Origin of the sequence: Vibrio sp. 10N.286.51.E5, assembly GCF_041469125.1 — a bacterium.
Taxonomy (GTDB): Bacteria; Pseudomonadota; Gammaproteobacteria; order Enterobacterales; family Vibrionaceae; genus Vibrio; species Vibrio crassostreae_C.
This window is the reverse complement of record NZ_JBFRJZ010000024.1, coordinates 57672-108374: the sequence shown is the minus strand read 5'-3', so window position 1 is coordinate 108374 and position 50703 is coordinate 57672. Positions and strand designations below refer to the sequence as shown.

Below are 50703 nucleotides of genomic sequence, written 5' to 3'. Positions count from 1 at the left end.
CTTTACGGGGTCACTTCATTCATCAGCGGCTTTTTTCGTTCTAAAGCGAACATAATTCAAAGATGGGATCAGCGTTAGTCCCAGTTGAGAATCGACCAATTCGGTTGATCGGCTAACGCTTTCAAACGCGGGCACGGATTCACCAAATAGGCAAAATCAGCGTGTTCACACAAAGGTAAGTCATTGATTGAATCGGTATAAAAGTGGATGTCTGAGTAATTGGTTTCTTGCTTATCTAACCACTCTTTTAAACGCGTCACTTTGCCTTCACGGTAGCTTGGTACACCTGAGATCTGAGACGTGAAACGACCTTGGTTCTCGACCAAATCAATACCGAGTGCATTCTCGATACCAATCTTACGGCCGACCGCTTCTACTAAGAAAGTCACGCTGGCAGAGATGATCAACATATCGATATCATCATTCTCTAGCTGCTCAATCAAAGGTTTCGACTGTTTAAACTGCCTAGGTAAAATATGCTGCTCAACACACTCTTCCACCAAGGCGGTGACTTGCTCTGTTGGCATTTCCGCGAGTGGCTGCATAGCGAACGTGAGGTAATCTTCCATGTTCAGCTTACCTTCCGAATACAGGCCCATTAAGCGTTTATCTTCATCAATAAAGTTGGGCGCAGTGGCAATGCCCTTTTCAACCAAGAATTCATTCCAAAGCATTGCTGCATCAGCATTGATCAGCGTTTCGTCCATATCAAATACATACAAAGGTTTGAACATCTTAGGCTCTCACAGGTTGAATTTCGTTTAGGTTAAACAGGAGTTCAAGTTGGCTGCCGTTTGCCAATAGTCGTTCAGAGGAACGGTTTAATAAGTCGACCGTTAATTCACATTCATCGACATCTACCTGGTAGCGAATCACGTTGCCCAAGAGCTGGTGGTTACGAATGGTGCCCGTTTTCGGCGCAGAGATATGTTCGCCATATTGTCGGCCTTGCTCTTTCACGTAGATAGATTCAGGTCGAATCGCCACTTTCCATTCTGTTTCAATATTGAAAAGTTGCTTGGCTTTGTTCGCTTGCACCAGATTGTAGTGTCCCATGAACCCAGCCACAAATTCATTGGCAGGTTGAGTGTAGATCTCTTCGGGTGTCCCCGCTTGTACGATCTCGCCTTTGTTCATCAAGAAGATACGGTCAGACATGATCATCGCTTCTTCCTGATCATGAGTCACGAAGATCGTGGTCAGATTCATCTCTTTTTGAATATCTCGGATCTGTTGGCGTAGGTGTTTACGGATCTTCGCATCCAGCGCCGAAAGCGGCTCATCAAGTAGCAAAATACGCGGCTTCACTACCAAGGCTCTTGCCAAGGCGACACGCTGACGCTGACCGCCCGATAACTGATGCGGGTAGAACTTCTCTTTGCCCGTTAATTCCACCAGCCCAATCACTTTCGCCACTTCACGTTTAATCTCGTCAGCAGCAAGCTTTTTCATTTTCAGGCCAAACGCAATGTTGCCTTCAACCGTCATGTTAGGGAACAGGGCATAAGATTGAAACACCATGCCGATGCCACGTTGTTGCGGCACTTGGTGAGTTATCTCTTCACCGTTGACCCAGATCTCGCCACCATCGACCGGATTCAAACCTGCCAAGCTACGCAGTAGAGTCGATTTACCACAGCCACTTGGGCCAAGCAGAGTAATGAATTCGCCCTTCTCGATGGAAAATTCAATATCTTCAAACACCGTGTTGTCACCAAAGCTTTTGGTAAGGTTTTTCGCATTTACATAGCTCATTATTTTGTTCCCTGGCTGAAACGACTTGCCAACCAAGTCAGTAAGAAAATAAACAGGAAGTACGTCATCACAAGGGCTGACGTGAAGTGGCCGCTGGTTTGACGCATGTTGTATAGGTAGATTTGCAGTGTCTCGTAACGTGTACCCACCAAGATGTTGGCGAACACGAACTCGCCCAATAGGAACGAGAACGACAAGAACAGCGACGCCATTAAGCCTTTCTTAAGGTTTGGCAGAATAATCAATAAAAACGCTTTGGTAGTGCTTGCACCAAGCAGGTGTGCCGCGTCCATCAAATCGTGCAGGTTAATCGCTTCAAAGCTGTTGGCAATCGCGCGATACATGAATGGCAACGCGATGGTGAAGTAAGTACCAATCAAGATCCACGGTGTGCCTATCAAGGAAATTTCACTATCGGCATATAGCTGAAGCAAGCCAACCGACGACACCACGGGTGGCACAGCGAATGGCAATAAGATCAGGATATTCATCACCTTGTCGAGCTTCGGGAAATAGTAAAACACCACGAAAATCGCAGGCAGAACCAACACCACACTCAATGACAGCGCTGCCACACAGATAAACAGTGAGCGACCAAAGGCTTGTAAGAAGCGAGGATCCGTCAGCAGGTTGATGTACCAATCTAACGTGAAGCCATCCGGCAGGATAGTGGCGCCCCAACGCGAGGAGATCGAGTAGATAAAGGTCGCTAAGATCGGAATCATCATGATGCCGACAATCGAATAGACAACCGTTTTATGAAAGCGAGTATTTACGGTGTTCATTACTTTCTCTTCCCTGCGTAGCTTTTGCTGATCAGCCATTGGTTAATCACGGTGATGAAGGCCAGCATCGCCATCAGAATCACGGAAATTGCGGCAGCCAGGTTTGGTTCTAGGAACAGGTCGCCCGATACCAAGCTCGCAATTCGAATCGTAATCACGTTGTAGTTGCCCGAGGTCAACGCATACACACTCGCATAGGCGCCAATCGCATTAGCAATCAAGATGATGAAGGTGCCGAACAAAGCCGGAGATAACACAGGCAGCGCGATTTTGGTCCAGTATTGCCAAGTTTTCGCGCCAAGCAGTGCCGAAGCGGCTTGCCAGTCGTCACTCAGAGCATCAAACGCTGGATAGAGCAACAACACCGCCAATGGGATCTGGAAGTAGATGTAAATCACCAGCAAGCCCCACTTGCCGTACAGGTCGAAATCACCCAGTAATCCATACTGCTTGAGCAATAAGGTGATAGCACCGTTGGTGCCCAAGATGATGATGAAGGCGAATGACAGAGGCACACCTGAGAAGTTGCTGCTCATGTTGGTAAACGCAATCACCGCATCGCGGATTTTAGAATCAACGCGGCGCAGTGAAGAAACGAGCAGAGTCGCGATCGCTAAGCCAACAATGCTCGACCAAATCGACAGCCATAAACTGTTGCCAAAAGCCTGCATCATGAAGGCAGAATCGAATATCTCAGAGTAGTTTTCGAGAGAGAGCTCATCATCGTAGAAGAAGCTGTTGATCAGCACCCAAACCATAGGTGCCAGTTGGAACAGATAGAAAAACAGTGCGAAAGGCGCAAGCCACAAGGCGGGCTTGAAGCGTTGAAACAAAGATTTGGTTTTGGGTTGAAGCGCAGAGCCATCGCTCTGCGTGATTACAGAACTGCTCATAAGGCCAACAATTCCTGAGTGTAAGATTTATCGTGTTCTAGATTGAGTAACTGACACACGCTGCCGCAGATGTCGGTCTGTTTCACTGAACAAGCTTGGTGTGTGAACTTATCGCCAATCACAAAGAATGGCACTTCACGCTCTTCAGGCAGAATGCCACCGTGAGACAAGTCATTGTTCATGCCGTGGTCACTGGTGATGATCACTTGATAACCATCGTCTACCCATTTCTCAAGGTAGTTCGATAGGTAGATATCCGCGCCACGAGCACTATTACGGTACTGGCGAGAATCCAGCCCATGCTTGTGTCCCATGTCGTCAATGTTCATTGGGTGAATCAGTAAAAAATCAGGCTGATGAGTCACGCGCAAGTGCTCAGCATCCAAGAACAAGGCTTCATCTGGGTAGTGATCCCAGTGGTAGAAACAACCGTGTTGAATGTTCATGGTTTCGTCGTTGGTGAAACGGTCGCGTACAGCATCAAATGGCGCTCGGTTATACAGCTCACTCACCCAATGATATGCCGCTGCAGCCGTCACTTTGCCCTGCGATTTCGCCAAGCTAAAGATCGACTCGTGATTCGATAAACGCACGATTTGGTTGTTAACGATGCCACTCTCGACAGGGCGAACTCCAGTTAAAATGCACTCATACAGTGGGCGTGACATAGATGGCAGTTCACATTGCACAGGGTAAAGCGTGGCGCGCAGCTTGTTTTTTTGCGTGCTCTGCGAAGTGCTCTGTTTATTCTGCAAATCGCCCTGCTTTTCATGCATATCACTTAGTTCTAGAAGACCGTTCAGGTAGCCCATGCAATCACGGGCTACCTGATAGTTCAGTCCATCTAGAACAACAAGGATAACCTTATTGATCATGGTCTATTCTCTATTGCTTGTTTCTATAAGCCACCCGTTACAGGTGGCGTGTTAAGCGGGGTTATTGCTGGTGAATCAATACGCTTTCTTGCCATTGACGTGGCAGACGACGTGCTGATTTTTCCCATGCTGAGAAGTCAGATACTGGGTGCACGTTGCTGTATTCATCGTTAGAGATCAGCTTGTCTTGTACTGATTGAGGTAGCGTAACGCTGCTACGGATTGGACGTGCGTAACCTTCTGCTAGGTTAATTTGGCCTTGGTCACTGAAGATGTATTCACGAGCCAACTTCGCCGCGTTCGGGTTTTGTGCGTATTTGTTAATGATGGTGGTGTAACCAGAAATCACTGAGCCATCTTGTGGAATGCTGACGGTAAAGCGCTCACGGTCGATCTTGTCGCGGTAGTTCAGTGCGTTGAAATCCCACATGATTGCCACTTCCACTTCGCCTTTTTCAAGATTCGCGATGCTTGGGTCGGTGTAAGATAGACGGCCTTGCTTCGCTAGCTCACCAAAGAATTTAATCGCCGGTTTTAGGTTCGATTCGTCACCGCCATTAGCAAATGCTGCCGCTAGAATTGCGTTGTTTGCTTGTGCGGCTACGCCGACATCGCCCACTGTTACTTTGTAGTCACCTTCTAGTAGGTCACTCCAAGATTTTGGGGCATCTTCAACAAGGTTATTGTTTGAAATGAACGAGATTGTACCTGTGTAAGCCAGAGCCCAGTGACCATCTTTGTCTTTCGCCCAGTCTGGAATGTCATCCCAAGTGGTTGGCTTGTATGGCTGCGTTACGTCTTTCTGCACAGCGACACGTGCAAAGGCGAAACCAACGTCACCGATATCTGCGGTTGCGTTTCTTTTCTCTGCTTCAAATTTCGAGATCTCTTGTGCCGAGCTCATGTCTGTATCCTGATGCTTCAAACCGTAGTTTGCTTTCAGATCAGTCCATGTGCCTTTCCAGTTTGCCCAACTGTCTGGCATACCCACACTGTAAACCGCACCCTCTTTTTGAGCGGCTTCAATCAGTGACTCAAGATCAGCATCCTTCGCCATCGCTGACATTGAAAGTGTTGCCGTTATTAGCGTTGCACCTATTAGCTTTGTAGATGAACCCATAAGTTTGGCTGGCGATACAGTTGAACGGCTAAGCAAAGTTTTCATTGTCTCTATCCCTCTGGACTAGGTCAGTAAGTTCGTTTTGTATGCTATCGCCAGAGTGTGACGCTTTCGCACAAGTTATTTGACAGTTAGGATGCATTTCCGTGGCAGTTATATTTCACTCATATGACAGCAAGCCTTTGTTTACTGTCACATTCCTGTTAACTCCGTGGTTTACCTTATTGGGCACACGAACTTATGGACTAGATCAGTAATGAGAACATTGGCTACAGCGCAATCAGGGACACAGCTAGGCAGAATTAAGGCGAGCATTAGAGAGCAGCTTCAATCAGGCATCTTCACCGAAGGGCAAAAACTGCCATCCGAAAGAGAGCTCAGCGAGCTGTTTTCAACCACACGAATTACGCTCAAAGATGCGTTGGTCTCATTAGAAACCGAAGGTTTGATATACCGAGAAGAGCGCCGAGGCTGGTATGTGTCACCCGAACGTGTTCGCTATAACCCATTATCACGTTCTCACTTTCATCAAATGATTCGTGAACAACACCGCATAGCAGAAACCAGACTGCTCAGCACCCGTACAGAGATGGCGGCAGGCGATTACGCCAAAGCATTAGAGATAGAGCAGATAACGCCAATACACGTGATTGAGCGCTTGCGTTTTATTGATGGTAGAGCAGTGCTGTTTGTTGAAAATGTACTGAAAGCGCCCTTATTTGATGGTGTATTGTCGGAAAACCTCACCATGTCACTAACAGGAATCTACCGAGAAAAATACGGCTACGAGACCCAACGCTCGCGTTTTGATGTGATTCCCACTTCTGCCCCTGCTCATGTCGCCAAGGCGCTGAATTTGGCAGAGGGCCAGCCTGTTTTGAAGATCTGCCGAGTGAACTACAAACAAGACGGTGAGCTAATGGACTGCGAGTTGGAGTACTGGCGACCGGACTCTGTGGTGATTCATATTGATAGTATTGGTTAGCGCCACATGGCCATTTGTATAGTTTTAGGCTTAAGTTTAGGTTTGGGAAGAAAAAGCTAACATACAAAAACTCCGACAAATTCTGACGGAGTTTTTTAACGATCGAACCTTGAAGCTGTGCAAGCTATCTAACTCATGAATCAAGCTTGAGGAACTGTCTTACCCTTGATGAATCTGGGTTAGTGAAAAACTTCTCTGGGTTGGATTTTTCAATCAATATGCCTTTTTCAAGAAACACCACCTGATCCGATACCTGACGCGCAAACTCCATCTCATGTGTCACAACCACCATGGTGTAGCCCTCTTGCGACAGTTTCTTCATCACCAACAACACCTCTTCGACCAATTCAGGATCGAGTGCTGACGTTGGTTCATCAAACAGCAACACATCCGGCTCCATCGCGAGAGCTCTGGCAATAGCGACACGTTGCTTTTGCCCACCCGATAACATGCTTGGGTAGTTCTCTAGTTTGTGCGACATCCCAACCTTATCGAGTTGCTTACGAGCCATCTCTTCGGCGTCTGATTTCGCTATCTTCTTAACGTGAACGAGCGCTTCCATGACGTTTTGCAACACGGTTAGATGTGGCCACAAGTTGAAGCTTTGGAAAACCATACCAAGGCGCTCTCTAAGTTTCGCCAGCTCTTTATATTTGAGTGGTTTACCCGTTTCAGAGTTGATACCAATGCGTTCATCACCCATGAAGATCGTGCCGCGTTCTGGCTGCTCTAGCCAATTCATGCAACGTAATAGCGTCGATTTCCCCGACCCAGACGAGCCGAGAATACTCACCACATCGCCTTTGTTGATGTTGAGGTTGATGTCTCGCAGTACTTCGATGCCATCAAACTGTTTCGACAGGTTTTCAACCTTGATGATCGTCTCTCGTTCTTCCAATAGTGGCTCGCACTCAATTACTTCCAAATTCACGCTCGAAGAAGGGTTAATCGGTGCTTCCGTTTCAATAATCTCTGATTGTTTAAGCATGGCTAAGCCCTCTAAGTTCAACTTTGGTTTGGATTTGTTTGGTGATGGTTTCAAGTGCAATACTCACAGCCCAGTAGAGCGCGATAGCAATGATGAACGCATTCAATGGGATGAAGTACGTTGATTGAATACTGTTGGCGGCCGCGGTAATTTCTGCGACGGTGATGATGCTAAGAAACGCAGTGTCTTTTAAGCAGATGATGAGTTGGTTAGTGATCAGTGGAACCGACTTAAACAACACATTTGGGGTAATAACTCGGGTAAAGGTTTTGAATTTAGAGAAGCCATAAGCGTGCGCCGCTTCGATGTAACCTGGCTCTAGCCCTTTACGAACACCTCGGAAAATCTCACAAAAATAGGTACCGTGATAGAGACTTAGCGCGATGATTCCCGCTGTAATCGCATCGAGTCGAATACCAACCTGCGGCAGCCCGTAATAGAGCAGATACGCTAAGATAAGAAACGGCAAAGTGCGCATCATGCCTATCAAACTATTGATGGTGTACTTCACACCAAGTTTTGAATTTTCGAGGCAATACAACAAACTGATGCCAATGATGAAACTCAAGATTGAAGACGAAACAAAAAGATAAAATGTGGTCACAAACCCTGAAGCAAACAGCTCTTTTTGTTGCCAGATAATATTCCATTCTTCCATATTTACTCCTTAAACTTACCCGCTCAATAACGCATCACAAGCAGGTAAATGGTGTTTCTGACCAAGTAGCCATGACGGCTAAACTGTGGCTGTTGTTGATAGCTGTGACTGAGGTAGATGACTGCTAGCCACACTTATTGCTGCAGATAAGTGGCTCGGTTTTCAGCCACAGCTTGCAACTTCACCAACACGCCAATAATCAACATGTAAATGGCACCGGCACATAGAATCGGCCCAAGTGGTTCATAGGTAACCGCAGAGATTCGATTGGTGACACGAGTTAGGTCGACGATGCCGATCACCGCAATCGCTGGGCTGCCTTTGATTAAGAACGACATCTCATTGACTAGCGCAGGTAGGCTCATGATCACCATTTGCGGGAACATGATGCGGCGAAAATAAGTGATACGTCTCATACCAATGGCTTCTGCCGCTTCCATTTGTCCTTTTGAAAAGTTAAGAAAGGCATTGCGCCAAATCTCTGCATTGAATGCCGATGTATTGAGTGTGAGAGCTAAAATAGCAGAAACGTGTTTATCTAAATTGATGCCAAATGACGGAAAAGAAAGGAAAATAAACAGAGCCAGTGTCACCAAAGGCGTTGCTCGTGCCCAGCTGACATAGATACCCAACATTTGATCCACAAACGGGATTTTCATCATTCTAACTAAGGCAATCATTAGGCCGATGACGACACCTAATACAATCGATACTGCCGATATCCATGCCGTTGCCCACGCGCCCTGTAGTAACTGTTCCCAAGCGTAATAATCCATAAACGACCTCTTTGATCAGCGACTTCTTTCGATAGATTGTGCGCCAAAGACTCATGGGTTAAACCGCTTTGAACCCATTGGCATGGACACAAACAGCCGCTAACTGTTTGTGTCGGCGCATGCTTATTCATCTATTGAACGGCTGTTAGCTTGTGATACTGCTCAACCGAAGTGATGGCTTCTGAAGGGAGTTGGTCGAACGATTCACCGAACCACTTCTTCTGCAACTCTGCCATTTTTCCTGTTTGCTCAAGGTGTAGGAAGAATTCCGTTAGGTAAGCCAAAAGCTCAGGATTATCTTTAGGAACTGGCCAGCTAACGAAACCTGGGCCAGAGACTGCTTCGCCTTTTTTGAACACCTTCGCTTTGGATTTCACTACCTCGTTAACTGAAACCACACTGTTGATCACATAGTCTATTCGGCCGATTGCCAAGTCGGAATACGCTTCTGGGTAGGATTGATACTGCACCACTTTACCCAAAGATTTGCCTTGTGCTTCGAGCATCACTTCGAGCTCTGGAAGCCTTTCTAGCAAAGCACTGCCCGCTTGTAAGCCCACTGTTTTTCCATCTAAATCGGCTACCGTATTAATATCTTCCGCGTCAGCTCTGGTTAAGAAGTAATGCTGCGCTGAAGCGATAGGTGGAGTGAAATCAAAGGCCTTCAAGCGAGCATCGGTAATGATCGCGCCAGTTAACGCCACATCATATTGACCCGCAGATACCGAAGCGAGTAGTCCTGTCCAAGGTAAGATCTCTTGTTCGATATCGAACTTCGAATATTCACGTAACTCATCAAGCAAATCTTTGTTAATCCCCGCAGGCTTACCGCGGTCGATATAGTTGAATGGAGAGTAGTTATCTTCTGTCGCCACTTTCATGAAGCCTTGCTTTTCGATGGCTGCAAGCTCCGATGCTTGTGCGACTCCAAAACAACCCAGTACAACTGTCGCTGCCGCTGTTGAAACCCATGCCTTCATCGTCATTCCCTGTTTCATACGCTTTCCTTATCGAGATTATTTGCCTGCCTTTACTTTATGAACGGAATGCATCGGAGACGTAGAGCCAATTTAATTTTCAGGTTGGGACAGAACGATTTTCTAGTTTGGGACAACGTAATTTTCGGGGTTGAGAGAGAGCAAAACACACTCTTAAAACATCAATATGAACTCTGGCGCATTTCTTGCTCTTTTATACAAATTGGACTGAGGTTCACTGAGAATAAGGACTGTATCTCATGGCAATAAATCACAATTGTTTCATCGAGTTTGATTCCAAAAGAAGCCTGCAAGAACAAGTACGTAGCTATTTGGTGACGGCGATATTGAATGGTATTTTTCCGGCTGAACAAGCGCTTCCGTCTTGTCGTAAGCTGTCTAGCCAATTGGGTGTTTCACGCAATACTGTCTCCTTGGTGTACGACAGTTTGCTCGACGATGGCTACCTCATCAGTAAGCCTCGCAGTGGTTATTACCTTTCAGAAAAGTATGAAAACCCGAGTGATACTATCGACGCGAGTTTGGATCATTTTGAATCAGCCGACAGCGACAATGCACCGGATTGGAGCAAACGCGTTAAGCTGCAATTGGGCCAATACCCACGCATCGTCAAACCCTCGCATTGGAGTTGTTACCAATACCCATTTATTTTTGGCCAACCCTCTATCAATGACTTCCCATTAGCTCAATGGCGAGAAGCGACAAGAAAGGTCACCTCAGACCCACATGATCACCGCTGGCTTTGCGACAAGGTCGATAAAGACGTCGACATGCTGGTCGAACAGATACGCACAAGGGTGCTCCCACAGCGCGGTATTCATGCCCAAAGTGATGAGATCCTCATAACCTTAGGTTCGCAGAATGCGCTGTATTTGATTTCGACTTTGCTCATGAACCATCAGAGTCGAGTCGGAGTCGAGAACCCCGGCTACAAAGAAGCGAATCACATCTTCAATCTCTCTGGCGCGCAGTTACACCCGCATCAAGTGGATGAACAAGGATTGAGATTCAATGAGCACTCTTCACTGTGTGATCACTTCTATGTCACGCCTAGCCATCAAGCTCCAACCGGCGTCACCATGAGTGATGAGCGTCGAACTCAGTTACTTGAAATGGCCAAAGCCAATGACGCGGTAATTATCGAAGATGACTATGACGCCGAGTGCAACGTGGAGTGGAATCCTAAACCCGCGCTAAAAGCCAATGACAAGGAAGGGAGAGTCATCTACGTCAGCAGCTTCTCTAAGCTACTGGCACCCGGCTTGAGGTTAGGCTACATCGTGGCACCTGAAGAGTTAATCTACGACCTTAGAATACTGCGTCGCTTGATGTACCGACATGCGCCAAGCCGTGTTCAGATGGAAGTAGCGCACTTTATTGAACAAGGCTACTACGACAGCTTTGTGAGGCGCTTTAGAGAAAACACTCGCCAGCGCTGGAAGCTGATCAACGATGCTGTCTTGAAGTACTTACCTGACTGCAAGCGACTGGCTCAAAGCGAGCAGGCCAACTCTCTGTGGCTACAAACGCCCAGCCACATCAATAGCCAGCGTTTAGCTTCACGAGCCGCCCAAAAGGGCATATTGATTGAGACAGGCTATTCACACTTTATGACGAATACCGAAACGGAATCGGGTTGTGAAGCATTGTCAGAATATGACCCCAATTCCTATTTTCGATTGGGCTTTCACGCCATCGACAAAGATCTGATCGCACCCGGTATCAAAGAGCTGTCTGAGGCGATGAAGATCTAGCATCACTTAAGAGCGGTTTGAGCAAAGTGATTTAGTGAATAAACGTAAAAAGAGCATCAATCGATGCTCTTTTGTCGTTTCTGAAGGTTAGGTTTGGCACGTTGAAAAGAACGGGGAATTCTTTGTCAAAGTGCCTTGGTTGCTGTGCTGGCTATCTTATTGAAGAATTAAGAAGCGAGTTCAAACAACACTTCATCAATGATCTTAACGCCTTTCTTTATCTCGCTTGGCTGAATAACCAAAGGTGGCGCAACGTGAATGCGGTTGTTCACAATGAAGGTCAACAGGCCTCGCTTGGTCAATTGTGCTTTCAATTGCCCCATTTTTTCATTGCTTAAAGGCGTCTTGCTTTCACGATCTTCCACCAGCTCTACAGCCCAGAACATCCCTTTGCCGCGCACATCACCAATCATAGGGTGCAACTCTTGAAGGCTCAGTAGAAGCGGCCCTAAAACGCTGTTACCGACGTTATCAGCGTGTGTGACAATGCCCTCTTGCTCCATCACATCGAGCGTTGCAACGATAGAAGCCATCGCCAAAGGGTGACCAGAGTACGTTAAGCCGCCCATAAAGAAGTTTGACTTAAAGTGCTCAACGATCGGTTCGCTGACCACCACGCCACCAGCCGGCACATAACCCGAGTTCACCCCTTTCGCGAAAGTAATCAGATCTGGCACGACATTAAAGTGCTCAAACGCAAACCACTTACCCGTGCGACCAAAGCCGACCATGACTTCATCGAATATCAACTGAATGCCATGTTTGGTTGCCAGCTCACGCACGCCGATAAGGTAATCTTTGGGCGGAATGAGAAAACCAGCCGTTCCCGGAATCGTCTCTAGGATAATCGCCGCAATCGCCGTTGGTCCTTCGCATTCAATCACTCGCTCTAAATGCTGCAGGGCACGCTCACTCTCTTCTGCCTCAGTCGCCGCGTTGAATTCGCTTCGATAGAGAAATGGATTGAAGAAGTGAACGTGCCCACGGCTATACTCGTTTGGAATTCGACGAAAATCCCCCGTCGCAGCAATAGCAGTACCTGTATTGCCATGGTAAGAACGGTAAGCAGATAGCACCTTGTCGCGCCCTGTGAATTGTCGCGCCATGCGAATCGCATTTTCGTTGGCATCTGCCCCTGCATTGGTAAAGAACACCTTCTTAAACGAGCTTGGCGCTTTCGACAAGATACGCTTAGCCGCCAAACCACGAGTGAGGTTGGCGGTCGCAGGGGCAACGGTCACTAATGAATCAGCCTGATCTTTAATCGCTTTGATCACTTGTGGATGCTGATGACCAATGTTGGTGTTAACCAGTTGGCTACTAAAATCAAGGTATTCTTTACCTTCGTAGTCCCACATTTTGCATCCTTGCCCACCCGCAATGGCGATAGGCTCCGCTGCTTCTTGAATCGACCAAGAATGAAATACGCTCTTGTCGAGGTCGATAATATCTTGGTTCACAAGCTGTTCTGTTGATACTTCCATTTCATCGTCTCCATTAACAACACTAGATTCACAGCCGCTCGTGCTTGGCTCGTCTTCGAGAATGAAAGACACAAAACACGACATTGAAAAGGCTGCGCTATCGGATGGAATAATCTTCATCCCAAACAGGGCGGAGGTCATAGTGTCAGTTTCAACAAAACATTGGGCCAGTACATCAGCCCAAGTCTCATCCCCGATCCAACAAACAGCCTGACCCAATCCAATCGTCGATCTGGCTCTATTCAAAACTCTTAGGTGTGAATAGATTGAAAGGCAGACGAGACAGGTCTCATCGAACGCTAATTAACGCAGCAGCAATATCAAAAGCAAAGAGGTGAGCAAGAGTGGAATTAGGATTAGCGATGACATTGATTCTGTTTGCAGGAGTAGTTCGAGGCTATTCAGGATTTGGGTTTGCGATTATCGTAGCGCTTTCCCTCAGCTTTATTGTTCCACCATTGCAAGCGGTAACCATCGCTATCTTGTTGGACTTTTTAAGTGCCTTTCCTCTGCTCAAGCGAAGTAAAACCACCATCAATATCCGGCTTATTGCGCCGCTGTGTATTGGCATGTTGGTTGCGGTGCCTTTCTCGCTGTATTTCATTAGCACGATATCGGAATCAGGCTTGAAGGCCTTTATCGCGATGATGTCTTTGGTCGCTGGCACGCTGATTATTTTGGACTTACGCCTCACTTGGTTGCACCAACGACACGCGTTTTGGGCGGGAGCCATTTCGGGGTTTAGCATGACCACCGCTTCTTCAGGAGGTCCGCCATTAGTGACGTATTTGATGAACCTGACCATTAAAACCAGTGAACAGAGAGCCACCGCGATTGTGTTTTTTCTGCTGAGTTCAGCGATTTCACTGACCGGCTTCATATGGATTGGCGCATTTAACCAAGAATCGTTCATCACAGGTTTATGGCTATTACCGGCAGCTTTGATTGGCAATGTACTGGGGCAAAAACTGTATCTATCAGTACCGAACTTGTCTGAAAAAACAACGACCGCGCCGATTTTGATCGGCATGGCACTACTTATGTTAATTTCAAATTAGAAGGATGTATTTATGGATAAGATAGCGTTCATTACAGGGGCAACCTCTGGTTTCGGCAAAGCGGCAGCAAAACGTTTCGCAGAAGATAACTGGTCGTTAGTGCTGTCTGGTCGTCGAATCGAAAGGCTACTCGACCTAAAGGAAGAATTAACGGTGCCTGTGCATGTAATTCAACTCGACGTTCGAGACGCAGACGCCGTAAAACAAGCCATTGATTCATTACCCGCTGAATTTTCATCGATTACCGCATTGGTCAATAATGCTGGGTTAGCTTTGGCACCAGAAGGCGCGCCTGATGTGGACTTGAAAGACTGGCACACTATGATCGATACCAATGTCACAGGCTTGGTTAATGTTACTCATGCGCTGTTGCCGACGTTAATTAAAAAAGGCGCAGGAAGCTCAATCATCAATGTTGGGTCAATCGCCGGACAGTGGCCTTACCCAGGAAGCCATGTGTATGGTGCCAGCAAAGCGTTCGTAAAGCAGTTCAGTTACAACCTACGTTGTGACTTACAAGGCACAGGGGTACGAGTGACTGACCTCTCCCCTGGTATTGCAGAAACGGAATTTACTCTTGTAAGAACTAAAGGTAACCAGACGGCTTCAGACAACCTTTACCAAGGCACTACACCGTTGTCAGCAGAGGATATTGCCGAGCAGATGTTTTATATCGCAACCTTGCCAGATCACATCAACATTAACCGAGTCGAAGTGATGCCGACACGTCAAGCATGGTCTGCATTCGCAATAGATAGGGACTAAGTTCAAACCGACACAAACAAAAAAGGTGGTCTTTTCAGGCCACCTTTGTCATTTCTTTCACACGATACTTCAAATATAACCAACGGCATAAAAGACGGTGTCTAACTCGCCTCATTACTCTTTTAATGAAAGTAAGATTAGATATACTCAACTAAACAATTTGCTGCTCATGTTCTTTGTTTGATTCCGTCTCTTTCGACAAGAAACTCGCTACGATCTCTCTCAGTTTGCCTTGGTTAACCGGTTTAGGTAAAAACTCATCCATGCCTACATCGAAGCACAAATGCTTGTCTCGCTGCACGACGTTGGCCGTCAGCGCAATGATTGGAATATGCTTTGCAGCCCCTTCTTCGAGCGCTCGGATCTGCTTGGTCGCTTCGAAGCCATCGAGAACCGGCATCTGACAATCCATAAAAATCATCTCGTATTCGTTGGCTTTGAATTTCTCGACACCAATTTCACCGTTGTCGGCAATATCAACCTCAAAGCCAAGCTTCTTGAGCATCATCTTGGCGACTTGTTGGTTTACTCGCGAGTCTTCAACAACTAAAACTGTACCACTAAATTCTCCGGCAACTGCGACAGGTTTTGACTCTGCTTGAATTGGAGCTTGTTTATCGGCTGGTGTGGCGTTTACAGAGACAATGGGAGCATCTTTAACAACCGCTGCAGGTTTACTTAACGGCACAGGTTCATTGTCTTTAAACGCAACCTCTCCTCTGTTCGGATAGGTGAAGACTGAAGTATCAGCCGCTCTCGCGAGTACCTCACTGATGGTCCATTTAAGCTGATTATCTTGGTAAGGACGCGCAATGTAGGCAACAAAACCGACTTGTTTAGCACGAGCTTCATCTTGCTTTCTAGGGTCAGCAGAGATCATCACTAACTTGGGACACTCGCTACCAAAGCGTTCAACTAAGCTTCTCGCCAGTTGAAAGCCATCAACGGACGGCATTACTTTGTCTATCAGAACGAGATCATAAGGTGATGACTTAGCCACAGACTCTGAAACCAACTCTAACGCTTGGTTTGCCGTTTCACAGCACTCAGACTTAACGCCAAAGGATTGAAGCTGTGTAGACGTTATATGCATGTTCAGCTGGCTATCATCCACAAGCAGAACCGAAACCTTATTGAAATCGATATTGCTTTCATCGGCTTCTAAACACGGGTCAAAGTCAGCCGTAAAATAGAAGGTACTGCCTTTACCTTCAACACTGGTGAGTTCAAGCTTGCTGCCCATCAATGTCACTATCTTCTCGCATATTGTTAGACCAAGCCCTGTGCCTCCATAAATACGTGTGGTACTGCCGTCGGCTTGTTGAAACTTATCGAACACCGATTTCTGTTTGTCTTCTGCAATACCGATACCGCTGTCGACAACCTCGAACCTCACTCTGAGTTTTTGCTCAGGCTCAACCACCTCTTCCAAACGAAGCGAGAGCGTGACGTGGCCATGCTCGGTAAATTTAATCGCGTTGCCTACTAAGTTATTTAGGACTTGTCTTAGTTGAGTACCGTCGCCAATCACCATGGTTGGGATCTTAGGGTCGATCGCTAATTGGAATCGAAGCCCTTTCTGTTCGGCTTTCACTCGAAAGGTTGATTCAACGTCGGCCGCAATGCCCATCATTTTCATCGGCTCTTGCTGAAGCTCTAGTCGCCCCGCTTCGATCTTCGAGTAATCGAGAATGTCGTTGATTAAGTCGAGCAACGTAAGCGAAGAGGTGTTGAGCATGTTGATGTACTCTTTTTGCTCTTTCGGCATATCCATTTCAGAGAGCAAAGACGACAACCCGATAATCCCATTCATTGGTGTACGGATTTCGTGACTCATATTGGCAAGAAATTCACTTTTATTGCGGTTGGCCACCTCAGCAACGTCTTTGGCTTTTTCCAGCTCTTGATATTGTTGACGAATACGTTCTACCGATCGGTTATAGCTACTCTCTAGAGTCGATATCTCATCTTTGTAAGTAGAGTGAGTTGGCGTTATAAAGCGCGGTTTGTTGTCTTCGACCTGTTGTTGGTTGATTTGGGAAGACATAGTCATCAAACGTTTTACGACAAGACGATAGACGATGGTTAAACATACGAGAGACAACAAGAAGATTTTAACGGCTTCGAAGGCGAGCAACAATAACACTCGTTCTTCAAAGTCATCTAGGATCATGCTCAAGTCTGATTGCACCGTGAGCGTCGCCAACGGGAAGTCTGTGCCGCCCATCTGGTGCACCATTTCCCAAGACTGAGAATAAGATTGGCCTTCGGTCTTTTGACCTAACTCTAGAATTTTTTCATCGGGACTTTCGATAAGAAGGTAACTGACCGAAGGGAGGCGAGAGATGCCTTCGGCTTGCACAAACAATTGCTCTCGATCTTCAACCCACAAACTTGCCGTTAAACCAGAAAGGTAGCCAGCCTTGACCTGCTCGATCTGAGAGCTGATAAAAGAAACTCGACTTTGGTACTCTACATACAACCCGAGACCTGTCACTATAACTGTGAATAAGGTACTGATCGCTATTATCATCCCGATCAACTGTCGGGAGAGTCCAACGTAGCGTTTTCCTTTTGTCACCATACACAAATTACCATTATTGTTATCCTAGCAAACTACAATTACTCAACTAGTATAATAGTAGTCATTCATCAAATAACTAGGGAAGGTTATGAAAAAACATCTTATCGTTGCATCCATAGTCAGTTTGTTTTCAAGCAGTTATGCTTCTGCAAGCGAACCTCTTCACTACTACATTATTGCGAGCCAAGCGCAACCTTTTCAAATCGAAACTGACGGGTCATCTCACAGAGGAATTGTTTCAGATATTGTGGAAGCCGTGTTTGATGACAGCCAATATGAGATCAACTACCACACCTACCCTTTTAATCGAATGATCGACAAGCTCGATGCGAGAGAGAATCCAAACTGGGTTACCTATGGCAGCCCTAGTTGGGGGAATATTCAATCTGCGAACCTATCTGAAGACCCGATTTACAATGTAAAACACGTATTACTCAGCAGCGGTAAAAAGCCATTTGAGTTCAATACAATCGATGATCTCGATGGGAAAGCCGTGGTATTGCTGAAAGGATTTGAGTATCCGAACTTGGAACCTTATATCCAACAGGGCAAGCTCAACGAGATTCGAGTAAAAGATTACACTGCTGCGTTTCGTGTCCTGAACCGAGCACCTGGCGACACCGTGTTTGTGGAAATGGAATCACGAATCAAATACAACCTAAACGAGCAAAAACTGAGTATTGATGATTACCAGATGCATGAGTTTGGTTCTGTCATCAATAACTACCCTATCCATTTGGCGTTTGACCCTGAGATGGATCCTAAGCTGCAAAGCTTCATCAACCAACGCCTAGACCAAATGAAAGACGATGGACAGCTTGACGACATCGTACAGAGTTACTTATAGCACCAGCGTAACGTAGAACTTATCAACGCATAGCTTAGTCACGTACGTTAACTCTCGTTGATGCCTGACTCTCTAAAACCGAAAAGGCCGCCCTGCTTCATACTAGATAGCAGGGCGGCCTTTTAAATGCGTCTAAGGAGTAATCATAAGCATGCCGCTATCTGAATCGACGAATCAGTGCGAAGCAATCAAATGCAGTTGCTGAGTGCGAAGCTGGTGACGCACTGCCATCAGAATCTTACCCAAATGGTTCTCGCCGGTTCCATCGCCGCCATCGCCCCAGAAGTGGTCTTTGTGCGAATGTTCTTTGATCACCGAATCTCCGGTATTGGTAAGAAACAGCGCAAACTGTGGATTCTGTCTGAACTTCTCCGTCACAATAAACTGCATCACTTCAACACGAATGTCATACCAATCTTCGCGAACTTGGTCTTCGTAGTCACGACTTAAAGAGAACGCTTCAGCAGGTGTACTGGCTTTCAAAATGGTATTACGTAGCGCTTCGGAGGCAAACTTCATCGCTTGATAATAATGTTCGCTGGTTGCCCAAACTTGATCACCCACCTTGATAGGACAAGCGGCAAAATTTGACAGGTATCCGTTCGGATCTTCGGGTTCGTAAAACAGCACTTCTTTAGCTTGAGCCACAGAATTAGACATAGCCTTCTCCTTACCAACGACATCGCATATTTTTGCTTTAACTTTAAAATTAGTGGCGTTGAATATGACTGTCAAACAACTTAGCTCAAGAGTATGCCATGTGCGTGTTTTTCATCTGAAAAGCGTAATATCAAAAGGGTTAGGCTAAACAGAACAGTGAGCCAAAGAATCAAGGAGTTGATTAAATCTGGATAGGAAACATGAAAAAACACTTATAAATCAAAGGGTGGCGTTGTGCCACCCTTCTAAATGCAATGGGGATTATTAGTGAATAAGACCTAGCTCCCTCGCTTCTTCCAGACTCAAACCGCTTTCTCTAATTTCTCTTAGAGTCTCGATACGACGACGAGCTTCAGCAGACTTCATTTTCTTTTCTGGTTTGAAAGATACTTCTTCTTCAGCATCCCACTTGTTTGCAATATTTGTCATTTCATCATGGTTGATAGAATTAATGGACATGTTTTCCTCCGAAAAGCACCATGTAATGGACAGGTAATCTGTAGCAAATGCTTTTTCGCTTGTTAAGAAATTCTGTACTGAAGTGTGATGATTCCGACGCTTCACAAAGCTAATTAATAAATGCCTCATTTAAACTTTGCCAAAGCCATTTTCTGCAATTATATTTAAAAGATTCCCCATAAGAAATGTGGTTTGATCCAACTCTCATTTTCCCCTCTTTCAATGCAATCAAATCCGTTAGCTTTCACATAGGCTAAGGCGAGATTTTCGGCTTAGCCGGAGAATCAGGCTGCGGGAAAAGCACCTGCGCACGATTGATGACCAAGGTTTACCCTGCGACAGAGGGAGAGATACTGTTCAAAGGCAGAGACATCTCTACGCTGAAAAGCCGTAAAGATATCTTGGATTATCGCAGCCGTGTGCAAATGGTGTTTCAAGACCCCTTTGGTTCACTTAATCCCACTCACACCATTGAGCACCATTTAACGCGCCCACTTAAGATCCATAAACAGGTAGCCACTAAACAGGCTCTCACAGAACGCCTCAAAGAGTTATTAACGCTGGTGGAGTTACCCATCGAAACGCTCGCCAAATACCCGCACGAGCTCAGTGGAGGCCAAAGACAGAGGGTTAACCTAGCGAGAGCACTGGCCGTTGGCGCTGAGGTTATTCTTGCTGACGAACCCACCTCGATGTTGGACGTTTCGATTCGACTTGGCGTGTTGAACCTGATTCAAAAAATGAAGCAAGAGTTGGGGATTGGCTTTTTGTACATAACCCACGATCTTGCCACAGCACATTACATCGCAGAAGAGACAGCGGTTATGTACAAAGGACAGATCGTCGAATGGGGATCAACCCAGTCGATCTTAACCAATCCACGACACCCGTACACTAAGTTGTTGATCTCTGCCGTACCAGATCCCGATCTGCCATTTGGCGAACTCGTCAAAAATGAGCCAAACTATTCAATAGACGCTGATCGTATTCGAGAGCAGAGCAGTGAAATACAGCATGAAATCAAACAAGTTTCTGATAATCACTTTGTAAAACAGTGGGATAACGTTGCATGAATGAACTAGACACTTGGTTAGAGCGGATCGGAGATTGGTACAAAGACCGAAAGCATGATCAAGTGGACCGGTTAGAACCTTTGATCTTAACGCCTCCAGATGCGCTCTGGGGGCCATTGATCACGGATGAGCAGAGCAAAGGCATCGCATGTTGGCTAGACGGATGCCTGAGAATCTTTACTTTCTATCGCCACCTCGCGGATTCATCGAATCCGGAGTTGGCTTCGCAGGAGGCCAGCAGCTCAAGCCATCAAGATAAAGCCTACCAATACCTAATGTTTGCCTACAGTAAGCTGCAAGCGGTGTCATGTGACCCAAAATCAGAAGCAGGATTGCAAGAGTGGTGTACACAGCGGCTACAACACTTGTGTGTATTGGCTTTGGAGTTTACGAACCAACAGCAAGAACCACGTTGGAAAGCAGAGTCTGAAAAATTGATCGAGTCGCATGTACGCTTTATGGCAACCCATCCCCGAAACGATGATCAAGGAATTATTCAACGCCATCTCCACTGATCAAGCCCTTCTCGATCAAGCATCAAATCAGAATCTCACCAGAGCTAGATCCGTAGAAAGCATGATCGAGCCTTGATCATGCTTCGGCGTTTAACTCTGTAAACTATTGAATTTTAATGATTGACTGAATTTTAGGCAAAAAAAAGCGAGTCCCTTGAGAACTCGCAAAAATCTATTCAGTATGATGTAACAAAATATGAGCCAATCTATTAATCACAAGAAAGGACAAAGGTTGTCTATTCGGGATAAATAATAATCAACTAGATGCGCTACTTTGTCATCACTTTGTCAGCGTTAGGTGCGATTTTAATCAGCACCTAATGTGTTCAAAACTATCCATTCAGCGACGGTAAAACAGGCTTATCGCGATAGGATAATGACTAGTGGCCAATCGCCATTTCATCGAGCGCAAGGAACACGTTTTCGTCTAAATGACCTTCATGAACTTGTTTACACACTTTACGACGCACCGCTAAACCAGAGATCAAACGTTCAATGGACAGATGTCGATTGCTGGTGCTATCTCGGTCGTTATATAGCTCAATCAAGCGACTCAGTGTTTCGTATGGGATAACGTCCTCCCCTACTCTCAACCAATCAAGCTTCTCAATGAGCTCTGAGCACTCTTCTTTGATTGAGGCATGTGAGTGCCCTGTCATAGCAGATAAAGCCGTTATGCTGCGTTCTAGAGCCTCTGCAGAGGTATATTTAGAGAGAGTAATCATGATCTCGTCAGCGTTGATCTCAACAGAGTGTTTACGCTGCTTAACTCGACGTCCCAATTTGCCTCTTGGCGACGGTGCTTTACGCTGAATGGGTTCAAACTCACCATCGATAATCTCAGACAGCTCTTCCAGTTTCTGCTTAGACACCATTTCGTTACGAAGTGGGTTCGGTAGCGTTGGTGCCATATTACGCTTACCTGCGTTAGTGGTACGCGCTCTTGAGTAACGTAATACTTCTTCCACATTACATTTGATATCTACCTGATAATCGGTCGTTTTCCCTTTTTCGATCAACGCGGTGATCGTCAAGTGATAACCCCATAGATTAACCAGGAAGGTATCTTCTTGATCCCCGACTTCACCCAATTTTCTGAGCTCGCGGATCAGATCCATCGAGAAACGACGCCAATCGATGTTACGCGCCAATTTCTGGTTGAGCTCACTGAGCAACATGCTATCTGAATGGCGACGTGCCATGCGGCTTCTAAAGTACGAATACATTTGGAAGACCAAGGTATGTTGCTTCAGGATTTCTGGCGGAAATAGGAAGAAATAGTCACGCGTCAGCAGCTCTTCGTAGAACGAAGGCTCCCAAACCAGGATGTATAGGTTCGGTTTAATGCGAATTTCGCCGTCAGAGCCTTCTGTAGGCGCTTCTTCCGATGCGGTAATGGTTCTAGCTAAGAATCGGAAACGATCACTCTTAAAGCCTTCTGGCATGTTCTCACTAAGCCAACGGCCTGTAAGCTCGTGCAGTTGGAAATCCGTGAATTCGATACGATCAATACTATCGCGGATCGAATCACGAGCAGGGCCGCTGTCTTTCTTGCCACGTAAAGACAAAATATCAGTGATGTAGAGTGGTGTTTTGTTCGGCGTGTGTTTCGCGTCTAGATGGTAATCATCTTGGTGGTGATCATGATATTGAACGGTGAGCGTGAATAACGCGAATAACGTCATCAGATCGTCAACGGTCATGATATTTTTAGAAGATCTTGTCTCGATCACAGCTCGAGTGCCAGAGATCGAAACCATGGATTTCTGGTAGCTCTTACGAGTTCTAGGTGGCGCTAACGCTTGATCAATAATCCCCGCCCAATTGGTTGGCGAAACAATGAATTGATCCGCTTCATCTTTCATCGTTGGTGGGGTATTCAACCCATGTTCATTCAGTAAGCGCTTGTTTACTTTGGTTTGAGCTAGGGCTTTAGAGCGCTTTTGCTTTTCATTTTGCTTCACGCTTTCTGTCACTAAGCTGGTGGCACCCAGCACCGATATCAATTGGTTTGGGTTCACAAAGCGATGCAACATGGTTTTACCAGCAAGGCCTTCTTCAAAGCGAACGGGGATTTGTTTGAACAATCCGATATTAACTGCAGCTCTCAGCCTTTGCTGTAAGGCTGCGCGAGTGACTTGACCATCGGTTGATTCAATAATCTCAGTGGTGGAAACGTACCCGTCTTTACTGCTAAACCCACGAAGTGAAATTAGGTTAAGAAGCTCAACTATGCTTTTGGTGACACCTTTGAAGTGTTGATATTGTTCTATCCATTCAACGGCTGTTTCAGATACCTCAAATAAATGACCATCTTTGTGGCTTCGTGCCTTAATTAACAATTTCTCTTCTGGTTTCATTTTTGATCCGTATCACACTAACCGTAATTTCACTATAGTTCCTGAATGATAAAGAAAGAATGATCATAAATAAAGAGAATTTATTGGCTTTTAAATAACTGATCTTTTTGATTAATATGATCTTAAATGATTAAGTGATCTAATGATCTGGACGTAACTTTGCTTATAAGCAGCTGAATTTAAAGCATTAAAATAAATCGCCTTGGAAAGCATGATCATAAAGGTTCCGAAACTATGATCATTAAACTTAAGAAAGCATGATCACAGAACATCAGAACGATGATCATTAAGTCATTGTAAGCATGATCATTATTGGTTCGAAAGCATGATCATTATACTTATACAGCTTATCCACAGATCGGAATTCAACATCGGTTTCTAAGTCGCTTTTGACTTGTCTAAGTGGACACTTGTGGTGGCCAATCTATCGGAACAATGATCAAGAGAGCATACTTTTTTATCGTTCCTACCCTATTGAGTGCAAAATTTAGTCTCTATCCGCTGGAAATGGATTGCTTTGATGTATTTAGAGCGGGTGGGTCTTAACTAGGAAGCATGATCATGAAATTGTCATGTTTGTGTATTCTTGGTCTGTGTCGATTGAATTTTCAATCATTGAGCCCTTATAGGCGTTGAATCCCCATTCCAAAAGCATTTGTCCGTAACTTAGTTCATAAATTACATGCTTCCGGAACTATGTTTACTTGATCATTTTTCCGGAGGTTGATCATTTTCAATGTGCAGTTGCTCGGATCAATATTGCTCAGTTTACGCCTTGATCATGCTTCATAATTTGGCGTTATCAATTATCTTACACTGGATGTGCTCCATGATCATTCTTCCGGTTAGGTTCCAATCCTCTGTTGTTTTTTGACACCCCATCTTCTCTTCTGTTTTGAATTTTTTGGTCATTGAGTGTTTTTTAATTTTTATTGGATTGAAAATCTACAAATTCGAATGCAAATCACACCAACCGTAATCTACGGTTGTATTTCAATCGTTCCGAAGGTTTTTCGTTGAAATTCCATTTACATTGTAAATAAGTGATGCTGTAACATTTAAAATGTAGACTAGAAATAGCATGGTTATACATGATAGAAACAGTCATTTTTGTGTTTGTCTAAGGCGATGTTTCATCAAATTGTAAAAACGCGGTCTATTTTATGTGATTTTACTCATAAATGTATGTTCATGTTTTTGTTGTGTTTGTTGTTAATCGCTGTACAATTTGTACTTAGTTAATCATTACGGAAACTGGCAATGAAAAGAGAACAAACGATTGATAAGCTCTATCAGCTAGCCGAACAAACTCAACAAGTTCAGGCTGACCGAATTGAGATTATTTTGGAAGAGCGAAGTGATGAACATTTCCCTCCAATGTCTAAAGCTATGATGGAGACTCGTTCTGGTTTAACGCGTCGTAAGCTCGATGAAGCGATCACTAAACTTGAAGCTGATGGCCATCAGTTCACAAAGAACAACGCTAATCATTACTCGATTTCATTGACAGAAGCTCACATGTTGATGGACGCGGCAGAAGTGCCGAAGTTCCACGAACGTAAGCAGCACGCTGACAATAAGCCATGGATTATCAACGTACAAAACCAGAAGGGTGGTACGGGTAAATCAATGACAGCAGTTCACTTAGCCGCTTGTTTGTCTCTGAATTTGGATAAGCGCTACCGTATCTGTCTGATTGACTTGGACCCACAGGGCTCTTTGCGTCTGTTCCTAAATCCACAAATTAGTGGGGCAGAGCACGACAGCATCTATTCTGCCGTCGATATCATGTTGGACAACGTGCCTGAAGGCCAAGATGTCGATCTAGAGTTTCTTCGTAAGAACGTACTATTGCCAACTCAGTATCCAAACCTGAAGACAATTTCTGCTTTCCCAGAAGATGCGATGTTTAACGCTGAAGCGTGGCAAAGCCTTTCACAAGATCAGTCACTTGATATTGTTCGTCTGTTAAAAGAGAAGCTTATCGACAAAATCGCCGATGATTTCGATGTGATTATGATTGATACCGGCCCGCACGTTGACCCTCTAGTATGGAATGCAATGTACGCGTCGAACGCACTTCTGATTCCATGTGCAGCTAAGCGTTTGGATTGGGCTTCAACGGTTAACTTCTTCCAGCACTTACCAACGGTTTACGAAATGTTCCCGGATGATTGGAAAGGTCTCGAGTTTGTTCGTCTAATGCCAACCATGTTTGAAGACGACAACAAGAAACAGGTGTCAGTTCTGACTGAAATGAACTACCTGTTGAATGACCAAGTAATGATGGCAACCATTCCAAGAAGCCGTGCTTTTGAAACCTGTGCTGACACTTACAGCACGGTTTTCGATCTAACGGTGAGCGACTTTGAAGGCGGTAAGAAAACTCTAGCTGTTGCTCAAGACGCAGTACAAAAAAGTGCTCTAGAATTAGAGCGCGTATTACATAGCAACTGGCCTTCACTTAATCAGGGATAACAACAATGGCAATTAAAACATCTGACTTAAATGCAAAGCTATTTGGTAAAGCAAACAAACGTCGCGTAGCAACACCACAAGAAGCGCAAACAGCGGCAAAAGAACAGGCTCAACTGATTGAGCTTTCTGTTGCTGGCGAAGATTTGGTTTCATTTGAATTGGTTCGAATTCCTGCGGCTGAAGTGGCAACTCGAACGGTTGTTTTTGAAGAGAATGCTCGTGAGCAATCTTTCTTAAACGAGCATGCGCTTTCTGATGTTCTTACAACATTGAAAGAACGTGGTCAGCAATACCCAGCAGTTGGTCGTAAGAACAAAGACGGTAAGATTGAAGTTCTTGATGGTAGCCGTCGTCGTATGTCATGTATTTTGGCTGACAAAGAGTTCCTAATCTATGTTGCTGAAAACATTAACGGCGAACACGCTAAATTCCTATCAGACGTAGCTAACGCTCATAAACCGCTTTCTCTTTATGAGAAGGGCAAAGAGATGCAAGCGAAGCTAGATAAAGGCGAAGCTGAAGACCAGAAAGCACTGGCGAAAATGTTCCAGTGCAGTGAAGCTTTGGTGAGTGGTGCATTGAAAGCAGCCGCTTTACCACTTGAATTGCTACAAGCTTACCCAAATGTGAGCGACCTTGGTCGTCCAACAATTGTTAAACTACACAAGCAGTTTGGTGGATTGACGAGTGAACAGCAGCAAACACTGCTTACTAAGTGTGATGCTTCTGAAGGTTTCGTATGGCAGCGTAGCGAAGCTCAAGGCGTAACTCGTCTAACCAAAGACGTGACCGAAACATTGGAAGGTTGGATTCTTGAATTGGCGCCAGCGCCAGCGAAGAAAGCTTCTCCAAAAGTTGAGCTTATTAAGGGCCGCGTATCATACAGCCGCAAGGGTTCAAACTTGGCGTTGAACCTTAAGAAAGTTGATGACGCAACAATGGAAGAAATCCTCGCCTTCGTACAATCGAAGCTCGACTAAGTCGACGACTTTTCATTACTCCTCTAAAGCCGCTTTATGCGGCTTTTTATTTGGCTGTGATAAACTGTGTTTAGATGAATCTGGACGCTAACTATGACAAACCCAACCAACACTTTTCTACATACACTTTCTAATATTGCTCAGCATAACGATCACCGTTACGGCGTGGTCTTTGATGGCGAATTTGATTGGCAAAACTCAGCTGTTTTTACTTTCCTTCAAGACTCACACAGTCCGAGCATCTTCCAGATTGGCGGTACGCCATTTGAAGGTGTGATTCATGCTCCAGTAAAAAAAGGCCAACAACTGCTTGGTCGTGAGTGTCAGGTTCTTGTTTGTGATTTTAGAGAGCAGTTCGATGCGAATGGTTTTAGTGCCGCGTTGGGTTCGTTAGTTGGTGGTGGGCTGTTGTTGGTGTTGCCGCCAAAAGTTAATGCCTCTGAAGATAGTGAAAGCTTTGGTCAACGTTGGTTAAAACGTCATTTCGATAAACTGATGTCTGTTTCACAACACAATGAAGCCTGCGATGTAGTTCAAGCAACTCACGTTCTTCCTCAGATGCAAAGCGCCCAAAACGGATTGGATAAATTTGAACAGCAAAACACGGCTGTTGAATTAGTCAAAAAAGTGGTGTCTGGACACCGTAAACGTCCTTTGATTCTCACTGCGGATAGAGGGCGTGGTAAAAGTTCGACATTGGGTATTGCAGCTGCTCAGCTTTTGGCAGAGCGACAGGGCTTAAATATTATTGTTACCGCTCCGTCTTTGAAAGCGATTGAGCCCGTATTTTCTCATGCGTTACAGCGACTCGATACGTGTGAAGTAATTAACGCGACTCACATTGTTTATCAAGGTGGAAGTTTAAGATTTGTCGCGCCAGATGAATTACTTAAATCTAAGCCTGATTGCGATCTGTTGTTGGTTGATGAAGCCGCTGCCATTCCAATCCCAATGCTTAAATCTATGGTCGACATCTATCACCGTATGGTCTTTTCAACCACGGTACATGGTTACGAAGGCAGTGGGCGAGGGTTCGGTATTAAGTTTGAGTCTTGGCTTTCTGAGCATCGTCCGGGGTGGAAAGGCTTTAAGCTCGAACAACCGATTCGTTGGAATAACAAAGATCCGCTAGAGGATTGGTTGTTTGATTGCTTTCTACTTGGTAATGACGCATCAGTCACTGAATCGGCGGTTGATGAACTCGATGGCTTTTCTGCTGACGCAATCAAAAAATTAAACTTAGTCGAGTTATCAAAAGCAGAATGCTTGGCTAATCCTGAGCAGCTACAACAATGTTTTTCTCTTCTTGTGGATGCGCACTATCAGACCTCGCCTAATGACTTAATGCAGTTTCTCAACAATCCAGCAATCCGTTTATACGCCGCTTGGCAGCAAGATAAATGTTTAGGTTGTATGTTAGTGACGGAAGAGGGTGGTTTGGACAGCGAGTTGATTACTCAAATTCAACTTGGAAAACGCAGGCCTCAAGGTCACCTTGCTCCAGTATTACTGGCAAACCAATTTGGCTGTACTCAGGCGGCGACCAGTCGGTGCCTTCGAGTTATGCGCATTGCTGTTTCAGCACGTCATCAAGGTTTGGGTATTGGCCGTTGGATGTTGGCTCAGTTATCACAGCAAACCAGCCAAGCAGATTATCTGGCGACAAGCTTTGGCGCGACCAGCGAATTGATTTCTTTTTGGCGTGGTAGTGAATTTGAAGCTGTGCACATCGGCCACCAGCGAGATCAGGCCAGTGGCTGTCACTCGGTTCTGATGGTTAAGGCGCTTAACTCAAACTCTCAAGGCTGGATAAGCCAAGTTCAAAATCACTTCGAGCGTAGCTACTGTTTTCTTGTTTCAGGTTCTTTGGTTTCACTTGAAACCGATATGGTACGAGCGCTGCTGCCAAAGAGTGTTCACACTGTTAGCGAGTTTGAAACTCAGTTAGTTAGAAATCACGTGAATGGTGGCAACAGTTATGATGCGATCAGCTTCAGCGTACTGAACTTGATTCTACTCAGCAACGATCGAAACATAGGTATTTCTGACTTACTCATCGCAAAGGTTGTTCAGCAGAAAGAGTGGGGGACTTGTGTCGAACAGTTTAATCTTGTTGGTCGAAAACAAGCAGAGATTCAGTTTCGTAAAGATGTCGATGCTCTGTTAGCAAATTTACAGTGTAAATAGGCTAGCCATCATTTAAATAGACTGACCGCAACAAATTAGATTTACAGTGTAAATTAGAATCTTGGATTTACACTGTAAACTGAAGCTCCATATTCAAATCCGTTTTTACCCTGATTATCTGTTACATCACTTCTGTTTCATCTCTCCACTACAGCCTTTAATCTTCTAAAGCTATTCGCCTTTACTATCTAGCCCTACATCGAATCAACATTCAATCGCACGAAATATTCTGAAAAATTTTCCTATGTATTTGTAAAGGCGAAGCAGATCATAAAATGTGTAAGTCTTATTTATGAGTCATGTTTGCAGAATCGAAAGTAAGTGATGTGACGCTGATTATTCTAATAATGTGATACTCAGCGCAGAATGAATTATATAGACTGAATAACAACTGAGTCATTAGGGATACTCAATTCGAATGTGGGATAACATCGTTACATTGTCGGAAGACAAGCAACAAGTAATGGCATGTCTGCCAACCGGGACTGTGGTTGACGCAAGCTTTGATAACAAGACGCTGCCACCAACCTTGGAAGCTTTGAATGCATCAAACTATTTTCTTTTCGAAGAAGAGGTGTTGCGTTTCGTTACTCTTGCTAAAGAAGGTAAGGGTGAAGCTTATGAAGGAATCTTGATTGCTGAAGTTCGAAATGCCACTGTTGCGGTCGAACTGTCTGATGATGAGATGTTGGCGAGTCTCGTGGTCACTGGTCCCTACAATGGACACCCGCTGCGTGGCAGCGACATCATTCAGTGTTTATCTCAAGCTCAAATAACAAAAGGAATAAATAAGTTAGCGCTCAGAAAGGTTCTGATGATGAGTAGCAAACTTAAGCCCGGGGAAAAGTTTACTCAGCCCGTAGCTAAAGGGACACAACCAGTAAAAGGTAAAGACGCTAAGTTTGCCGCTTTGGTTGAAGACATTACTCGCCAAGTCTTGAAGCCTCGCAGCAAAGACGAAGGCAAGATTGATATGCGAGACTTGGGACAAACCATTACCGTTGGTCAAAATGATCACTTAATGAAACGTACCCCCGCTACCAAAGGTATCGCTGGCTTTACCGTTCAAGGCCGAATTATCCCACCGCTTCCTGGACAAGACAGTTTAATCAAGCCTGGAAAGGGCACTTACATCTCCCCTGAAGATCCCAATTTACTACTCGCCTCACACCCTGGATTGCCCATCATTAAAGACCGAACCATCGAAGTGGATGACGCCTTATGTGTCAGCAACGTCGATGTCTCAACTGGGCACGTTAAATTTAAAGGTAATGTCTTTGTCTCTGGCAACATCGAGCCGGGGATGATCGTCAAGGCGACCGGAAGTGTTACGGTTGGTGGCTTTATCGAATCGGCCGAAGTGCAAGCTCAGGGGGATATCAAAGTCGCCAAAGGCATTATCGGCCACACGACCAAAGAGGGTGAGCCAAAAAGTTGTAAGGTATTCAGTAAAGGCTCTATCACAGCAAGCTACGCACAGAATGCTGAGCTACAAACGGCCAACGACCTTCGACTTGGTGTACACAGTATGAGTAATGACATTCGCTGTGGTAACAACCTTATCGTGATGGACAGTTTGAAAAAACACGGCACGCTAAGCGGTGGTGAAGCCAAAGTTGGCGGAAAAGTAGAATGTGTCTTCTTAGGTGTTGAGGGAGACACCGCAACTAAGGTACATGGTTTTGCGCGCTACGATGGTTACCGCCAAAAGATAGCCGAGCTGAAGGGAACTTATAAACACACTCAAGAGCAAACCATGGGTGTGATTCGCCAAGAGTTAGAATTTAAGAAGCGCCCGAAAGCAGAGAGAAGCGAAGAGCAAGCCCTAGAAATAGAGCAGCAACGTGAGAAGAATAACCTCGCAATAGAAAACACAAAGTCGCAGCTAGATACACTCGAAGCGGAGTTTGCAACCAACCTTGCTGAATGCACTGTAGAGGTACACGAAAAAGTGTATACCCGAGTGACGATTCAATTTGGTGATGAGACAGTCACAACCAAGCGGACCCACGGCGGAAGTGTTTTCTCATTCAACCAATACGAGATCCAATGTTCGTTTAAGATGGAGCAAGAGGATATTGCTTTGTAGGCTTTGTGTTGAACATAAGTGATGTATGGTTAAGGTTACGATACTGACAAATCGAAAAAGGGGAGCTGATGCTCCCCTTTGGGTTTCTACTGATAATGATTTATTTAGGTGATTTGAGCGCTCTAACTAACGGCTCTCACTCGGCCTTGTTTAAGGTCTGAAAGAACCTGTGCTTTAGGACCATCTGCAATGATGCAGCCTTTCTCCATTACGATCACTCGATCGACAATGTCCAACATCGACGTTTTGTGTGTAATCAGAATCAACGTCTCGCTTGGTAGCAATTGGTTAAGCTGGTGCTTGATGTGCATCTCTGAACGGTTATCCATAGCACTGGTCGGCTCATCCATTAACAATACTGGGGGGCGTCCTAGGAAGGCTCTTGCAATGGCAATTGACTGACGTTGACCACCAGACAGCAAAGCACCACCTTCACCCACTTGGCGTTCCAAACCTGCAGGATCTTGTTGAGTAAACGCGGTTACCCCTGCACGGTTTGCTGCATCCATCACGTCACGGTCATCCACCAAAGGACGACCTAAAGTAATGTTGTCTCTTACTGAACCGTAGAACAGGTTACTGTCTTGCGGAACACAACCTATATTGCGTCGTACGTCGACATGATGCAGTTGCTCCATATCCGTTTCATCAATACGTACATGGCCTTCTGTGGGCTTGTACAGGCCCATAATCAGACGTTCTAGTGTGGTTTTACCTGAACCAATACGACCAATGATTGCTACTTTCTCACCAGGACTAATATTGAGGGTTAAGTCTCTAATTGAAGCCACTGGTGAATCTGGGTAGTGGAACGTCACTTTATCTAGCGCGATATGGCCCTGAATAATCGGACGGTGAATGTAGCGCTTACCTTCTTCTTGTTCATCTGGCATCGACATGACTTGCTCAATCAGAGTCATTGATGACTTCGCTTGGTTGTAACGAGTCGAAAGCAAAGACAGTTGAACAAGCGGGCCAATCGCTCGGCCGCTCAACATGGTTGCAGCGATCAAGCCACCCATCGTAAGTTCACCTTCTGCAATTAGATACACGCCAAAGATGATCATACCAACGTTAGTACTTTGCTGAACAAAGCCGGCGGTGTTTTGGATGCTGTCAGTGATGCGTCGACTTTTGATATTCCAATTCGCCATGTGAGCAACGGCTTCTTCCCAACGGAATTGGAATTGGCTTTGCGCACTGAACAGCTTAACCGTCTCTAACCCTGCCAAACTCTCGATTAAGTTCGCGTACTTCTGCGAGGCAAGACGAGAGCCTTCCTCAATGGTACGGCGCAGTGGACCTTGGATTAGCAATGCATAGACGATCAAAATGACCACGCCAGCAACGGGAACAAACACAAGGTTTCCAGCCATTAACCAAATTAGCGCTAAGAACATCAGTGCGAAGGGGAGGTCGATTAACGAGCCAATGGTTGCAGAGGTAAAGAATTCACGAATGGATTCGAACTCTTGCAAGTTTTTAGCGAAAGCACCGACAGAAGCAGGCTTCGCTTCCATACGAATCCCCAGTACTTTACTGAACAGTTTGGAGGAAATGAGAATATCGGATTTCTTACCGGCAACGTCAATGAAGTAGCTGCGCATCAATTTGAGCAGCAAATCGAATAGGAACACGACAAAGATACCACTTGCCAGCACCCACAAGGTTTCAAAGGCGAGGTTGGGAACTACCTTGTCGTACACCAAGCGTGTAAACATCGGCGCGGCAATCGCGAAGATGTTGATAAGAATGGAGGCAATCAACACATCTCGGTAGATGTTTTTAGATTCCCAAATCGTGCTCCAAAACCAATGCCCTTTACGTGTTTTTAGAACTTCTGGTGAACGTTCATCATAACGGAACTGTTTCTTTACCAAGAAGTAGCGGCCGATGAATTGTTCTTTCAGCTCTTCGACAGGAATGATGATTGGCACCATTCCGCTTTCCGCAGTAATGATTTCCGCTTCTTGCTTCTCTAAATCGATACTGTTGAGAACGCACGCCTCACCTTGTTTAAGTAGTAAGACCGCAGGCAGTATCAGGTGAGGAATCTTTTCTAAGTCGGAACGGTTTTCTTTTGCCACTAATCCTGCTCGTTCAGCAGAGCGTGGGAATAGGAAAGGGGTTAGCTTTCCATCGGATAGTGGTAGCCCATTGATCAACGCTTCGGGCGAGTTAGCTAACCCGTAATACCGGCTAACGTAGATCAGTGAGTTCAATAGTGGATCTTGCATGTGATATAACCCTTACAACTATTTATCAACAATGAAGCCTTGGAACACTTCTACGTAGTTATCAGACAGAATATCTAGCTGAGTCTGAGTTTCTATTCGAGACGCGATGGTGGTGACGCCTAGGTTGTGAGCGGTTCTAGAGATCGACGTTAAGGTAAACTTCTGTTTTTCGTCATCAAGGTTATGTGTGAACAGGTAATCTAGCTTCACATAGCTTGGACGGTATTCGTTGATGTAATCCAGTGATTGGAAGTTACGTCCGTAGTTATCGACACCAAACACAGCTTCAGCGTTGCGAATGGTATTACACAAAAGTGCCGTGTAGTGCGGAACGTTGATGAAGCAGTTTTCTGGAATCTCAAAGTGCAACAGGTGAGCGATTGAAGCATTCTGTTCAAGCGTCTTACCGATCCAACGGATGAAGCTTGGTTGAGAAATACTGCTTGGTGAAATATTAATAGCGACAGGGCTGGTTACTTCTTTTGCATTGAGCTTTTCAATCATCTTCTCGATAACGTATTGGTCGAGAATGTGGCTCATTTCAAGCTGTTCTAGCGCGTATAAGTACTGGTTGGCACCGTAACGCACGCCATCTTTTTCAATCGCAGAGAATACTTCTTGGTGATACGTTTTACCAAAGGCATTGTTTGCAGCCTGCAGACGGAAGGTAATGAGGTCGTTGATGATCGCTTCTTCGACCAACATGCGCCATTGTTGTTTGCCCATCACAGCACCGTGATCGTCTGCGGTTACGTAGCCGTAAGACAGCTCTCGATTCGCCTTGGCACTTGAGAGTGCGTTATCCACCAGCGACATGATTTCAGTACTGGTTTTACGCCTGTTGCTGTAGGTCACACCAAGAGCAATATGTGGATTCGCAGTGCCTGTTGGGTCTGAACCTAGGCTCTGGATACAGTTTACGATGCTGCTCGCGACAAGTTTCAGTTCGCTCTCATCAATGTTTGGCATGATGAAACCGAACTCGTCACTAGAAATACGAGCGATGGTGATATCTGGAGATGAAATTGAAGCTTGCAGCTGTTCAGCCAGTTGATGAACCAAGGCATCACCTTCTTGATAGCCCTTTTCATCGTACTCTTCACTGATAAACTCCGCTTTAAGTACCGCTAAACCACCTAAGCTCGACTCCTCTAACCATTGAGTTAACTGAGACATGTAGTAAGCACGGTTACCTAGCTGAGATACAGGGTCGATATATGCTCTTTCACGCAGCTTTTGAGCTTCTTTCGCTTGGTTTTTAAATGCCAGTTCAACTTGAGTCGACATGTGGTTGATACCGTCGACAACCAAGGTTAGATCTTTTGTCTTTGGACGAGCTAGAGGTTCGCCAAACTGGTTCTTGGCGATCTGATCCATCTTAGTAATGATCAACGAGAGCGGGCGTAAAGCGCGTTTAAGGATCCAAGAGATAGACACTAAACCGAGCAAGAAGATCGTGCCAAAGATGCTTAATAAGCGGATGAATGCTTGCCAAAGTTGATCGTAGGCAGGGCCTGGATGACTTACGATCTCTACTTCTGCCAGTTGCATCCAGCCACTGGTGATCACGCGGCGGTCATGAACAGGCTCGAACAGGTTTAGGTTGGTAAACCACTCTGGAACGCCGGTTGGCTTTACAGGGTATGAGCGGAGAATGTCTTCACCGCTGTCGAGAAATATCAATCGAACGACTGAGTAAGAACTGCCATCAAACAGGGCGTTGATAACAGACTCTACTGCCACCTTGTCCTTTTCTTCTAGGTAAGGGGCGAGAGCCAGTCCAACAGTATTAATGGTATTACTTACCTCAGAGCGTTGCTGCTCCTCTAAGTATCCACGGGTGGTATTGAATTCGATCATAAAAACTGACGTCATCAGCAGTATGAACACTGCAACCATCCCGACCACAAGCTGTTTATATAAAGTCATTGTACCTACTCATCGTAATTGATAATGGGTTTGTTTAATTTTAGAGAGCGCTCACGTGAACGTAAGTCGTTCCATAAGCTCAATCTTGAAGATTTCCCTGCCAATTTGCCGCTGCCTGCTGCCGACTTGATCAACCAAAGGTTTTTACCGTTAAAACTGTAAATTGGTCTTAGATCTGGGCGTTTGGAACCGCGTTTAATTTCAGGGTTTAAGTTGTCCAAAATTAATGGCTCTGCACTCGGTGTTGAGTAGTAAGCTAACACCATGTGGAACTGGTTTAGTTCCAGTGCTTTTACGTACACTAATCGTAATTTCTTATCTGGGACGCCCAGTTCAAGCAAAGAGAAGTATTTTGCGATTGTGAAGTCTTCACAATCACCGGCGTTGCTGCCTAAAAATTCCAGTGGTGTTGCCCAGTAGTCATTCTTTCCCCACAGTATGTTGTCATCGACAAAGTACATCTGGTTGAAGAACTGGTTCACCGACCTGAGCTTCTCTTTTTCACTTAATCCGTCGTATGACGTCATATTTGAGCGCCATGTTGCCACTCGCTTTCCGGCTCTATCGCCGTAGGTTTTGGTCACTGCATCTATCCACCGTTGGTCGCTCTTGTTGAGCGCCACAGAGGTGAAAGAGGTGAGGACCAGCAGCAATAGCGAAATCCGAGACTTCATAGCCTCTGCTCTTGTCTATTTGCTGTGTATTGAAAGGCGTTATCAAACATCAAACGTCCTTACTCTTTTAGTGCATTGTTTTGAGCGCTTAATAGTGGCTTCAACATGTACTCAAGCACGGTTCTTTTACCCGTGATGATATCGACAGAGGCGGTCATACCTGGAATGATTGGCAACTCTTCGTTCTGTCCAAAATTGTGTTTTTCGGTGCGCACGCGCACGATATAGAAGCTATTGCCTTCTTCATCTTGAGTGGTATCGGCACTGATGTGCTCTAACACGCCTTCTAGACCACCGTACTTAGTGAAGTCATAAGCACTGAATTTAACGATGGCAGTCAATTCTGGGCGTAGGAACGCGATATCTTGCGGGGCGATTTTCGCTTCAACCAATAGAGAGTCTTCTGTTGGTACAATCTCAACGATGTCCATACCCGGTTGGATAACCCCGCCGACAGTATTAATACCCAATGTTTTAACGGTGCCTGTTACAGGAGAAACCACCACGGTACGGTTTACTCTGTCTTCTAGGCCAACGGCAGATTCGGTCATTGCAGAGAGCTTGTCTTGGGCTTGATTGAGTTTTTCTTGTTGTTCGGAGCGGAAGTTCAGTGCGGCGTCAATACGGCTGAGCATGGATTCTTTGATTGCTGAGCGTAAAAGAGGAATTTTTAGCTCGCTCGAAGTCATTTCTCGGCGAGTGTCGTTCACTTGTCTTTGCAGTTTAAGTAATTCAATTCGTGGTACCACCCCTTCATCGGCGAGAGGTTTGGTGATATCCAGTTCTTGGCGAGCAAACTGGTAGCTCTGTTTTAGGTTTCGAACACGCGCTTTAATCTCAACTAGGTCTTGCTGTTTCTGTTCAACTTGTTGATCAAAAACGGAAAGCTGGTTTCTCAGATTATTGAGATCTTGACGGTATTCTGCTTTTTGACGATTAACCAGTTGAGGTTGAAGTTCATAGAATTTAGGTGGGAACGCAAGCTTGCCATAATCGAGAGTGACACTTTTCTTCCATTCTTTTTCAGAGAATTCTTCATTGATGACAACACTGGTCAGGGAAGCGGAAAGCATTAACACGTTGGCGGTCAAGTTCGCGACTTGTTGTTCACGTTCGCGGAAGTCAGAACGGAATCGTGTGTCATCGATTAACAGCAGTTGTTGACCTTTTTGAACGCGTTGGCCTTCTTTAACTAAGATTTCTTTAACCAAGCCACCTTCAAGGTTTTGTACCACTTGGATCTGAGAGGAGGGGATCACTTTGCCTTGGCCAACGGTAACTTTGTCGATCTCTGCCCATGCAGACCACCCAATAGCAGCAATAAAAAACAGAACGATCACCCACAACATAATACGCGCACTGGTGGGCGTATTGAGGAGCAGTGCCGCTGTTTTATCATCGACATACTCAAGCTCGGTCTCGTTCAATTTGCTGAAATTTTTCTGACTCATAACAGTCCTTGTTCGCTAAATAAAAGTGCAAGCTTATTGAGTGTATTCTTACTTCTGATAAATGTTAAGATTTTGTTCCTTTAAATCTTTGAATTTATATATTTTTTAAGACCTATCGGTTCTTGAAATCCGTTTTATCGAGTTGGTGCTTTCTTAGTTTGTCATACAGTGTTTTTCTCGATACCTGCAGCTCTTGTTGTACCTCTTTTAAACGACCTTGATGGCGATGTAGTGCCTCAATCAAGATAATTTGTTCAAAGCTATCGGTGCGTTGGTTTAACGACTGTTGTTGCTCTTCAATGCTCATATCGAGTTCATTTTGCTCATCAGTATCGCTGTCGAGCGACGGCTGCTTAATTTGAGTCAGCACTCTGAGTTCGGCATGTTGGCGAAGCTGACGAATGTTCTCCGTCCAATGCGTTGCAATGAGTCGCTGAATCTCTTTTTCTGTAATGACGGGGGGTGGCAGCTGATAGCGACTGGCCGCACCACGAGCAAAGTGTTTGAATAAAGAGCCAATATCTTCCGTTCTTTGCGCCAAGGGTAGTAAATTAAATCGGCGCAGTTCACCTGTAATTGTAGTCGGAACTACTGTAGTTGCGATAATGATACAAGTTGCATTGGTCTTGCATGAGTTTTCATGAAGTAGAGTGGGTTTTAGAGCGGCTAACCATAGCCATTGCTGCGAAGTTAACGCTTCTGTTTCATGGATATAGAGTGTTCCACCTTGATGCTTTAAGAACAGTTGCAAAACAAACTGATGGAATGTCGCTTCGTCACTGCGTGGCAAATTAAACGCCGCGACAGGGCAAAGCTCCGCGGTTTGATGACTGTGTAAATCATGGGTGTATTGTGCAGTGACCCTTTTCCCCGTCCCTAAATCACCAACAAACAATAGAAGTGGGTTAGTTTTGGTATCTAGGGTGATCAATTCTCGGCGCAATGCCTGCATTGATGGAGATTGACCAATCAGTTTTGGGCCAACCTGATTTTGCATTGCCAACTCTTTGCGCAATAGGTTGTTCTCTTCAACCAGTGCGAGTTTATCTGCGGCTTTTTTAACGGCAGTGAGTAGGGCATCGACCACAAATGGCTTTTCCAGAAAATCGTAAGCGCCGGCTTTCATTGCGGATACTGCGGTTTGCACGTCACCATGTCCGGTAAGTACGATGACCTGAAAATGAGGATTTTGGCTCAGTAATTTTTGCGTTAATTGAATGCCATCCATCACTGGCATGTGAATATCGGTGATGACAATTCCGGCTTGCGTGGTATCTATTTTCTTTAATGCCTCAATAGCATTGGGAAAGCAGACGATATCGATGCCTTCAATGAGCATGGCTTGTTCTACGGAGTCTCGAATGGCGGGTTCATCGTCGACAAAATAGAGTTTAGGCATAGAGTGCAAAAGCCGATTCCTTAGCAGTAGGTGAGATTAGCAGTATGTGAGATTCGTTTTCTAATCAGCGATAACAACGGCGTGTTAGCCCTTATCGTTATATAACGGGATGCTTAGCGAGAATACCATGCCTGAAGGCTCTAATCGGTTCGCGCTGATCGTGCCGTGATACGCTTCAATAATCCGTTTCGATATTGAAAGCCCTAGCCCTAAGCCTTCCGGTTTGGTGGTAAAAAACGGGTCGAACAGCTGTTCTAGCTTATCGTTCGGCATGCCAATTCCGTTATCCCAAATGATCAGCTGACAAGCGTCATGATGCAGTTGCCATTCGATGCCTATCTGTGGGCTAGCCTGTTGGTTAACGCTTTCCAGGTTTTGTTGCTCCTGCAAGATTTTGTGTTCAAGAACTTGTTGTTGCAGCGCTTGAGTCGCGTTGTGAATCAGGTTCACTAGTACTTGCTCGAGTTCGGTTGGATGAATCGCAATATTGATGTCATCTGGCACCGTGCTTAGCCTTAGCGTAATGCCTTGCTTGATCATCAGCGCACTGAGAATGCTAGTGGCGTTATTGACCGCTTGATGCAGGTTCGCCACATGATGTTCTTGTTTGGTGACCTTGCGAGTAAAGACTTTGAGTCGCGCGATGATGTCGGTAATGGTGTTGTTGAGGCCAATCATTTTCTCAAGATTGCTTTTCACTAAATCGGTTCGTTCCATTTCCAGTAGCTTTAAGCTGTTTTCACTGTAGGTTCGCAGTGCTGCAAGCGGTTGGTTGATTTCGTGGTTAATGCTGGCTGACAGCTCACCGAGTACCGCTAATTTTGCGGTTTGTGTCAGCTCTTGCTCTGTCTGTTTCAACTTGGATTGCGACTCTTGGTATTGAAAAAGGGTTTGTTGCAGCTGTTGATTGGATTGCTTCAAGTAGTGGGTACGTTTATCTACGGTTTGTTCTAGGTTTTGGTTGAGTCGGGTCAACGCCACTTTCGCGAGATAAGTCTGGCGCCACGACCAAGCGATGAGCATCACCAAGCTGTAAATCACTACGAAGATGACATCGATCTGAAAGATTTTAATAAGTTCAGCTCTGGTCTCTTTTAGGGCGACGACTTGGTACTGGTTGTTGCTGACCGTTGCAGGGTAAAGATTAAAAGCACCAAGCTTGAATAACTGGTTGGCGGTGAGCTCTTTTCGGATTTCATTGGATTGAAGGTTGCTAGATTGATTGGCGTTGCTAGCTTCTGACTGAGAGCTTGAAGAACGGAAGGCTTCGATGATCGAAATTTCGCTTTGACCGTATTGGCGTTGAAGTGCGATATCTGTTTGTTGTTGCTGGGTTAATGGCAACAATGAATGGTAAAGCCATGGAGCTTGGCTCGATAGAAAGACTACTTGGTTAGAGTCGAGTACCACGATTTCATAGTCGTCGCTGGTTAGGATGTTTTCGAGGTTCTCTAAACTCACCTTTACGGTGATAACACCAACAATGTCATTCTCAACATACAGTGGTGAAGATAAAAAATAACCGCGTACATTCGAGCGAGCGCCTAGCGCGACATATTGTGTATTGTTCCCTTGAATGGCGGAGGCAAAGTAGGGGCGAAACGAGAAGTTCTCGCCTACAAAAGTGCGAGGCTTTTGGTAATTACTGGAAGCGACGACAGTACCACTCTGGTCATGAATATAGATGGTGTCAGCTTGGCTTTGGTTTGACCATTCAAATAGCAATTGATTGAGCTGCGCAGCGGAAATCTTGTTTGTTTGTGGTGATGAGTCAAAATAAGAGAGCAGACGCGGGTCATGGCTGAGTAAATCCGGGATCTGTTTGAACTTATCCAGTTCAGAATCGATTTGTAGGTTGGCTTTATTCGCCGCTTCATTGAGTTGCTGAGTGACGATTTTTTCTTGGAATTGTACTGCCATAAAGTGGGTTGCGGTCAGCCCTGAAGCTCCCAGTAACAATGAGAATAAAACAAAGGGCGTCATTAGGTTAGGCAGTATCTTGGTCACTTGGATCTCAGCGTGTAATCGGTTTGTATAAAGATTATCAATATGATTGATTGAGTACCGAGATCTTGTTAACACCGAACACCTTCTGTGAGACAAAACCATGGCTTAGACTTGTGTTTCAAAGGATTACAGCGCAAAATCACAAAAAAATTTAAAGGAGCAACGAAATGGAACTGACAGATATTCGTCGTGAATACGCTAAGGGTGGATTGAGACGTAAAGACTTGGCCGCAGACCCTATTGAGCAATTCAATCTATGGTTAGAGCAAGCCATTGAAGCGAAGTTGACGGACCCTACTGCCATGACAGTTGCTACGGTTGATGAAAATGGTCAGCCATTCCAACGCATTGTTCTGCTGAAGAATGTGGATAAAGACGGTTTCGTTTTTTACACTAACCTAGGTAGCCGTAAAGCGCACCAACTTGAGCACAACAGTAAGATAAGCCTGCACTTCCCTTGGCATCCTCTAGAGCGACAAGTTCACATTACTGGCACCGCTGAAAAGCTGACAGCAATGGAAAACATGAAGTATTTCTCGTCACGTCCAAAAGAGAGCCAATTGGCCGCGATTGCAAGTAAGCAGAGTAGCCGTATCTCAGCTCGTGGCATTTTAGAAGGTAAGTATCTAGAGCTTAAACAGAAGTTTGCTAAAGGCGAGATTCCCGTGCCTTCTTTCTGGGGTGGCTTCCGTGTACGTGTGGATAGCATTGAGTTTTGGCAGGGTGGTGAACACCGCTTGCACGACCGTTTCTTGTTCTCTCGCCAAGACAACAGCTGGGATATTGATCGCCTAGCGCCTTAGGCTTATGGATCTTAAGTGGTCTACACCGAATAGAACATACAAAAATACCGCTGACTTGGTGATTAGAAACATCAAGCAACGGTATTTTTTTATCTGTACATTCCCAGATTCATCGACGAGTTGGTCATTCAACTCATTTATCACTGTGCAGCACAACGGAGATCTGTTTATTGAGCAGAGTTTCTGGGATCACTGAGCCCAATCCTGAATCCAACGCATACTCAATCAATTGGCTTTTACTGCGTGCATCAAACTTCTGTTTCAATCTAGCGACATGACCTTCGACCGTTTTGATTGAAATGTTTAACGTCGACGCGATGTACTGTGGTTTCTTGCCGAAAAGCAGTAAGAACAGCACCTCTGATTCTCTCGAAGTCAGCCGCTTTTGCAGTTTAGACACACGCGGCTCTGACCCCGCAAGCGATGCCTGATTGCCTTTTGTTCCTGTTGCCTGACAAACCCAGTGGCCGACTTCTAAGATCGCAGTATCAGTGAGCTCTTGCCCATAGAAGATAGTGCCTTGGACATTGTCGTTATCATCAAGCCAAGGGGTTTTGGTAAAGATATGGGCGTGCCAGCGTCCGTCTGGATAGGGGTGAATATCGAGGATTTTAAGGGTACTGCGTGTATCCATCACATGTTTGTCTTGAGCTCTGAAATCTTGCGCGCACTCAATGGTTTGACTGGGCATGTCGAAGTCGGTCAAGCCAGTACAAGTCTCATTGGGTTTTAAGCCAATCAATTGGTTGTAAGCAAGGTTGGCGTACACGAAGACCGAGTCAGTATCTTTGCAGCCCCAGCAGCCTGGAAGTTGTTCGAATAAAGAACGATGTATGGAGTTGAGTGGATCTGGCAAGGTTTTATCTCGTGTGTTGCGATGTTGCAATAATATCAGTTTCTTATAGCGCTGCAATGGCAATTAGAGTACGAAAAATAAGGGGGGACTGACAGTTAAACGGACTGCTGACTAACTGTGTCAATCACGGAGAATCGATGGGCATAAAGGGTGATAATCAGGCAAAAAAAAAAGCCAGCCTGAAGAGGGGCTGGCTAAAGACAAGATATGCCTTGTCGACATGTAGAAGATTTTCAGTCTAATTTACGAGGGTCAGGTAAATTAAACTGAGGCATCAATTTGATACCCAGAGTGACTTACTACTCTATCGACGAATCTACTCCTAGGAGTGCTTATGCATAAGGGGGGAATTCCCCTATAAATGCTGCTCAATGTGATAATTGAGAACCTAGAGTAAATATTTGGGATTCTGAGCCTGTGATTGGGAGCCTACAGCTCTCGTACTACTCGGAATCCTAGATAGTTCGCTGCCGTTGAAGGCGGTACGTACAGTTCGTTAAACACTTTTGCTTCTTCAGGAGAGAAGCTCCACGCGCCACCTTTTGCTAGGCCTTTCTGAACGGTTGTCCATTCCCATACATTACCCACCATGTCGTAGAAGCCTGTAAAATGTTTTTCGTGTTCGTGTTCGTGTTCGTGTGATTGCTTGTGAAGCCCCTAAATTCGCCGGAACGATTGGTTTTACAATGCCCGTAGTTTGTACGCTCTTGATCATCTTTCCGGAGGCATGATCATGATGATCGCGATGATGATCTTTTTATTCTCGCGAGCAAATAACTCTCATGAGCATTTACAAATTCATCTTATGCGCATTTAAGAGTATTATTCTTACTATGTTGACCCGAGTATTTTTCTGTCATGTCTAAACCTTTCCCCTTTCCTAACCTAGACCTTTCTCCGCTCGGCCTTACTGGCCCTCGTCCTGCTGAGATCATCACTTTGCCATCGCATATGGATTGCCACGATCACCACTATTCTCAGGTGGTGATTGGTTTAAAAGGTCAGGCGGAATTTGAAGTGAGTGGTAAGGGGAATCTTGTTGGCCCAGGACAAGGTTGTGTGGTGACAGCGAGCTCTGATCATGCTTTCGGTGGTGTGGTCGGTCAGTCCGACATTTTGGTGCTTAACATGCCCGTGCCGAGTGACGACGACCCGCTGATGCTAGAGAAGATTAATCAGCTCGAGTCTTCGAACGTCTATTTCCAATTAGATGCGCAAATTCAAAAGCTTATTCATATGCTGGTACAAGAGATGCAGGCGAGCCCTGATGATCTGTTGTTAAGCCGTGCCTGCAATGACACGGTGATCGCTCTGATGCAAAGGCACATATCGGCATTTGAAACCTCAATTAAAGACTCGCGTTTTGATCTTGAAGCACTGGATCGCTACATCGAGCAACACCTCGCGAATAAGATCTCTGTCGCTCAGCTTGCGGGCAGCGTGTTCTTGGGCGAAAGCCAGTTCCATATGCTGTTCAAAGAGCAAATGGGCATTACCCCTCACCAGTATGTTCTTGGTAAGCGTATCGATCGTTCTCGCCGTTTAATTGAACAGGGTAACCTTAGCCTTGGTCAGGTCGCAGAACTGGCTGGTTTCTCCGGTCAATCCTCTTTTACTCACACCTTTTCACGCCTTCAAGGCATGTCTCCATCCCAATACAAAAAGAAAATTTCTGTTAAATAGTGAAACAAAACGGCATATTATTTTAAAGTTTCATATGTGACCTTGTGTTTGTTTTGTTAATAAAGCGAGTTTTTAGCAAAAAACTCGGAGTTTTTGACAAGTAATCCTTATATACTCTAAATACACTGCAGCCATTGTAGAGATCCCGGGCTAATTCCGGGTGTGAGATTAAGGAAAACGCATGTTTACAGCTACTGATGTGTTAAAGCCAGAATTCAACGAGCAGTCGCTTGCTGATCTATGGTCGCTTATCTCACCATTATATATGGTGGATGAAACCCAATGGCTAGAGCAACTTCTGCCACTAGCTACCCCTTCTGAGTCTGAAAAGCAGCAAATCACAGACAAAACGACTTCTTTGATCGAAGCTATCCGTGCGGATAAGACTTCTATCCAGATGATCGATGCACTGTTGCTTGAATACAGCTTAGATACTCAAGAGGGCATCTTGCTGATGTGTCTGGCGGAAGCCTTGATGCGTATTCCTGATTCAGCAACGGCTGATGCACTGATTCGCGACAAGCTAAGCGTTGCGGATTGGAAGTCTCACCTAAAGAATTCTGATTCGGTTTTTGTTAACGCTTCAACTTGGGGCTTAATGCTAACAGGCAAGGTGGTTGGACTTTCATCGAACGAGCAGAGTGCTGGACAAGCGGTTAACCGTTTAGTGAACAAGCTTTCTGAGCCGGTAATTCGTAAAGCGATGCACCAAGCGATGAAAGTGATGGGTCACCAATTTGTTCTTGGCCGCAGCATTGCTGAAGCGCAAAAGAACGGTAAGTCGATGCGCGACAAAGGCTTTACCTACTCATACGACATGCTAGGTGAAGCAGCACTGACCACAGCTGACGCAAATAAGTACTTTAAAGATTACCTAATGGCGATTGAAGCCGTAGGTCGAGACAACTATGTTTCTCCACAATCGAAGGTCTCTTCAAAATCTAGCCCAGCGCCATCTGTGTCTATCAAGCTTTCTGCACTTCATCCTCGTTACGAAGTGGCGAATGAAGACCGCGTACTGACTGAGCTATGCGACACGCTAGAGCAGTTACTGCGCCGTGCGATTGAGCTTGATGTTGCGATCACGATTGATGCAGAAGAAGCGGATCGCCTAGAGCTTTCGCTTAAGTTATTCGAAAAACTGTATCGCAGCGAGCTAGTGAAAGGCTGGGGCAAGTTTGGTCTGGTTATTCAAGCGTATTCAAAGCGTGCTTTACCAGTTCTAGTTTGGCTAAACCGCCTAGCAAAAGAGCAGGGTGACTTAATCCCACTTCGCCTAGTGAAAGGCGCGTACTGGGACAGCGAAATCAAATGGTCACAACAAGCGGGCTTTACTGATTACCCAGTTTACACACGTAAAGAAGCGACAGACGTAGCTTACCTTGCATGTGCACGTTACCTATTGAGCCCAAGCGTTCGTGGTAATATCTTCCCGCAGTTTGCGAGCCACAATGCTCATACGGTTTCTGCTATTGCCGTCATGACCGACCATAAAGACTTTGAATTCCAACGCTTACACGGCATGGGTGATTCTCTGTACAACCATGCGATGGAAGCTTACCAACAGTCGGTACGTATCTACGCACCGGTTGGCAGCCATAAAGATCTACTGCCATACCTAGTACGTCGCTTGCTAGAAAACGGCGCAAACAGCTCGTTTGTCCACCGTCTAGTTGATGCGCGTTGCCCTGTGGCAGAGCTGACTCAACACCCTGTCGATATGCTTCTGGCATTCGATACATTGCACAACACTAAGATTCCTCTGCCTCCAGCGGTATTCCCTGAGCGTAAGAACTCTTACGGTGTGAACATTGATATTGAAAGTGAAGCGCATCAGTTTGAAGAGCAGGTTAAGTCTTTCCTTAACAATCAATGGACTGCTGGCCCAGTGATCAACGGTGAATCTCTTGCCGAAAGCATGATCAAGGCTGATCAGAATGTTGAACAAGTAACAGCACCTTACGATCGTCGTATTAGCGTGGGTCAGGTGGCTTTTGCAAACCTTGATCATGTTTCCGCAGCGATCACTGGTGCAGACGCCGCATTTGCTGATTGGAATGCGACATCGGTTGAAACCAAAGCCGCTGCGCTTGAGAAGCTGGCGGATCTGATGGAAGAAAACCTGGCTGAGCTGGTGGCAATTTGTCATCAAGAAGCGGGTAAGACAATTCACGACAGCATTGATGAAGTGCGTGAAGCGGTCGACTTCTGTCGTTACTACGCAAAACAAGCGGATAACCTACAAGGTTTCGAACTAAAAGGTTTTGATGGCCAAACACGAATCGCTTCTCGACAAGGTCGTGGTGTGTTCGTTTGTATTAGCCCTTGGAACTTCCCTCTAGCGATCTTCCTTGGCCAAATTACAGCAGCTTTGGTTGCGGGTAACACGGTTGTGGCTAAGCCTGCCGAGCAAACAAGCTTAATAGCAGCTCGCGCAGTGGAATTGATGAATGAAGCGGGTTTCCCTGCTGGCACGATTCAGTTACTACCGGGTCGTGGCGCTGAGATCGGCAGTGCGCTAACCAGTCATGATGCAATTGCTGGCGTTGCCTTCACGGGTTCAACACCAACAGCACAACGTATCAACGTGTCATTGGCAAGTCGTAACGCTAAGCCTGTTCCGTTTATAGCGGAAACCGGTGGTCAGAATGCGATGATCGTCGACAGTACCGCACTGCCTGAACAGGTAGTTCGTGATGTTATTCGTTCTGCATTCGCTTCAGCAGGTCAACGTTGTTCTGCACTGCGTGTGCTTTATATCCAAGAAGACATCGCAGACCGTGTGATTGCATTGATTCACGGTGCAATGGACGAGCTGAGTGTTGGCATTCCACATCTTCATAAAACCGATGTCGGCCCTGTTATTGACCAAAACGCGAAGCAGAAGTTGTTGGCACACTTAGAAAACATGACCAATACCCAGAAGAAAGTGGCTCAACTTTCTCTAGGAGCGGATTGTGAACATGGTGACTTTGTTCCACCAAGTGCATTTGAAATCGATGACATCAGCTGTTTGAAAGAAGAGCAGTTTGGTCCTGTACTGCATATCGTTCGCTTCAAAGCGAGTGAACTGGCGCAAGTGGTAGACCAAATTAACCAAACCGGTTTTGGCTTAACCATGGGCATCCACAGCCGTAACGAGACAACTTACCGTTGGATCGAAAAACACGTTCGTGTGGGTAACTGTTACATCAACCGTGACCAGGTCGGCGCTGTTGTTGGTGTACAACCATTTGGTGGTCAAGGCTTGTCTGGTACTGGCCCTAAAGCGGGTGGTCCTCACTACCTATACCGCTTTACTGATGTTCATTTCTCTCAATCACAAGACAAGGCATAAGGAGCAGTATCATGGTTCATCAAGTGACAGGTTTTTCTGATGCTTTCTTGGCGTGGGAACAATGGAATCTTACCGATTTTGATCATAAGAGTGCTCAGGTACTTGCATTCAAATCAGAGATCGAAAGCCAATCTACGTCTTTGGCGGCAGTGGCAACTTATCACCTAGAGCAGGCCTCTGCGCTGCTTTCTGAGCAGCACCTAATGGCTGGCCCGACTGGTGAAACAAACGAGCTGTATGCTGCAGGACGTGGTGTGGCTTTGGTGATTGTTGATGATTGCCAAGACAAAGAGCCAGCACTGCAAACAGCAACCGCGATGATTACCGCAGCACTATTAGCGGGTAACAGCGTGCAATTGTGCAGTGATGACGTGCAATTCAACACCTTGATCGCTGATGCAGCGAAACAAGCGAATTTACCGACGAACTTGGTGCAGGTTGCTTCGTACGACGCGGCTCAACAGCTGCTGTCTTGCGATGTACGTAGCGCAGGTTACGTAGGTAACTCACAAACGGCTCAAGCTATTAATTTACAACTTGCTAAGCGTGACGGTGCCATCGTCAGTTTAGTAGCTGAAACGGATCTGACAGCAATGCATGTTGCTCACGATCCACACTTATCGCTGCGTTTCATTACCGAGCGTACGCGAACTATAAATATAACAGCCGTGGGCGGTAACGCGACCTTGCTCGAACTTGGAAGCGAAGCTCACTAACCTTCAGTAACATTGGCTCTAAGCACTTTTGTTTTCTCCATTGTTGGTTTCACCATCTTTGGATTTAACTCATAGTGCCTTGGAGCCTCAATACCTAACTCAATGCACTCGCTTGCCTTTACGGTGAGTGTCTTGCATTGAATTAGGCATGGAAGGCTTTTTACAAATGAGGACTATCAAATGATAGAAAACAGTTTTGCAATAACGACGACGTTCATTGCGTATCTAATTATGATGCTGGCAATCGGTGTTATTGCTTACAAACGTACTTCTAGCTCGACAGACTACTTCCTAGGTGGTCGTTCGCTAGGCCCATGGCCTGCTGCACTTTCTGCTGGTGCATCAGACATGAGTGGTTGGCTACTACTTGGTCTACCGGGTTACGCTTATGCTGCTGGTTTTGAAGCATTCTGGCTTGCTGGTGGCCTGCTAGTTGGTACTTGGGCGAACTGGTTAATCAGTGCTAAGCGTCTGCGTACTTACAGCATTACAACAGAGTCACTGACGCTACCTGAGTTCCTATCTCGTCGTTTCAATGATAATTCTAAGCTGATCCAAACAATTTCTGCTTTCTTTATCCTTTTATTCTTCCTTTTCTACACAAGTTCTGGCTTGGTAGCAGGTGGTAAATTGTTTGAAACAGTATTCGGCCTAGATTACACAACAGCGGTAATCATCGGTACAGTATGTGTGGTTTCTTACACGCTATTTGGTGGTTTCCTTGCGGTATCTTGGACGGATTTTGTTCAAGGTCTACTGATGTCTGCTGCGCTATTGATTGTACCAATCGCAGCGATGAACGGTGGTCTTGGTCAGCTATCGACTGATCTTCACAACATCAACCCAGAGCTTCTCACGCTATGGAATGATGTGAAAGGTGAGCCACTTTCTGCTATCGCGATCATCTCGCTAGCGGCATGGGGTCTAGGTTACTTCGGTCAGCCACACATCCTTGCTCGTTTCAAAGCAACACGTAGCAACAAAGACCTAACAACAGCGCGTCGTATCGCGGTGGTATGGTCTGCTCTGTCTATGGTTGGTGCAATGCTAGTAGGTCTTGTTGGTCTAATCTACGTGACTAACTCTGGCGCGCCTAAGCTAGACGATGGCGAGAAGATCTTCATGCTTCTTGTGAACGCGATGTTCCACCCAGTAATCGCAGGTATCTTACTTGCTGCAATCCTAGCGGCAATCATGAGTACTGCGGATTCACAGCTACTTGTATCTTCATCTGCACTAGCAGAAGATCTGTATAAGCAAGTACTTAAGAAAGATGCGACGTCTGAAGAGATTGTTCGTGTAGGCCGCTTCGCGGTTATCCTAATCTCTTTGATTGCACTTGTGCTAGCGATGACGCCAGACAGTTCAGTACTTGGCCTTGTGTCTTACGCATGGGCTGGTTTTGGTGCTGCATTCGGCCCAGCTATTGTATTGAGCCTGTACTGGTCTCGTATGAACCGTAACGGCGCTCTCGCGGGTATCGTGGTTGGTGGTGTGACTATCGTACTTTGGAAACAGTTCACGGGCGGTTGGTTCGATGTGTACGAAATCGTACCGGGAATCATCCTATCGACTCTTTCTATCGTTATCGTGAGTCTAATTACGGGCGAGCCTGAAGACGAAGTTAAGAAGCAACACGCTGAGTTCGAGAAGAACCTCGTTGAGCTAGACTAATTTACATTGTAAAAATACCAATGAATTAGCAAAAGACATGAACAATAGAGTCACTTCGGTGGCTCTATTTTTTTATGTGAGTACGACCTTTGTCTTATTTCAAATTAAGTTTATTCGAGGTTTTCTGATATTGAAATGGGGGTTTACAATGTAAATCGAAAGCGAAGGATCTTGAGCGAGAAATGAAAGGTCTGTCTTGTTGGTGGCGTTTGATGTCAAAAAATAAAATAGAAAAATGGCTATTTTTTGAACTTGGCGCTCACTTTTGTCATTAGCTCGGTGAATTGTGGAACCGAATTGGACATGATGTGTCAATTGTCAGTAACCACTAAAGACCTATAGGACAAAGGTATGCCTGATCTCTATTGCAAAGGATGTAAAAAAACAACACTACATAAGTCTATAATGAAACGTTGTGAATCAGAGCCCGAGACAGCTTCTGGCCGTATGATGCAATGGACGTCAAAACTATTTAGTGGAAACCTGTACTACGATATGGAAACTCAGCACTTCTGCCGCACGTGCAATTGTCGTTGCGAAACTGGAAGTGCTGTTCCCCAAGTTGGCCTAGCCTAACTCATAGTAAGTGCTTACTAACTTGATTCAAAAAACCTCCGTGCTAGGAGGTTTTTGTGTTTCTAAGCAGCCTTGAGTGCAAGCTCAGCTTCAATGGCATTGCCATCAATCTTCACTTCCCATCCATAGTTTGAGTATTCACTTGCTAGTGCCTGAGCAACATCTTTTGATACCGTTACGTGTGTCCATGAACCAATACCGTAAGGTTTATATGCGAGTTCTTGCGTTTTCATAA

38 protein-coding genes and 2 pseudogenes are annotated in these 50703 nt (G+C 45.5%); 16 read left to right on the top strand and 24 right to left on the bottom strand.

What is annotated here, in order from left to right:
• Positions 1-74: 74 nt before the first annotated feature.
• From AB4161_RS09065 to AB4161_RS09040, 6 genes are all read right to left on the bottom strand, one after another.
• A complete protein-coding gene (locus tag AB4161_RS09065) occupies positions 75-734 on the bottom strand; it encodes an HAD family hydrolase (RefSeq protein WP_372083246.1) in 660 nt (219 codons plus the stop codon).
• Position 735: 1 nt separating this feature from the next.
• Entirely contained in the window at positions 736-1755 is a 1020-nt protein-coding gene (locus tag AB4161_RS09060; protein ID WP_372083245.1) for an ABC transporter ATP-binding protein, read from the bottom strand.
• A complete protein-coding gene (locus AB4161_RS09055) occupies positions 1755-2540 on the bottom strand; it encodes an ABC transporter permease (protein ID WP_004732591.1) in 786 nt (261 codons plus the stop codon). The genes AB4161_RS09060 and AB4161_RS09055 overlap by 1 nt, the downstream gene beginning before the upstream one ends.
• Positions 2540-3433, bottom strand: a complete 894-nt coding sequence (locus AB4161_RS09050; RefSeq protein ID WP_102397957.1) for an ABC transporter permease subunit — start codon at positions 3431-3433, stop codon at positions 2540-2542. The genes AB4161_RS09055 and AB4161_RS09050 overlap by 1 nt, the downstream gene beginning before the upstream one ends.
• Positions 3430-4308: an alkaline phosphatase family protein gene (locus AB4161_RS09045; RefSeq protein WP_102397956.1), complete on the bottom strand. Its 879-nt coding sequence runs from the start codon at positions 4306-4308 to the stop codon at positions 3430-3432. The genes AB4161_RS09050 and AB4161_RS09045 overlap by 4 nt, the downstream gene beginning before the upstream one ends.
• Before the next feature lie 61 nt (positions 4309-4369).
• Positions 4370-5473: an ABC transporter substrate-binding protein gene (locus tag AB4161_RS09040; protein WP_372083244.1), complete on the bottom strand. Its 1104-nt coding sequence runs from the start codon at positions 5471-5473 to the stop codon at positions 4370-4372.
• Positions 5474-5684: 211 nt separating this feature from the next.
• On the opposite strand from AB4161_RS09040, the gene AB4161_RS09035 reads away from it, so the two are divergent.
• Complete coding sequence (locus AB4161_RS09035; RefSeq protein ID WP_017071257.1) at positions 5685-6413, top strand: UTRA domain-containing protein; 729 nt, start codon at positions 5685-5687, stop codon at positions 6411-6413.
• A gap of 133 nt (positions 6414-6546) precedes the next feature.
• Here the strand turns inward: AB4161_RS09035 and AB4161_RS09030 are convergent, their stop codons facing one another.
• From AB4161_RS09030 to AB4161_RS09015, 4 genes are all read right to left on the bottom strand, one after another.
• Positions 6547-7401: an amino acid ABC transporter ATP-binding protein gene (locus tag AB4161_RS09030; protein WP_050653104.1), complete on the bottom strand. Its 855-nt coding sequence runs from the start codon at positions 7399-7401 to the stop codon at positions 6547-6549.
• Complete coding sequence (locus AB4161_RS09025; RefSeq protein WP_372083243.1) at positions 7394-8059, bottom strand: amino acid ABC transporter permease; 666 nt, start codon at positions 8057-8059, stop codon at positions 7394-7396. The genes AB4161_RS09030 and AB4161_RS09025 overlap by 8 nt, the downstream gene beginning before the upstream one ends.
• 134 nt (positions 8060-8193) lie before the next feature.
• Entirely contained in the window at positions 8194-8835 is a 642-nt protein-coding gene (locus AB4161_RS09020; RefSeq protein WP_017066356.1) for an amino acid ABC transporter permease, read from the bottom strand.
• A gap of 131 nt (positions 8836-8966) precedes the next feature.
• Entirely contained in the window at positions 8967-9833 is an 867-nt protein-coding gene (locus tag AB4161_RS09015) for a transporter substrate-binding domain-containing protein (RefSeq protein ID WP_372083242.1), read from the bottom strand.
• Positions 9834-10072: 239 nt separating this feature from the next.
• Here AB4161_RS09015 and AB4161_RS09010 point away from each other — a divergent pair, with 239 nt between their 5' ends.
• The gene (locus AB4161_RS09010) at positions 10073-11587 is read left to right on the top strand and encodes a PLP-dependent aminotransferase family protein (protein WP_372083241.1); all 1515 of its coding nucleotides are present in this window, start codon (positions 10073-10075) and stop codon (positions 11585-11587) included.
• 167 nt (positions 11588-11754) lie between these two features.
• Here AB4161_RS09010 and AB4161_RS09005 read toward each other — a convergent pair whose 3' ends face one another.
• Positions 11755-13071: an aspartate aminotransferase family protein gene (locus AB4161_RS09005; protein ID WP_069595314.1), complete on the bottom strand. Its 1317-nt coding sequence runs from the start codon at positions 13069-13071 to the stop codon at positions 11755-11757.
• A 362-nt stretch (positions 13072-13433) separates the two neighbouring features.
• Here AB4161_RS09005 and AB4161_RS09000 point away from each other — a divergent pair, with 362 nt between their 5' ends.
• On the top strand, positions 13434-14129 hold the full coding sequence (locus AB4161_RS09000) for a sulfite exporter TauE/SafE family protein (protein WP_372083249.1): 696 nt from the start codon (positions 13434-13436) through the stop codon (positions 14127-14129).
• Between the two features lie 12 nt (positions 14130-14141).
• Entirely contained in the window at positions 14142-14894 is a 753-nt protein-coding gene (locus AB4161_RS08995; protein WP_017061222.1) for an SDR family NAD(P)-dependent oxidoreductase, read from the top strand.
• A 151-nt stretch (positions 14895-15045) separates the two neighbouring features.
• Here the strand turns inward: AB4161_RS08995 and AB4161_RS08990 are convergent, their stop codons facing one another.
• Positions 15046-17478 carry a response regulator gene (locus AB4161_RS08990; protein WP_372083240.1) on the bottom strand — a complete coding sequence of 811 codons (2433 nt, stop codon included), beginning with the start codon at positions 17476-17478 and terminating at the stop codon, positions 15046-15048.
• Between the two features lie 88 nt (positions 17479-17566).
• Between AB4161_RS08990 and AB4161_RS08985 the strand changes: the two genes are divergently transcribed.
• A complete protein-coding gene (locus AB4161_RS08985; RefSeq protein WP_136974558.1) occupies positions 17567-18325 on the top strand; it encodes an ABC transporter substrate-binding protein in 759 nt (252 codons plus the stop codon).
• Positions 18326-18499: 174 nt separating this feature from the next.
• Here AB4161_RS08985 and AB4161_RS08980 read toward each other — a convergent pair whose 3' ends face one another.
• Together AB4161_RS08980 and AB4161_RS08975 are read right to left on the bottom strand one after the other, a co-directional pair.
• Positions 18500-19060: an NADAR family protein gene (locus tag AB4161_RS08980; RefSeq protein ID WP_372083239.1), complete on the bottom strand. Its 561-nt coding sequence runs from the start codon at positions 19058-19060 to the stop codon at positions 18500-18502.
• Between the two features lie 189 nt (positions 19061-19249).
• Complete coding sequence (locus AB4161_RS08975) at positions 19250-19444, bottom strand: hypothetical protein (protein WP_017061218.1); 195 nt, start codon at positions 19442-19444, stop codon at positions 19250-19252.
• 185 nt (positions 19445-19629) lie between these two features.
• Here AB4161_RS08975 and AB4161_RS08970 point away from each other — a divergent pair.
• Both AB4161_RS08970 and AB4161_RS08965 read left to right on the top strand, forming a co-directional pair.
• Positions 19630-20517 (top strand): annotated as a pseudogene (locus tag AB4161_RS08970) (ABC transporter ATP-binding protein).
• Positions 20514-21032, top strand: a complete 519-nt coding sequence (locus AB4161_RS08965) for a hypothetical protein (protein WP_017061216.1) — start codon at positions 20514-20516, stop codon at positions 21030-21032. Before AB4161_RS08970 ends, AB4161_RS08965 begins: the two are co-directional and overlap by 4 nt.
• Before the next feature lie 380 nt (positions 21033-21412).
• Here the strand turns inward: AB4161_RS08965 and AB4161_RS08960 are convergent, their stop codons facing one another.
• On the bottom strand, positions 21413-23392 hold the full coding sequence (locus tag AB4161_RS08960) for a replication initiator protein RctB domain-containing protein (protein ID WP_017071247.1): 1980 nt from the start codon (positions 23390-23392) through the stop codon (positions 21413-21415).
• A gap of 1260 nt (positions 23393-24652) precedes the next feature.
• On the opposite strand from AB4161_RS08960, the gene AB4161_RS08955 reads away from it, so the two are divergent.
• The 4 genes from AB4161_RS08955 to AB4161_RS08940 all read left to right on the top strand — a co-directional run bounded on the left by AB4161_RS08955 (position 24653) and on the right by AB4161_RS08940 (position 31126).
• On the top strand, positions 24653-25870 hold the full coding sequence (locus tag AB4161_RS08955; protein ID WP_017061213.1) for a ParA family protein: 1218 nt from the start codon (positions 24653-24655) through the stop codon (positions 25868-25870).
• A gap of 5 nt (positions 25871-25875) precedes the next feature.
• Complete coding sequence (locus tag AB4161_RS08950) at positions 25876-26850, top strand: ParB/RepB/Spo0J family partition protein (protein ID WP_372083238.1); 975 nt, start codon at positions 25876-25878, stop codon at positions 26848-26850.
• 93 nt (positions 26851-26943) lie between these two features.
• A complete protein-coding gene (locus AB4161_RS08945) occupies positions 26944-29037 on the top strand; it encodes a GNAT family N-acetyltransferase (RefSeq protein WP_372083236.1) in 2094 nt (697 codons plus the stop codon).
• Positions 29038-29455: 418 nt separating this feature from the next.
• The gene (locus tag AB4161_RS08940) at positions 29456-31126 is read left to right on the top strand and encodes a DUF342 domain-containing protein (protein WP_372083235.1); all 1671 of its coding nucleotides are present in this window, start codon (positions 29456-29458) and stop codon (positions 31124-31126) included.
• Between the two features lie 122 nt (positions 31127-31248).
• On the opposite strand, the gene AB4161_RS08935 is transcribed toward AB4161_RS08940, so the two are convergent.
• From AB4161_RS08935 to AB4161_RS08910, 6 genes are all read right to left on the bottom strand, one after another.
• The gene (locus tag AB4161_RS08935) at positions 31249-33363 is read right to left on the bottom strand and encodes a type I secretion system permease/ATPase (RefSeq protein ID WP_017065144.1); all 2115 of its coding nucleotides are present in this window, start codon (positions 33361-33363) and stop codon (positions 31249-31251) included.
• A gap of 18 nt (positions 33364-33381) precedes the next feature.
• Complete coding sequence (locus AB4161_RS08930) at positions 33382-35292, bottom strand: LapD/MoxY N-terminal periplasmic domain-containing protein (RefSeq protein WP_372083234.1); 1911 nt, start codon at positions 35290-35292, stop codon at positions 33382-33384.
• A 5-nt stretch (positions 35293-35297) separates the two neighbouring features.
• Complete coding sequence (locus AB4161_RS08925) at positions 35298-35966, bottom strand: transglutaminase-like cysteine peptidase (protein ID WP_019823329.1); 669 nt, start codon at positions 35964-35966, stop codon at positions 35298-35300.
• 59 nt (positions 35967-36025) lie between these two features.
• Positions 36026-37417 carry an HlyD family type I secretion periplasmic adaptor subunit gene (locus AB4161_RS08920; protein ID WP_017061206.1) on the bottom strand — a complete coding sequence of 464 codons (1392 nt, stop codon included), beginning with the start codon at positions 37415-37417 and terminating at the stop codon, positions 36026-36028.
• Positions 37418-37529: 112 nt separating this feature from the next.
• On the bottom strand, positions 37530-38816 hold the full coding sequence (locus AB4161_RS08915; protein ID WP_017061205.1) for a sigma-54 dependent transcriptional regulator: 1287 nt from the start codon (positions 38814-38816) through the stop codon (positions 37530-37532).
• Between the two features lie 84 nt (positions 38817-38900).
• The gene (locus AB4161_RS08910; protein ID WP_372083233.1) at positions 38901-40823 is read right to left on the bottom strand and encodes an ATP-binding protein; all 1923 of its coding nucleotides are present in this window, start codon (positions 40821-40823) and stop codon (positions 38901-38903) included.
• Between the two features lie 167 nt (positions 40824-40990).
• Here AB4161_RS08910 and pdxH point away from each other — a divergent pair, with 167 nt between their 5' ends.
• A complete protein-coding gene (gene pdxH, locus AB4161_RS08905; protein WP_017061203.1) occupies positions 40991-41626 on the top strand; it encodes a pyridoxamine 5'-phosphate oxidase in 636 nt (211 codons plus the stop codon).
• Positions 41627-41759: 133 nt separating this feature from the next.
• Here pdxH and AB4161_RS08900 read toward each other — a convergent pair whose 3' ends face one another.
• Together AB4161_RS08900 and AB4161_RS08895 are read right to left on the bottom strand one after the other, a co-directional pair.
• Entirely contained in the window at positions 41760-42545 is a 786-nt protein-coding gene (locus tag AB4161_RS08900; RefSeq protein WP_372083232.1) for a PAS domain-containing protein, read from the bottom strand.
• Between the two features lie 366 nt (positions 42546-42911).
• Positions 42912-43088: pseudogene (locus tag AB4161_RS08895) on the bottom strand (SUMF1/EgtB/PvdO family nonheme iron enzyme); the annotation flags it as partial.
• 252 nt (positions 43089-43340) lie between these two features.
• Between AB4161_RS08895 and AB4161_RS08890 the strand changes: the two are divergent.
• The 4 genes from AB4161_RS08890 to putP all read left to right on the top strand — a co-directional run bounded on the left by AB4161_RS08890 (position 43341) and on the right by putP (position 49892).
• The gene (locus AB4161_RS08890) at positions 43341-44165 is read left to right on the top strand and encodes an AraC family transcriptional regulator (RefSeq protein ID WP_372083231.1); all 825 of its coding nucleotides are present in this window, start codon (positions 43341-43343) and stop codon (positions 44163-44165) included.
• A gap of 181 nt (positions 44166-44346) precedes the next feature.
• Positions 44347-47502, top strand: coding sequence for a bifunctional proline dehydrogenase/L-glutamate gamma-semialdehyde dehydrogenase PutA (gene putA / locus AB4161_RS08885; protein ID WP_372083230.1), 3156 nt, complete (start codon positions 44347-44349; stop codon positions 47500-47502).
• A gap of 11 nt (positions 47503-47513) precedes the next feature.
• Positions 47514-48218, top strand: coding sequence for a hypothetical protein (locus AB4161_RS08880; protein WP_004736898.1), 705 nt, complete (start codon positions 47514-47516; stop codon positions 48216-48218).
• 183 nt (positions 48219-48401) lie between these two features.
• Complete coding sequence (gene putP, locus AB4161_RS08875; protein ID WP_372083248.1) at positions 48402-49892, top strand: sodium/proline symporter PutP; 1491 nt, start codon at positions 48402-48404, stop codon at positions 49890-49892.
• A gap of 638 nt (positions 49893-50530) precedes the next feature.
• Here the strand turns inward: putP and AB4161_RS08870 are convergent.
• Positions 50531-50701, bottom strand: a complete 171-nt coding sequence (locus AB4161_RS08870; RefSeq protein WP_017071239.1) for a hypothetical protein — start codon at positions 50699-50701, stop codon at positions 50531-50533.
• Positions 50702-50703: the final 2 nt, after the last annotated feature.

Excerpts from the sequence above, each read along its gene's own strand:
- AB4161_RS09055 (WP_004732591.1), bottom strand. The coding sequence starts at position 2,540 with ATGAACACCGTAAATACTCGCTTTCATAAAACGGTTGTCTATTCGATT.
- AB4161_RS08925 (WP_019823329.1), bottom strand. The coding sequence starts at position 35,966 with ATGAAGTCTCGGATTTCGCTATTGCTGCTGGTCCTCACCTCTTTCACC.
- pdxH (WP_017061203.1), top strand. The coding sequence starts at position 40,991 with ATGGAACTGACAGATATTCGTCGTGAATACGCTAAGGGTGGATTGAGA.
- AB4161_RS08940 (WP_372083235.1), top strand. The coding sequence starts at position 29,456 with ATGTGGGATAACATCGTTACATTGTCGGAAGACAAGCAACAAGTAATG.
- AB4161_RS08945 (WP_372083236.1), top strand. The coding sequence starts at position 26,944 with ATGACAAACCCAACCAACACTTTTCTACATACACTTTCTAATATTGCT.
- AB4161_RS08955 (WP_017061213.1), top strand. The coding sequence starts at position 24,653 with ATGAAAAGAGAACAAACGATTGATAAGCTCTATCAGCTAGCCGAACAA.
- AB4161_RS09040 (WP_372083244.1), bottom strand. The coding sequence starts at position 5,473 with ATGAAAACTTTGCTTAGCCGTTCAACTGTATCGCCAGCCAAACTTATG.
- putA (WP_372083230.1), top strand. The coding sequence starts at position 44,347 with ATGTTTACAGCTACTGATGTGTTAAAGCCAGAATTCAACGAGCAGTCG.
- AB4161_RS09030 (WP_050653104.1), bottom strand. The coding sequence starts at position 7,401 with ATGCTTAAACAATCAGAGATTATTGAAACGGAAGCACCGATTAACCCT.
- AB4161_RS08995 (WP_017061222.1), top strand. The coding sequence starts at position 14,142 with ATGGATAAGATAGCGTTCATTACAGGGGCAACCTCTGGTTTCGGCAAA.
- AB4161_RS08960 (WP_017071247.1), bottom strand. The coding sequence starts at position 23,392 with ATGAAACCAGAAGAGAAATTGTTAATTAAGGCACGAAGCCACAAAGAT.
- AB4161_RS09000 (WP_372083249.1), top strand. The coding sequence starts at position 13,434 with ATGACATTGATTCTGTTTGCAGGAGTAGTTCGAGGCTATTCAGGATTT.
- AB4161_RS09060 (WP_372083245.1), bottom strand. The coding sequence starts at position 1,755 with ATGAGCTATGTAAATGCGAAAAACCTTACCAAAAGCTTTGGTGACAAC.
- AB4161_RS08890 (WP_372083231.1), top strand. The coding sequence starts at position 43,341 with ATGTCTAAACCTTTCCCCTTTCCTAACCTAGACCTTTCTCCGCTCGGC.
- AB4161_RS08975 (WP_017061218.1), bottom strand. The coding sequence starts at position 19,444 with ATGTCCATTAATTCTATCAACCATGATGAAATGACAAATATTGCAAAC.
- AB4161_RS09065 (WP_372083246.1), bottom strand. The coding sequence starts at position 734 with ATGTTCAAACCTTTGTATGTATTTGATATGGACGAAACGCTGATCAAT.
- AB4161_RS08920 (WP_017061206.1), bottom strand. The coding sequence starts at position 37,417 with ATGAGTCAGAAAAATTTCAGCAAATTGAACGAGACCGAGCTTGAGTAT.
- AB4161_RS08870 (WP_017071239.1), bottom strand. The coding sequence starts at position 50,701 with ATGAAAACGCAAGAACTCGCATATAAACCTTACGGTATTGGTTCATGG.
- AB4161_RS08965 (WP_017061216.1), top strand. The coding sequence starts at position 20,514 with ATGAATGAACTAGACACTTGGTTAGAGCGGATCGGAGATTGGTACAAA.
- AB4161_RS09035 (WP_017071257.1), top strand. The coding sequence starts at position 5,685 with ATGAGAACATTGGCTACAGCGCAATCAGGGACACAGCTAGGCAGAATT.
- AB4161_RS09015 (WP_372083242.1), bottom strand. The coding sequence starts at position 9,833 with ATGAAACAGGGAATGACGATGAAGGCATGGGTTTCAACAGCGGCAGCG.
- AB4161_RS08990 (WP_372083240.1), bottom strand. The coding sequence starts at position 17,478 with ATGGTGACAAAAGGAAAACGCTACGTTGGACTCTCCCGACAGTTGATC.
- AB4161_RS08935 (WP_017065144.1), bottom strand. The coding sequence starts at position 33,363 with ATGCAAGATCCACTATTGAACTCACTGATCTACGTTAGCCGGTATTAC.
- AB4161_RS09010 (WP_372083241.1), top strand. The coding sequence starts at position 10,073 with ATGGCAATAAATCACAATTGTTTCATCGAGTTTGATTCCAAAAGAAGC.
- AB4161_RS09045 (WP_102397956.1), bottom strand. The coding sequence starts at position 4,308 with ATGATCAATAAGGTTATCCTTGTTGTTCTAGATGGACTGAACTATCAG.
- AB4161_RS09050 (WP_102397957.1), bottom strand. The coding sequence starts at position 3,433 with ATGAGCAGTTCTGTAATCACGCAGAGCGATGGCTCTGCGCTTCAACCC.
- AB4161_RS08985 (WP_136974558.1), top strand. The coding sequence starts at position 17,567 with ATGAAAAAACATCTTATCGTTGCATCCATAGTCAGTTTGTTTTCAAGC.
- AB4161_RS08950 (WP_372083238.1), top strand. The coding sequence starts at position 25,876 with ATGGCAATTAAAACATCTGACTTAAATGCAAAGCTATTTGGTAAAGCA.
- AB4161_RS08915 (WP_017061205.1), bottom strand. The coding sequence starts at position 38,816 with ATGCCTAAACTCTATTTTGTCGACGATGAACCCGCCATTCGAGACTCC.
- AB4161_RS09025 (WP_372083243.1), bottom strand. The coding sequence starts at position 8,059 with ATGGAAGAATGGAATATTATCTGGCAACAAAAAGAGCTGTTTGCTTCA.
- AB4161_RS09020 (WP_017066356.1), bottom strand. The coding sequence starts at position 8,835 with ATGGATTATTACGCTTGGGAACAGTTACTACAGGGCGCGTGGGCAACG.
- AB4161_RS09005 (WP_069595314.1), bottom strand. The coding sequence starts at position 13,071 with ATGGAAGTATCAACAGAACAGCTTGTGAACCAAGATATTATCGACCTC.
- AB4161_RS08930 (WP_372083234.1), bottom strand. The coding sequence starts at position 35,292 with ATGACTTTATATAAACAGCTTGTGGTCGGGATGGTTGCAGTGTTCATA.
- AB4161_RS08880 (WP_004736898.1), top strand. The coding sequence starts at position 47,514 with ATGGTTCATCAAGTGACAGGTTTTTCTGATGCTTTCTTGGCGTGGGAA.